This is a genomic window from Mucilaginibacter endophyticus (assembly GCF_003351025.1).
GTDB lineage: Bacteria > Bacteroidota > Bacteroidia > Sphingobacteriales > Sphingobacteriaceae > Mucilaginibacter > Mucilaginibacter endophyticus.
Window position 1 is genome coordinate 1 of the sequence record NZ_QPCG01000005.1, and the last position, 57671, is coordinate 57671.

Below are 57671 nucleotides of genomic sequence, written 5' to 3' on the forward strand. Positions count from 1 at the left end.
CCAGTCCGAACTAAGGGAGGGTTACAGAGATAGTTGAAATTTCCTCTCCTGAAATAGTCGAACCGCTCCCTGGTTGCGGCATCCTCCATCGTGGAGGGTGAGCCACTGAAATTAAAATACTGAAAGCCGTTTGTTTTATTTACAAATCTCGCGACATATAACCAGCGAAGCTCATCACCGTTCTTAAACTGGTTGCGCTCTATTTGCCTGATCTCATCCTTAAGTTCTTTGATCTCGTCATCAATCTCCCTTATCTGATTACTCACATATTCGGATCTTTTCCGTATCAAGTCAAAAAGCTTACCGCTTCCGTCATTCAGAAGTACGAAATCATCAGGAAAGATATTCTTGTAAACGATCATAGCGAGCAGCTTGTCTTGATTCAAAGCCGAATCAAGCAATGAGCCGTAAATATGAAACTCATTGATGATATTGTAAAGCAGCCGCATGTCGTCAATAAACAATGAAACATCGTCTATAAGGTCGTTCGAGATGTTATAGTTGTTATCTATTACCAGCTTGATCAGCTTGTCGTTTGAGTTCGAACCATTAATCACTGGGATGACCGGGATGATGAAGTCGAAAAATTTCGTTCGATCTTTATCGCGGAATATCTCATCCCGTACCGCATAAATAAAAACGACGGCCTGATCTATCTTCTTTGATTTGTTGATTAGCAGATTAAGTTCCCGAAGTTTAGTAAATATTTCCGCCTGACGGAACCTGTCCAAATCCTCGATTAGTACAACTGAATAATCTGTAACTTCAAAGAAGTAAAGTATTTCGTCCAGGTGGTTATTAAGTATTGACTTGCTTATATTTTTATCAATCTCAATCTCTGCTTCCTGGAATTTCAGTTTACTGACCTTCAAACCGTAGAAAAGTCGTATGGAACGGTAAATAACGAAGAAAAGTGCCGTCAGAAATACGCACAGGGAAAGCCAATGCAGCATCATACCGAAAACCCCATCGAATTCGATCATCAAAAGTGTCTGAACTTTTTCTGGGTAGAATAAGTTCAGCCCAAATGTAAGCGCTAGCATAACCCCTATGGTAATAAATCGCAAGCTTTTCTTCTTGAAGCTTCTGATCTTTTTGAACCTAGAATCGGGGATTCGTTCATCTTCCTCATGATAAAAGATCTGTTGCAGGATACTTAGTTCTATCAGCCGAAGGATGTCTTCATTACTCCGGACTTTTTTTAGCCTTGCATTTCCTTCGTTGCCTCCTACTTTATCGTTGTCGAATCCTTCAGTGTCCTCATCCATATCGATTTCTTCCTTGAAAGTAGCCAACGAGATCTCAAGGAAAACGTAATCGGGGTTTGTGTTGGTTGCCTTGAACGTCTGTAAAATACTGCTTTTACCGGAACCATAGGGACCGGTTAGGGCAATGTTGTAGATTGATTCTTTTTTTCGGTTATCCAGCGCCCATCGGATCGCGTTGGTATAATGGGTTGCCTCTGCATTGGTGATCGGTGAAAGAGAGTGATACGGTAATGTTGCGGTTTCAGGTTGTACGTTTTCTTCAGGGTGAAGGTAGCTACCGAGTTTGAGGTATATAGCGTTTAATTTTTTTAGCAGGAATGGATACATGATCTGTGACCGGTTTTAACATTGTAATTTAAGAAAGTTTTCCGTTCCTGGCAGTGATATTTCTACTGTAAAAATTGCAGTAAATAATTACATTTAATCTCTTCATGTTTTAATTTCCCTTTGTTATTCTCATCATCTTCAAATTCTTTGAGCTTTGATTTTGATAATGAAACACGGGATAGCAGACTACCCCGTGTTGGATCATAGATCAACTTGCAGCTAACTTTTGCTTCAGCAGACTCATATCTTCGCTGATCTTATGATCCATTACTTTAGCGTAGATCTGCGTGGTTTTGATACTGGTATGCCCCATCATTTTTGCAACACTTTCTATCGGCACGCCGTTGTTCAGCGTGATGGTAGTAGCAAATGTGTGCCTGGCAATATGGAAAGTAAGTACCTTAGTGATTCCGGACAGATCGGCTATTTCCTTGAGATAGGAATTCATCTTTTGATTGCTTAATACCGGCAATACCCGGTCATCGCATTGACATTGCGGGTTTTCCTGGTATCGTTCCATGATTTCAAGGGCCGCAGGAAGCAAGGGGATCCGGGAGAGCGTATCGGTTTTTTTGCGGTTTGTGTAAATCCAACTTTCGCCGTCAATTCCCCTCAACACTTCAGAACGTTTAAGCTTACTTACATCTACGTAGGCAAGGCCGGTGTAACAGCTAAACAGGAAAATATCCTTAACCAGTTTCAGTCGCTCCATTGGCATCTCCTTTTCTGAGAGGGCATTCAGTTCGTCTTTAGTCAGTGCTATTCGGTTAACCTTTGAAGTCTTCGGTTTATAGTTGAGAAAAGGATCGACGGTCAACCATCCGTTACCAAGACAGATTCGAACGATCTTACCGAAGTTCTTAATGTATTTGATCGCAGAGTTGTTACCACATTTGCGGATGCTTCTTAAATAGTATTCAAAATCATTTAAAAAGGAAAAGCTAATCTTGGTAACAGCCAGATCCGATACATTGAATTGCCATTGCATAAAATCTTTAATATGCATCAGGCAAGTTGAATAACGCTGCAAAGTGCTTTTCTCAAATTCCAGCCCTACCAGGTTTTGCATTTTTTGATTATGATCTGCGAATACCGCTATAATTGTTCTTACCTTATCTGCCTTACCGATAAATTTATTCCTCAAGGTTTCAGCAGTAATTAATTCATCGTGCAGTGTCATGATCCGGTGGCAATCAAAGGCCTTGGATTGCAATCCATCGAGATAATTGTTTAAAGCGCGGACATCTTCTTTCGTTCCTGTAAGTCTTCCGGCTTTATTATTCCAGCGGGACGGCTCACAGGTTCTCCCGGTAGTGGCTTCTGATCGTTTACCGTCAACAGTAAACCGGAGATAAACGGGCATTGGGCCCGATTGATAGTTCTTTGGCTTTTTCAAATAGAAAAGCAGATTGACGTTTGTTCTCATGGAAATGAGGATTAATAATGAAACAAAATTAATTTTCTCATCACTTGAGCGCAAGATGTTCATATCCTGAACCGCTTGCATATCAAACAGTTGCAAAAGAATCGGTGAGTCATTGAGCTGCTTTGATTGACTCACCGCATTACTCACCAGAATTATGATTCCAGATGAATAATTTGGTGAGCTCCGAAAACAAAAAACCCTTCAAATGATATCATTTGAAGGGTTTTGCTCAATTTTAATATTGATGTAGCGGAATGGACGGGACTCGAACCCGCGACCCCATGCGTGACAGGCATGTATTCTAACCAGCTGAACTACCACTCCGTTTGGGGTTGCAAATATACAAACCTTTTTATTTTACACAAATTGAAATCTAAAAAATCTTTAAAAACAAAAAAGCCTTACTTTTTAGTAAGGCTTTTAGCGGAATGGACGGGACTCGAACCCGCGACCCCATGCGTGACAGGCATGTATTCTAACCAGCTGAACTACCACTCCTCCGTTTGGGTGTGCAAATATACAAACCATTTTATTTTACGCAAATTGTTTTTTCAAAAAAGTGCGTTATTTGAAAAATTAGGCACTTTTTTGATTTGTTCGCTTTTTTTAATGTGCTTTAATTCATTGATAACCAGCCGATAAATCAGGGATCGCAAGGTGTGTTTTATTGAAAATTTTAAAAAAACTATTTCACATCAAAGCTAAAATACTGGCTTGCGGCATCGCCTTGTGCTGTAATTCCCTGCACAACGCCTATGTATTTCCCGGTTTGATCGGATGTATAAAATGACAGTTGCTGTTTCCCCTGGGCTGGTGTGTTGATATCAGGCGCCCAATAAAGCTGATTCCTGAAATCGGGCATCCTGTTTTTTGTCGTCTGCTCGGTATCATATACGGGCGAATAAAATTCGCGCTGCAGCTGTAATCCTTCATAATCCAGCACTACGGCCCGCGGGTCTATTTCAACGCCGCCAAGGTCGCCTTTATAGGTTGTAAAGCTTAAGATCCCCTCGTATACTGATGGTCCCCAATAATACCGGAAAGGGACGTCCTCAAGCTTGCGCACTTTTAGCGGATCAATAGCCATTACCTTATCAATATTAAAAACAGGAACATCATCAAGCATTACCAACGGATCACCATCTAAAAAACCAGTGCCATTGAGTACTTTAATATGATATCGTTTCTGCGATCTGTTAACCCATACCTCTCTTACATACTCCCGCAGTACCTCTTCCATGGTAGTAAAGCGGGTGTAGTTATCTAAAAGATAGGTTTTATAAGGTGTTGCATAAAAGCCGGAGCTATCAACGCCGGGCTCATAAAAGCGCTTAAGTTTGTTAGCCAAATAAATGTTTTGAACCTGTGTGGCAAGACTGGCCTCCTCAATGGCCTTTTGCATGCCCCTGGTCAGGTTCAATTTAGGCATGGGGTATTTTGAATATAGTTCAGAGAAAGGGCTTAAAATATCGATGTGATAGCTGGTATCCCGTTCTGAATTGGTTTGGGCTACTATCTCACCCGGACCATAAAGTTGTCTCGTGTTGAAGGTCAGCCGGCCTGCCGAATCGCTTCTTGCGGCATAAAGCTGAACCCTTTTTCCGGGTACACTTAAATAAGCAACTATATCTTTGGCCGCACCACCGGCTTGGGTATTGGTTATTTTTCCGGTTATCAGGTGTCCGTCATATTCCGGCAAAAAGCTAAACGCTGTTTTATTGCCAAACATATTATCCCATTGAAACCTTCGCCAGCCTTGCGAAAGCATAAGATTATCCAGCGCGGCATCAGCTTCCGCGTCTGTATTTTTTAAATAATAACCCGGCGATTCAATATGCCCGCGTAAATCCGACTTTAGCCACAGGTAACTAAAGATCTCACCTGCTGCATCCATGTTTTGTAACGAATCGATCTTATAAACGGATATTGACAGATTAGCGGGCTTTATTTGCCCGGATAAGTCTTTGGCAGCTATAGCTACACTAACTTTTTTGCGATGACTATATAGGGCCTGGTCTGCGTTAGCATCAATGCTGAGGTTTTGTTTAGGACGCTTAAAATAAAGCCGCTCACATACAGGTTGCCGGGCACCATTAAAAATGGTTAGGTGCGATACACCGTCGCCTAATTTAGTTTTATCAAGCGTGAAGCTGGCGGTTCCGTTATTAAACGCCGCTGTAATTGCTGCATCAATCAGTTTTCCTGTGTGTGCAAACAGATACAATTCACGGCTATCCACACCTGTCCCGTTTATTATCACTTCTATTTGCGCATTGCCGGCATCTTTTACCGACATAGCATAACCTTGATTATTAACGGCAGGTAACTCTTTGTTAACGGCGGCGCTATTGGCCGGTTTGATAATGGCCTTATAAACATTCCCCGCCGCCGGTGTAAATGAAAAGCTACCGATACCAAATTTCAATGGTTGAAACCTCGCTACAGTATCGTTTTTCTGATCAACAACAAATCCCCGATATTCGCTTAGTCCTGTACCATCTGGCGCTGTAACTTTAAAAGCTACTTTACTGTTAATCCCTGCAACAAGGTTTCCGCCTTCGGGAAAAAATTGAACGTCATAGGCTGATGATTGTGCCTTAGCCTGGACTTCTGGTGATTTTAAGGGATTAACTATAGCGATCGTCTTTTCAAAATAATAATCGGGGCTGAAATTTTTCATCCAGCTGGTATATGCCCGTAACTTATAATTGCCATTGCTTGCCGAAATGGGAACATAAACAGAGCCGCTTCCGAGGCCGTTTTTCATCTCTATTTTTGTTTGTATAATGGCATTTTGCTTATCATCCAATACATCAACATACACTACTTTACTTAGGCCCAATGGCTTGTGGTAGGTAGCATCTACATTGTAGATCTTAAACCATAAGATTTCGCCGGTTATATATGCGCTCTTGTCGGTATGCACAAATATTTTTTCCTGCACTGTAGTTTGCCAGTACTTATTAAAACTGTCGGTAATTTGATTTGCAGTTTGTGCAAGGCTGTTTAATGATAACAGTAACATGCCAAAAAGCAAGGGAGCAGTTATAACTTTTTTAGTTTCTTTCATAGCCTAAACCTAATTGATCTATTTTCATGGCATTATTATAAAATCTTATTTATCGCTCTTTCCAAAAAGAAGGCGCTTTAACAACTCCCCTGATGGTACAATCCACACAAGGCACTGTCGACGAGGTGTAACCAATGAGATTGCCGTTCACCAAAATAGGATCTACCGGTATTGCGCCTCCAAAAATAATGTTGTTGTCAACTGTATTTGACATCGTGTGCGGATCAACAAAATAATTTGAATCGATAGGTCCGCAATCGTAAGGGTATTTTGCTGTCCAGTCCCATGGCAAGTCAAGATTGTCAATAAATACCCGTTTGGCTTGTATGTTGGTTACGCTCACATAGCCAATAACAGGCTCTTTTGGATCTTTGAGATTATGGATATTGCCTGTTAACTGCGATGGCTGGGCGTCAAATATGCTTCCTAATTGCTCAGTGTTTTTCTTGAGGTTTTCCCAAAACTGATAGGCCTCTTTGGTTAAGGCGTATTGCTTCAATAAAATGGTATACCGTTTTTCAATTTTTTCGGATGTGGCGTCAATTGTGGTTAAAGGTGCCTGGAATATAACATCCTGCGAAAGTTTTATGGACGAGCCTAAAACAATTGAAGTTGACCTGTCACCTGCAAAACAATAATAGTTAAGCTGCGCCGGTGTTCTGAATACGATTTTGTGAATACTGTTATCAACAATATAGGTCGACAGGTATTTGGAATGAAACCGCCATGTTTCATCAAAGCTCCACCGGTAATACCGGGTGCTGTTAGTGGCATCATGCGTGTTTACATAGATATCTACTTTATTGTTCTTTATGTTAAAGCCTATACTGTCAATTGCTGGGTTGGCTTTTGCCGCTACATAATCAGACGCGTATTCTGTATTGTTATCAATATTAATATGCAGCCGGTATTTTTTTGAGGTGTTGAGATTTAACCCTGTTGAAATATAATTGCCATTGCCCGCAGATTGAAGATTATAACTGGCGCCATCCTCGGCTTCAACCGAAACAACGGCATTATCAATAATCATCGAATTTACATTGCCCGATATATTTACCGTTTTGCTGAGCTTTATAATTGTCGAATCATTTCCGGTGTTTATTATCCCTTCAACCACCAGGTAATGGTTAGGGGCGTTTACAATGGGTGGATTATATGATTTTCTGCATCCCCATACAAGCCACGTTAATAGCGCCATATAAAAAATATATCTTTTAAATAGCTTCATTTTTTCTCAATCCAAAAAGAGGGGGCTTGTACCCGCCCTCTGATCCTGCAATCGGTACATTCAACTGTTGAATAGGTGTAACCTATCGTACTCCGTTGCTGAGTTATATCACTAACCGGTATTGCGCCTCCGTTAATTATAAAGTTAACTACATCATTTTGCTTTGTTTTTGGATTAACAAAAAGGGCAGAATCCGGAGGCCCGCAATCATATGGATAGGCCGCTGTCCACTCACGGGGAACATCCGTATTATCAATAAACACCCTTTTTGATTGAATATTAGTTACGCTTATATAACCAATTACGGGCTCCGCCGGGTCTTTAAGATTATGGATATTACCTGTTAACTGCGAAGGCTGTGCATCAAATATACTCCCTAATTGTTCTGTATTTTTCTTAAGGTTTTCCCAAAATTGGTAGGCATCTTTTGTTAAGGCATATTGCTTAAGTAAAATGGTATACCGCATTTCAATTTTTTCGGAAGTGGATGCTATGGTTGTAATGGGCTGCTGAAATATTACATCCTGCAATAATTTTGCTGATGAACCTATAACTATAGAGCTTGACTTATCGCCGGCAAAACAATAATAATTGTCTTCGCTGGGTGGCCGCGGAATAATTCCTTTGATTGTAGGATCAACTATATATGAGGACTGGAATCTGGAGTGAAATCTCCAGGTTTCTTCAAAGCTCCAGCGATAGTATCTCGTGCTATTTGCAACATCATGAGCGTTGGCATAAAGCTGCATAGTATTGTTTTTAATATTAAATCCAATGCTATCAATCGGCGGGGTCTTTTTTACTTCAACATAATCAGAGGCGTATTCTTTACTGTCGTTGGTAAGGATATGTAACCTGTATTTTTTTGATACATTAAGGCTAAGCCCAACTATAGCATACATTCCGCTGCCCTGGGGGATAAGCGAATACGTACCTCCGCCCTCGCCTTCAACCGATACCGTGCAGTTATCAACCCCGCTTGTTTTTGCATTGCCCGAAATATTGACTGTTTTGCTTAATCTCACTATGGTGGAATCGCTGCCGTTATTGATCACTCCCTCCACAACCAAATAACTGTTGGGGGCATTTACAACTTGAGGGTTATAAGGCTTCTTGCAGGCGATAAAAACGATGCCCGGTAACAAAAACAACAATAAAAATCTTCTCCCTGTCATCATCACTATAGTTAAAACCTGATATTGTAGTTAATAAACGGAATTGGTTTGGCAAATATGGATAGTTTATATCCGTTAATAGCTCCGCCCTGTTCTGTAAAGAATGTTGAGTATGCGTTTTGCCGGCCCGTTAAGTTGTACACACCTATGGTAAACGAGTTGTGCGTTAACTGGTGTACCTTATGGTTGCCTTCAATGTTCATTGAAAGGTCCGACCGGAAATAATCAGGGATGCGGTACTGGTTCCTGTCCGAATAAAACACACGCTCGGATCCACCGTATTCGTATTTGGCAATAGGCAGTGTGATAGGCCGCCCTGTGCTATAGGTAACATTTACCGAAACGCTAAACCTGTGCGAAAACCTGTAGTTGCCAATAAAATTAAAATCATGAGGTTTATCAAAGTTTGCAGGGTAATAGGCTCCGCCATTGATCAGATCGCCTGCATTAGGATCATTTTGCCTCAGGAATGTACGCGAGTAGGTATAACTAATCCAGCCGTTGGCTTTACCGGTAGCCTTTTTTATTAAAAACTCAATGCCATACGCCTTGCCTTGCGTACCTATTACATCTGTTTCGATGTGGTGATTTAATACCAGGTTTGCCCCGCTCTTGTAATCAAGATAATCCCTTAATCGTTTGTAATACACCTCAACTGAGGTTTCGATGGTATTTGATTTCAGGTTGCGATAAAGCCCGAGAGATACCTGGTCGCCATATTGAGGTTTAATGTTAGGATCGCTTAATTGCCAAACATCGGTAGGGGATATAGCTGTTGTATTTGATAACAGGTGAATATACTGCCTGAGCGTATTGTAGCCGCCTTTTATAGACAGGTTGTCGCCCAGTTGATACCTGGCCGAAAGTCTGATCTCCGGACCTGAATAAGTTTTGATAAACTTACCACTCGAGTAATTGGTACTATCCAGGATGTTGGTGCTTGTTTTAGGTAGATTAGGCGCGTAGTTGTAAACCGTTTGCGGCCCCAGGTAATTATATATGGAGTATCTGATACCTCCGCTGATTGATAAGTCCTCGGTTACGTCAAACTTATCGCCAAGATATAAAGCACTTTCCAATGCCTGTTGCGCGGCAACAACGTCGGGCGCCACCAATGATTGGGTGCCAAGCGGCTGGAAGTTACCCGGATGGAGTTTGTAGTAAATGGAACTTAAACCAAAGTCGACAGTGTTTTTGCGGTTGAGATAATAAGTAAAGTCGGTTTTAAAGTTGGTTTGGTTAATATCGAAGTTTAGCTTGTAAGCATTCACCGGGTTGTCGGCACTTGAAATATCATATTGGTACCGGTCTATCCCGGCCGTGATAACGCTAAACAGTTTATTATTAAAATTATGCTTCCATTTAAGGTTGATGTTCCTGTTGCTGTAGCTATAGGCTGTATCGCTGTTAAGCCTGAATTTATCCTTACTCAAATAGCTGGTTAAATACAGGTTATTTTTATCATCAATCTGATGGCTTATATCCAGGTTGAGGTCATAAAAGGAGGCCGAGCTATGTTTATAAGCATCGGGGAGTAGTTTAAGTAGCCAATCTGAATAGGTGGTGCGGCCGCCAAAGGAGAACGAGGTTTTGTCCTTAATAATAGGCCCTTCAACATTAAGCCTGCTGGTGATTAAGCCAATACCTGCCGATCCGGTAAATTTCTTTTTATTTCCTTCGCGGTTAGTTACATCTAACACAGAAGAAAGGCGGCCGCCAAACCTTTCGGGGATACTGCTTTTGTACAGCTCGATGTCTTTAACGATATCCGGGTTAAATGACGAAAAGAAGCCGAAGAAGTGTGATGGATTATAAATGGTGGCATCATTCATCAGGATCAGGTTTTGATCGGCAGAGCCGCCGCGTACGTTAAACCCTGTTGTAGCTTCACCTACCGACTGAACGCCAGGGAGGGTAAGTACCACTCTTAATATATCTGCCTCGCCAAATACGGTTGGCACCTGTTTAATGCTTTTAATGTCAAGCCGGTTTACGCCCAATTGTACGTTGCGAACGTTGGCTACTTTTTCGGCAGATATTTTTACCTCTTTCAGGCTGGTAACCTGCTCCTGCATTTCAATAACAATTTTACCATCCGAATACAGGATGATTTGCCTGCGGGTATCACGCATACCAATTCCCCTTACGCTTAGCACCTGCCGGCCTTTGGGTAATTTGATGGTGAAATAACCAAACTGGTCTGTAGCGACACCGGTTTTAGTATTGGTAACATAGATACTGGCCCCGGTTACCGATTCGCCCGATTTAGCTTCCTTTATATAGCCCGATAGCGTAGCAGTGCCCTGTTCAATGGTATTGGTTTTGATCCCTATTTCATACAGCTTATTTTCGGTGGTTGCTTCGGGAATTTTTTTATCCTTATCTATATCGGCATTGGCAGGGGACACGCTTATGTTGGCTGTAGTAGCATTGGCAGCTGTAATGCCAAAATAGCCCACTGCAAGGCCGGTTTGTATTTCGCGCCCTTTGGTTAAAAACACCTGTTGCTGTTTAATGGCAAAGTTGAATCCGGTGTTTTTAAAAGCCTGGTTTAATATAGTTTCAATAGGCTTGTCAGTTACCTGTAAGGTTACTTTCAGGCTGTCAAACTGCATTGGGTCGTAAAAAAAATGATAGCCTGACTTTGCTTCCAGTTCTGTTACAAACTGCTCAATAGTAGCTTGCTGAAAGTTTACACTCATTGATTTTACCTGGCCTTGCTGGGCATAGCTCAGTTTAATTAAAATCAAAAAACAGAAACTTAGAAGGTAAATTTTTTTCATCCGGTTATTTTATTTTCTGCCGTATATTTTAAATGTAATGTTGCCCCTGCCTTTGCGGTGAGGGCAGTACACTAATTAGTTAAATGATCATAATAGGAGGCCACATTGGTTATTGCCTGTTCGAAGTTTTCGCGAAAGTCGATATTGTTTGTTTTGATATATTGACGCAGTTCCTTCTTTTTATCTCTGAAGATGTCTAATAATGCCCCTTTACTACTAAAGCTTAAGTAGCTGGGCCCCTTTTTTACGTAATAGTTTTTTGTTTCACGGAAAAAGGTTTCGACGGTATTACTACCTGTAGCGGTTTGAATACTTTTTTCCCTTCTTACAAGAACCTGTGTATTTTGACCTGCATACAACTGATCATAGAAACCGGTAGTGAGAGCGGCTCTCCCGGTAGAGTCGGAATTGATACGTACAAAATGATGGTTAAGCAGCCAAAATTCCGGGATTCGGGTACTTAATAAAGAGATTTTTGTAAAATGATTATATAGCAGTATCACAATAACATCCTTGTTGATATCATACATCATGGGGATGTTGTTATACAATGTGCCGTTATAATTTACATTGCCGGTAGAAAAGGTTTTAACATCAAAAACGTAGGCGTTGCCTTTGATTAAAGGATCATAAAATTCGTACTCGGGACCGTTATACAGATGTGACTGTTGATCAATGGCTGTATTGTAATTAGCTATTACATGGTTTAAGCCGGTGCTGTCAATTTCTGATTGCGCACAAACACGGCCGTTTGCAAATATGCTCAATGTGATAATTAAGACCGGGAGTATAGTTTTAATCATTTAGGCTTTTTATAAAAATGAAATTTACATGACTTTCAATTAATTACCAAATACCCAATTGCTAATACGTTAAGGCAACGTGTATTAATCGTGTTACACGAAAAGGTTTATAAATATAAACTACGGCTGCAGTGAAACAGATGTGACACGCATTCTTAAATAATTCTTTATTAAGAACTTAAATAAGATATTCAGAGAAATTGCAGCCAGGTGAGTGGAAGTGATTTTTGCAGCCTTTAATTAACAGAAATTAAGGTTGGGGAATTGAAAAATGTAAATGATCTTATACATTTATGTACATAAATTGTCAATTATGCTTAAGACCGCAATCCCTGTTCTGGCTTCACTCAACGAGGAAGAAACAGTTAAGTTTTACACCGAAAAACTTGGTTTTACATTTAATGCAAGCTGGGACGGCTATCTCATCATGAACCGTGATAATCTGTTTATCCATTTATGGCCATGCAGCAACCCCGAGATAGCCCAAAATACAGGCTGCTACATTTTTGTAACAGAGGTGGATAAGCTTTATGCTGAATATAAGCCGTTGGATATAGTACATCCGAATGCCGATTTGCAGATCCGCCCCTGGAAAACAAAAGAATTCAGCATTTTAGATAATAATGGGAACATTATCCATTTTGGTGAGGACATTTCAGATAAAGTGTAGCTGCTAATTTTAATTGATCAGCAGCTTATATCCCCTGCCATGAACGTTAATAATCTCAACGTTTGAATCATCCTTCAGATATTTACGGATCTTGCTCAGGAATACGTCCATGCTCCGGCCGTTAAAATAATTATCATCGTGCCAGATGTTCAGCAGGGCTTCTTCGCGGGTAAGTACCTCGTTTTTATGTACACATAGCAGGCGCAGCAATTCGGCCTCTTTGGTTGAGAGTTTTTGCTGGGCTTCGCCAATCGTGATCATCTGGGTGGTATAATCAAACGTATACTTCCCAATTTTGAATGAGGTTTGTTTTTCCTCTTCTTTTTTGCCGGTATTATCGGTACGCTTTAAAAGAGCGTTTATACGCAGCAGTAACTCTTCAATACGGAATGGCTTGGTGATATAATCATCGCCACCCAAATTAAAAGCCTGGGTTTTATCCTCTATCATCCCTTTGGCCGTGGCAAAAATGATAGGCACTTGGGCATTGATTTTACGAATATCCTTGCCAAGCGTGAAACCATCTTTTTTAGGCATCATCACATCCAGTATCAATAGGTCATATGTTTGTTTGGTGAAGGCCCGTAAACCCTCTTCGCCATCCTTGCATAAAACCACGTCAAACTTACCTTTCAATTGCAGGTAATCCTGTAGTAACAAGCCCAAATTGGCATCATCCTCAACCAGTAGTATTTTCTTCATATATTTTCAAGTCCGAAAGTCGGGATGCCCGAAAGTCCGGAAGATTGTTCGTTTTAGTCCGGAAATCCGATGTCGGAAAGTCCGTAAGTTCGTTGTGTATGTTGAGCAAGAGTCTGAGTTTATCTTACGGACTTTCGGACAAGCCGACTTTCCGACTGCGCTTACGCTATCGCAAACTTCAGCTCAAACTCCGAGCCTTTTTCTTTCTCTGATTTTACGCTTATTGTACCGTTTAGGCGCTTAACTATAGTATTTACGTAGCTTAAGCCCAAACCAAAGCCCTTAACGTTGTGCACATTACCGGTAGGGATGCGATAAAACTGTTCAAATATTTTTGATTGCTGATCGCGGCTCATACCTATACCCTTGTCGGCTACCTTGATAACAACCTGTCCGCTTTTAACAAATGTGCTTATGGTTATATCGGGCTCTTCATTGCTGTACTTAATGGCGTTATCAACAAGGTTATATAGTACATTTGAAAAATGCAGCTCGTCGGCAATGATGTATGCATTTTCGGCATCGAGGTGCAGGGTGGTTTTAGCATTGCATTTCTGCAGCTTAAGTGCCATGCTATCAAGTACAACGCTGACCATTTCGTTAACATCAACCGGTTTTTTCTCCAGTTTGAAGTCGTTACGTTCAATGCGGGCTATATTTAATACCCTTTCAATATGGCTGCCTAAGCGGGCGTTCTCTTCAAAAATGATATTGGCTAAGCGGGCTACCCGGTTTTTATCTTCGGCAATTTCATTGTCCCTTAAAGCCTCGCTGGCTATCATAATGGTTGATACCGGAGTTTTAAATTCGTGGGTCATGTTATTAATAAAATCGATCTTCATTTCTGAGATCTTTTTCTGCCTTAGTATCGAAAATATGGTATAACCGAAGCAAAGGATGAGCACCATGGTAAGGCCGCCGGTTGTGGCCATTGTAGCGGTCATGTTGCGCAATATCAATGAGTTTTTTTGCGGGAACGAAAGCCTGATCTTTCCCGGATCATTGATCACCTCTTTGGTGAAAATAGGGGTTTGATAGGTATTGGCCGCAACAAATACCGGCAGTTTTTCGCCCTGGTTATCGCTGGCGTTCGAGAATATCAATGAATCGCTGTTGGCAGTTGTAACCTCATAGCTAAAAGGTAGATAAATGCCTTTGTTGTGCAGCTCAAAGCGCAACAAGGAATCTATCCAGAAAGGATTGATCCGTTTATTCAGCGGCTCGCCCGATTTGCGGTATTCCTCGGCCAGGTTTTCGATAACTGTGGGTTTAGCCCCTGCATCGTTGGCTTTTTCAACCGAATCACTTTCAACCAGTTTTTTGATCTGCTGAAACTGCCGTTCCTTTTGTTTACGGGTTTGCTCCTGTACCCATAAAGGGTTTATACGCGGCACTGAAATCATTTGCTTGCCAAACTGAGGATCTACATAAACATACCTCAGCGTATCGTATTTATGAAGCTTTTTGGCCTGGGTTATGCGGCGGGTTATACGGGTATGTACAATTTCGGGGGTTAACTGCTCATGCACTACGCCAAATTCGTCGGTATATTCTTCAACATGCACTTTAAAATCAACTGTGCCTTCTGTTTGGAGTAGGCCGTTAAGCTCATCATCCATTTTTTTACGCTGGATCATGCGCTGTAAACTATCGCGCAGCAATGCAATCCGTTTTTCGCGGGCGGTTGAGTGCTTTCTTGTTGCCTTATCGCCTATAACTTTTATGGTATTAACACCAGGTTCCTCGTTTTCGGTACTGATGGTAGTTTGCTGTGTTTTAGTTTTCAGAAAGTTGTTGGCATCCTGGCGGGTCACTTTATCAACCACGTTATTCATGGCTTCGCGCACCTGGCGGTCAAACGAGTCGGATTGCATTTGATATGCCTGCCTCAGAAAATAAAATTGCATAGCCATCACGCCCAAAAGCGCGAACCCCATCAACCCAATAATTAATCCTATGCTCCTCTTTTTCATTTATTAACAAGCAAAATTATCTGAAATAGGTACACAAAAATTGCATTTAACAAAATTTAACAAATGCGATTTAAGTTTAAAACTCTGTTGCTTAATATTTTATTATTTCAATAGCTTTAGGTATGCTTTAAAACGAGATTTATTAACAAAATGTTCATAAACAACAAAAGGCCCTTGATAAGGGCCTTTTGAAATATCTGTATTGCTTTATTAGAATGGCAGATCGTCATCATCTGCTGATGAGCTGATATCTGCTGAAGGAGCAGCGTATTGCGGAGCAGCAGACGCGTTGTTAGCTGCTGCAAGCGGAGTAACCCTCCATAATTGCAATGAATTAAAATAGCTTTTTTTACCCATTTTATCTGTCCACGGGCGACCTTTAAGGTTAAAAGAAACCTCTACGTCATCTCCAATCTTAACGTTATCAAGTAAATTGCAACGATCCTGGATAGCCTCAAACTTTAAATATTCAGGGTATTGAGGATTCTCAATATATTCAAGTATAAGTTCGCGTTTTTTAAGTGAATCGGTTACTTGCTGAGTGGCCGACACTTCATGTACCTTACCTTTAACTTCCATAATTAGTCTTCAAATAATTTAAAAATGTAAAGTTAATAGTTAAGAAATTAAAATAGGGGCTTTTTAATTCTTAATTTTGCCGAATTAATATGCAAGTTTTCCACACCGAAAGTAAAATCATAATTACATGTAACAAAAGGCTTTCGCCTTACCTGCAAAGGGAGGTTGAAGCTTTAGGCTATGAGCCGGTCCGCGTTTTCCCCACCGGGGTCGAACTAAAAGGAACCGTTACAGATACTATTCCGCTTAATCTGAACCTGCGCTGCGCAAGTCAGGTGCTGTATTCGTTAAAAACCTTTGCCGCCCGCGACCCGAAAGAGCTGTATGAGGAGCTGGTAACCATTGAATGGGAAAAGCTCATTGATTTTACCGGCTATTTTTCGGTATCATCAAACGTAAATAACGAGCACATCCTTACCCCATTGTTTGCTAACGTTAAGGTAAAGGATGCCATTGTTGACAGGATTAAGTCTGTAAAAGGTATCAGGCCAGATTCGGGACCGGAGGTTAATAAAGCCGTGGTACACCTGTACTGGCAGGATGATCGTGCCGAAATTTTCCTGGATACATCCGGCGAAACACTGGCCAAGCACAGCTACCGTAAAATACCGGGTAAGGCACCTATGCTGGAGGCTTTGGCTGCATCAACCATCATGGCGACAAAATGGGATATGAAAAGCACTTTCATTAACCCAATGTGTGGTTCGGGTACGCTGGCCATTGAGGCCGCATTGCTGGCTACAGATAAATCACCAGGTTTGTTCAGGATGAACTATGCCTTTATGCACATTTTAGGTTATGACGAAACCGTGTTTTTTGCGGAACGCCGTACTTTAAAAGATAAAGCAAAAAAGGAAACCGGCTTTAAGATCATTGCCTCCGATATTTCGGAAGACGCGGTTGATATAGCCCGCAAAAACGCCCGGACCGCAGGTGTAGAACATTTAATTGATTTTGCCGTTTGTGACTTTGAAGATACCGAGGTGCCTGAGCAACCAGGCGTAGTGATGTTTAACCCTGAATACGGCGAGCGTTTGGGTGTGCACACAAAACTGGAGATCACCTATAAGCGTATGGGCGATTTCATGAAAAAGAAATGCCTTGGGTATGATGGTTATGTTTTTACGGGCAATCCTGATCTGGCTAAAAAGATAGGCTTAAAGGCGGCCCGCAAAATTGAATTTTATAATGGTAAGCTTGATTGCCGCCTGTTTGAGTACGAGTTGTACCTGGGCAGCAAACGCGAACCAAAAGAAGAAAATTAAATGAAAAAGATCCTGTTATTTATAACACTTGTTTTATCATCAGTATTAGTTAAGGCACAAACACAATTAGCATTCCCATTTCAGGGCGGTAGCCCTATCATGTCGCGCTTTTTTAAAGATAGTCTTGTGGTATCACCCGAGATCATTAAAAAGAAAGCTACCGGCACGGCTGTGTTTAAATTTACTGCTGATGATAAAGGCACTATCAAAAAGATCATCGTTTACTATGCCGATGATGCTATACTGGTAGTGCCCATCATTGAGGCGTTGAAGAAATCAAACCACAAATGGATCATTCCTGATCATGAAAAACTTCATGATTTTATTTTGCCGTTTTCTATCAGCTTTAACGCTCCTGCTAATGCCAGCAACGCAACCATTAAAGCGGCATTTGATTACTACAGCAAACGCAGGCCTATCATATCTTATAACCAGGTTCCGCTGGAAGCAGCTACCTTATTACCTTCAGTAACGGTTAGCTACGATTTAAGCGAGTAGTTTGGAGGCTGAAAATATTTTGAAGCGACGTGCCCATGGGGTCGTCGCTTTTTTTTATAAAAAAAAACATTTATAAAAAAATATAGTTTTAATTAAAACCAAAGTGCGTTTTATTTCGTTTCTATAGTTGAATGTCATAAAGATGTTTAATTTTTAATTAAGACCTAAAAAAATCTCTTACCAGTCGGCGGGGGAATTGACATTTTTTTACAAAATCTAAAATCCGGACTTCAATTATTCTCGTTAGTTATAGTTGAACTAAAAAATATTTGGATGAAAGATATGCTAAATTTTAAGATCAAGGCCATAGCCGCTAACATCAGGCATACCAGGGAAGGACTAAATTATACCCAGGAATACCTTGCGGCCAAGTTAGGTATATCGCAAAATGCCTACAGTAAAATAGAATTAGGTTATACAAAAATAACCGTTGAAAGGCTGTTCCAAATAGCTTCAATTTTAGAAGTTGAGGTTGCAGGACTTATAAATACAGAAAAAACAGCTGCAGCCTAAGGTTTTATAAACAATCCTGCTGTTCCATCTTTTGCTTAGTATCTTTGCAAAAGATGGAACACGATAAACTGATTGCCGCAACTGTTGATTTTGTACGCGATACCCTCAAAAATGCCGAAGGCGGCCACGACTGGTGGCACATTCATCGCGTTTGGACAAACGCAAAACTCATCAACCAGACAGAAAAAACTGATCAGCTTGTAATTGAACTTGCTGCATTATTGCATGATATTGCCGATAGCAAGTTTCATAACGGCGATGAAGAGATTGGTCCGCGTACTGCCGGTAATTACCTGCAAAGCATGAATGTTGATGCTGGTGTTATTGAGCATGTGCAGCAGATCATCAGGCATATGTCGTTTAAAGCAAGCTTTGATAAAAAATCCTTCCATTCGCCCGAGCTGGAGGTTGTGCAGGATGCCGACAGGCTTGACGCCATTGGCGCTATTGGTATTGCCCGCGCCTTTACCTACGGTGGCTTTAAAGGACGGGAATTGTATAACCCGGAAATTGAACCCAACCTTAACATGACCAAAGAAGAATACAAAAATACCACTGCGCCTACCATAAATCATTTTTACGAAAAGCTACTTTTGCTTAAGGATAAGATGAATACCCCCACCGGGAAAGCGATTGCCGCGCAAAGGCACGCCTTTATGGAAGATTATTTGAAACAGTTTTTTGCAGAATGTGGTTCATAGTTAACGCGAAAGCTTACTTTTGCGCCAAATTTTGATACCCATGAAGAAACTTATACTTACTATAATTCCGGTTTTAATGGTGGGCCTTGCTTTTGGCCAGGATACCGTTAAACGTCAGCGCTTTAATTTTCACTTCCAGCAAACTGTAATTACTCAGTACAAGCCATCGTTTCATGCCGATTATACCGGCGATAACAGCTTGCTTACAGGCGAAGAAACTCAAAGCTCCATTACCACCACACTTTTTGGTGGTGCAAGGCTTTGGAAAGGTGCTGAGGCTTATTTTAACCCTGAACTGTCGGGTGGTTCGGGCCTGAGCAAAACCTTGGGGGCTGCCGGTTTTCCTAATGGCGAAACTTTTCGGGTAGGTGGTGCTGAGCCCAAGATCTATATAGCCCGTTTATATTTTACCCAAAATTTTGAATGGGGAAAGGAAAAAGATACCATCAGCGATGATGCAAACCAGTTGGCAGGTTTAAAAAGCAAACGCTATTTTTCGGTTACCGTAGGTAAATTTGGCATGGCCGATTTTTATGACGGCAATGAATTTAGCCATGATCCGCGTACGCAGTTTATGAACTGGAGTTTGATGGATAACGGCGCGTGGGATTATCCGGCCAATACCCGTGGTTATGTTTTAGGTGTACATACCGAATTAGGGCAACCAAACTGGACCTTGCGCTTCGCTTTCACCATGTCTACCACCACAGCTAATGGTGCCATTTGGGATCAGAAAATAGGTAAAGCCAACACCCAGACATTAGAATACGAAAAACGCTATACGCTTAACGGACAAAAAGGCACTTTTAGAATCCTCGGTTTCCGGAATAACGGAAAAATGGGTGATTATCGTCAGGCCATCGCCCTTAGTCCAAGTGCTCCTAATGTTGATACTACGCAAGCCTGGGGCAGGCACAAATATGGTTTCGGTATCAGTGCCGACCAATATTTAACAAAAGATTTTGGCGTATTTGCCAAAGTAAGCTACAATAACGGCAAAACCGAAACCTGGTATTTCACCGAAATTGACCGCTCGCTAAGTTTTGGCGGCGTACTTAAAGGTACCTCCTGGAGCCGTGGTGATGATGAATTGGGCCTGGCCTTTGTGGCTAATGGTATCTCAAATGCTCATCGTGACTATCTTGCCGCCGGAGGCTATGGTTTCATTATTGGCGATGGTAAGCTAAACTACGGCACCGAGTTTATTGCAGAGCTCGATTATAAGATAAACGCTTATCAAAAGAAATTCTGGATTACTCCAGGTTACCAGTTTTTGCTGAACCCGGCATATAATAGAGACAGAGGCCCTGTAAATGTGCTGTCGTTAAGGGCGCACGTTGAGTTTTAATAGTGCGGTTGTTAAAGGCATATCCAGCTATTATATTTGGATATGCCTAATACCTATACTCAGTTATATATTCATTTTGTTTTTGCGGTAAAATACCGCCAGGCTGTTATAAATCAGGAATGGGAAGCCAATCTTCATCGTTATATAACAGGGATTGTTCAAAACAATGGCCACAAGCTCATCGCTGTAAATTCCGTATCAGATCACCTTCATCTTTTTGTAGGATTAAATCCTAATCAATCCGTTTCTGAATTGATACGCCTTGTAAAAGGAGATAGTTCTGAATTTATAAACAAGGAAAGATATACCCCACGCAAATTTCAATGGCAGGAAGGATATGGTGCTTTCAGCAACAGTAATTCGCAAATTGATGCTGTGGTAAAGTATATCTTAAATCAAAAACAGCATCATCTGAAAAGATCGTTCAAAGAGGAGTATCTGGATATTTTAAAAGATTATTCAGTAGAATATGATGAGCGATATGTTTTTAAAGACCTGTTAGATTAGATTTGCTTTTCCCCGGTTTTGGGTAGCCTCTACGAGGCAAAAGGATTTTGTTTCATGTCTTTCTACAAATAGGTAGCCCCTAATGGGGCATTTTTAACGCAATACAATTTATGCTGATTGTTTCGCCCGACCTGTTTCGTCATTAAGAATTTACTGAAATCAAGTAATAAGAGATAGATTGATTCCTTCTCTTTCGTTGTGTAGCCTCTACAAGGCAAAGGATTTATTTTGGTGTTTTTCTACAAACAAGTAGCCCCAAATAGGGCATTTTTAATTTGATATAATTTATGATGATTGTTCGCCTAACCTGTTTCGTTATTAAGAATTTACTGGAATCAAGTAATAAGAGATAGAAAGAGGCGTGTTTAAAGCAACAAACCGCCTCGTAGAGTGAGGGGGATTTATTAAAGCGACAGATTGCCTCGTAGAGGCTACCTGTTTGTAGAAAAAGAATGCCCCCAATCTTTTTTGCTCCAAAGGAGCTACCCACTCACCAGGTGATGGGGTTTTCCACCACTATCGTCAACGAAAAAGCCGCATCATAATATAAATGACGCGGCTTTTTATTAAAACGCTTTCAATTATTATCCAATTGCCTGCCTGATCCGCTCGGCGGTGGCATTAAATTGCTCCGGTGTAAATTTTTGTTTAGGGAGCGAAAAATTGATACTGCTCATATCATTCATCGGTATAAGATGGATATGCGCATGTGGTACATCCAAACCCATAACCGCTATACCAACCCGCGGACAAGGAACGGCCTCTTTTAAGCCGATAGCTACCTTCTTTGCAAATAGCTGTAAGCCGGTATAAGTTTCATCGTCCAGATCAAAAAGGTAATCGACCTCTTTTTTAGGGATCACCAGCAGGTGACCTTCCGTAAGCGGAAAAATATCCAGAAAAGCCAAAAACTCATCGTTCTCGGCTACTTTGTAAGCGGGAATCTCGCCCGCAACTATTTTTGAAAAGATGGTCATGGATGGTGAATGGTTGATTATGTTGATTGGGTGAGTAGTTTCGTTGGATGTTGTAAAGTAAGTGGCTGATTATGAAAATGGAATAAAACTATTCTCCTAATCAACCACTCACCTAAATTACTACCTGCTTATCTCCAGAATTTCGAATTCGATTTTACCTGCAGGTACGGTAATTTCGGTTCTTTCACCAACCTTTTTGCCAAGCAGGCCTTTTGCTATTGGTGATGCTACTGAAATTTTACCGGTTTTCAGATCGGCTTCGCTCTCTGATACCAGTTGATAGCTCATGGTTGCACCGTTTTTCAGGTTTTTAATCTTCACAACGGATAAAGCCAGTACTTTTGAAGTATCTATTTTTGATTCATCAAGCAGGCGGGCATTTGCTAATGTTTCCTGCATTTGCGCAATTTTAGCCTCGTGCAAGCCCTGTGCTTCTTTTGCCGCGTCGTACTCGGCATTTTCCGAAAGGTCACCTTTGTCGCGTGCCTCAGCAATAGCTTTTGATATATCGGCACGGCCGGTTGTTTTTAATCTTTGTAGTTCTTCTTTTAATTTCTCTATACCGTCTTTAGTATAGTATGATACCTCTGCCATAACGCAAAAATTAATTAATATTCATTCTGTTGGTCATCCAAAAAAAACCGCCCTTCCCTATTTTAAGAAAGGACGCAACGCTTATAAAAGCAAACAAGACTATATAAGTCCGCAGCTTACATAGTCTTGCTTTTTTGGTATTTAACGAAGATAAGTGATTTAAGTTTTATTATCCAAATTTTTTTAGGGAGGAATTTTCAATCAAACTAATGGCCTGTAACATGTTAACAGGTAATGTACAACAACTCAAAACTCTAATTGCTACCTCCTTACCCGTTTGGCTTTTTGTTAAGCAGTGCAAGTGTGAATATCAGTTGATGGTATCTTTCGTTTGAATATGAAAGCTTTAATATATTTGTTCCGGTTCGCTAAGCCTTATTATCCATGCCTGATTTAAAAATCAAGTTTAGACGTATTTTTTTACCCCATTTACTGATCTTCACTGGCTTTATAATTGGATATACTCTTTTACATTGGCTGGTAATAGCCCGGTTTGAAGCTTTTGAACCTACCGAAAGAATATCAGCGATAGCTATTCCGGCTATTTTATGCTGGCTGCCTGTGCTACTTATATGGCGCTTGCCCGGGATACATTTACTTAAGCCCGAAGCGCAAGAGGGATATCCATTAATTCCTTACTATATGGTTATTTTGGCTTGCTTGCTCATACCAACAATATTTGCTCAATATTATATTGGTGCAGCCGCCGGAAAACTTAAAGTTTCAAATCATATAAACAGGGTTACTGATAAGCCGCTTGCCAAATACTATAAATTATCAAATGTTTATATAGACAGGCAGCATAGTTCTTTTCAATGTAACACCTTTATAACAACCAACGAGCGGACTAAACAAAGAGCTTCAAATCTTAATATTAACGTATATTTTGTTTGCCCCATTTACGACGGCTCAACTAAAGCAGAGTACGATACTGTTTTAAATAGCTTAAATAGGCCGGTTTGTTGGTTTGGACAAGAATACGAAGAAGTTGTAAGTGCAGGAAAAGAAGACGGTTACAATAACCGGCAAATACAAGATTTTATTAACGATGCTACCCGCCGTTTCAAAGGAAAAGAGCAACCTGTGTTTAATTATATGGAACGGATGTATAACAACGGATCATATCAAGCATATCTTGCCGCTGTCAACAAGCAACTTGCAGCTCCGCTTAACGATGCAATCATTTTTGAAGGTCGGGAGGTCCCTTATCAGCAACGATTTAATCTTAGCTTGTTGATGGCAATTGTAAGTTATGTCATTACCAATATTATCTGGCTTGTGTTGATATCAAATACGTCATTAAAAGAAAATGAAAATGCTGACTCAAAGCAGTATTAAATACAGATAATATTATCCATGGTGCTTCTGCCTATCCTTATTACAATCAAACCTGATCTCATTTCTTATTCTTTCGCTCAGCAAATTATTCTAATGTCATTAATGATTTAGGTATTGCTTGATCTGCTCAATGTTCCTGTTCATTGTAGCCTTGTCATTTGCAGATGTGGCCAGCTTCATGGCCGTTTGGTAATGTTGTAATGCTTTTTGATTATCCACATCAGTATACAAATTACCCAATAGCGAGTAATAAAAATGGTTATTGTTGAGGTTTAACTTTTCTGCCTCGGCTATCGCGGCGGGCTTGCCGTTGGTTTTGGCAAGGGCGAAGGTGCGGTTTAAGGCGGCTATAGGCGAATATTCCATAATAAGCAGGTTGTTATATAGCTGCAAAATATTTTCCCATTTTTCGGGCGTATCTTCCTTAATGGTATGCCAATAGGCGATGCCCGCTTCAAGATGATATTTGGTGATAACTGTTCCGGTTGATGCCTGGTTTAGATGGTAGATACCTTTATTAATCAAATTCCTGTCCCAAAGCGATTCGTCCTGATCCTCATACAGGATCATGGTGCCATTGTCATTAGTGCGGGCCTCAAAGCGTGAGGCATGGAAACACATCAAGGCAAACAGGGCGTTCACTGCCGGGGTATTGGTAGCCGGGTTTTCGATAAGCTGATAATTGAGCCGCATAGCTTCGGCACAAAGGTCATGACGGAGCGTGATATTTTGAGAGATAGAATAATATCCTTCCGAAAATAACAGGTAGATGGTTGTCAAAACGGTTTCCAGCCGGTTGCCTATCTCGTTCAAGGTTGGCTGTTTGATTTGGATACCGGCTTCCTTCAGTTTATCTTTAGCGCGGTTTATCCGTTTGTAAATAACCTCTTTGTTTGCTAAAAAGGCATCGGTAATTTCCTGGATCCCAAAACCGCAAAGCAAATTAAGGGCAAGTGCCACCTGTGATTCGGCGGAGATCGCTGGGTTACAAACCGTAAACATCATGGCCAGCTGGCTATCGGCAATGTTTTTGGTGGATAGGTCTATCTCTATTTCGCCGGTACTATCGGTAGTATATTTTATTTCGGGCGAAAGCTTTTGCTTAAAAATGGTGTCCCGTTTCAGATAGTTTTTGGTTTTATTTTTTGCAACCGTGTAAAGCCAGGCCGTAGGGTTATCAGGTAAACCTTTCAGGCTCCAGTTTTCGGTGGCCGACAGAAAAGTATCACTTACAATATCCTCGGCAATTTCAATATGTTCGATACCGAAAAGCCGGCAAAGTACTGCCACTATTTTACGATACTCGGTACGGAACAGGTGAGGTAAAAGCTCTTTAGGTTGCATAGGTAAATAAAAATGCCTTTGCAAAAGTACAAAGGCATTCTTGGTTTATACAGTAGGCACAGCCATTCGTACCTCAACGGTAGCTCCCCATTGTAATACCGGGCAACCTTTGGCAATCTCAACAGCATCGTCATAATTTTCGGCCCTGATCATTAACAGGCCGCCTATAGATTCCTTAATTTCGGCATAAGGACCATTGATCACTGTATTTTGTTTGATCACCCTGCCATCGCCATCCCAGCGTTTGGGTGGAGCAACCAGTTTATTTTGGGCCGCGATGCCGCCTATCCAATCCTGGAAGGGTTTAATTGCCGCCTGCATTTGCTCTGGAGAAGGGCTGGCATCCTTACTTTTCAAATCCCTGTGGATCACTAACAAAAACTCATTCATAAGGCTATGTTTTAATTTGTTAATATAGGTTGTTTATGCATACTGACCAACCTGGTAAGTACCCGGAGTATTTGGGAACGACAGGTTGATGCGGTTCCAGGTGTTAATGGTTGTAACGGCCATGGTAAGGTCAACCAACTCTTCATCGCTAAACTGTGCTTTAGCGGTAGCGTATACGGTATCACTTACATGGCAGGCGGTAACGGCCTCCGCCCAGGCAAAAGCCGCCCTTTCACGGTCTGTATAGTATGGCGACTCTTCCCAGGCGCTTAATCCATATAAGCGTTGTTCGGTTTCGCCCTTTGCACGTGCATCTTTATAATGCATATCAAGGCAGTAAGCGCATTTATTAATTTGTGATACCCTGAAATTTACCAATTCAAGAAGCGCTGCTTCAAGTGATGATTTTTTGATATAAGCTCCCATGGCAAATAATGGTTTAAGGGCGTTCTGTCCTTTTTCCCACATGCTCAATCTTTTTTCCATTTTGTTTTAAAATTTATGTTGTTAAAACCGAATGACAACCATGGTTTGCAGATTGGACAAAATGGGGAAAAAATATTTTATTTTTTTCATCGGCATAAAATTCGGGTCTTTTATCCGGCAGATTTTTGTTTATTTAGCAAATCAGGTTCCTGCATCTAACCTGGATAATATCAACATGGAAAAACTAAATCCCGGAATCCTTAAAACCAAGCAACATTTTGAAATTCTTGACGGCCTGCGGGGCGTAGCCGCAATAGCAGTAGTTACCTTCCATTTTATGGAGATTGCTTATAGCGACTATAGCAAGGATTTTATAGGTCATGGTTTCCTGGCGGTTGATTTTTTCTTTTGCCTTTCGGGCTTTGTAATTGGCTACGCTTATGATGACAGGATTGGGAAGATGGGTGTTATGGAGTTTTTTAAGTCGAGGCTGATCAGGTTGCACCCGCTTGTTGTTATAGGATCAGTATTGGGTTTGTTAAGCTTTTTGTTTGATCCCTTCAGTACGCAGGCTATAACCCGGAGTGCAGGGAGTATATTACTGTTATTTCTTAGTTCGGTATTAATGATTCCTAACGCCACAATGGACGAGCGGTATTTTAATCTCTTTGGTTTTAACGCGCCGTCATGGTCATTGTTTTGGGAGTATATAGCTAACATTGTTTATGCGCTTGTGCTTTGTCGTCTTCACAGGCGTTATCTCATCATCCTTGCTGCAGTTTCAGCGGTTGGTATTTGCTATGTGGCTGCGCATTCGGGTAATTTAATGGGCGGCTGGAGCGGTGGTACGTTTTGGGATGGTAGTGTACGTATAGCCTATTCCTTTACCGCGGGCTTGCTGGTTTACCGCTATAATCTCATCATTAAAAATAAGCTTGGTTTTATCGGGCTTTCTATTTTATTGATGCTGGCTTTTCTGTCGCCGTTCTCATCATGGAACTGGCTTTCCGAGCCTTTCATAGTTATCATTTACTTCCCGTTAATGGTTTCGCTGGGAGCAGGTGCTGTTCTTAACAACGGCTTACGTAAAATATGTGTTTTTTCGGGAAATATCTCCTATCCCTTATACATGACCCACTATGCTGTGATGTGGGCGTTTGGCAATTATTTCGCGGCGCACAAACCCGATGCCCTTCACCTGGCATACATCATTATTCCCGGATTAATTGTATTGGTAGCATTTGCTTATCTTGTTATGAAGGTATACGACATCCCTTTGCGCCGCTATCTTACTGAAAAACGAAAACAGGCTATTAAGTAAAAAGCAAGGTTTTTTGGTCATTAAATTAAAGGTTAAATAACGCGCCCTTTAGTGCAGGTTGATTTAAAACCTGTATGTTTAAAATGCTGAAGAAGTGTTTTTTATACACCAAAAAGCGTTATTTTTACAAGTGGTTTTTTGCAGTTTTTCATTCATTTTGAGTGATATGCAGAAGGCTTTGGCACAATGAGGAAAACGTTAGTTATTGGTTGGCTTGTTTTATTACTTGCTATTGTTGGCGCATTATTTTGGTATAATGAGTTGCAATATCAGTTGCCTACGCCGGTACCCGAAAACTATAAACCGGTAAAATCAGGTACAGTTGTTTCCATCAACCCAAGGCATTTTAAAGACCACAGCAAGCCTTTGTTTCTGCACTTTTTTAACCCCGGTTGCCCGTGCTCAAGGTTTAATGTTAAACAATTTAAAGCTATTGTTGAGCAGTATCGCGGGCGGGTAAACTTCGCTATCGTGATCATGAGCAGCAAGCATTTTACCGAAAGCGAGATCCAGGACAAGTTTGGCATGAAACTACCTGTAATATTTGATCCTTCCATTGCCGAAGCCTGCGGGGTTTACTCCACACCACAGGTTGCGCTGATTGATACTGAGAATAAATTATACTATCGTGGCAATTATAATATAAGCCGTTACTGTACCGATGAGAAGACGAGCTTTGCCAAAATAGCAATTAACGGTTTACTTAGTAACAATACCCGACTCACATTTAATAAATTGGCGCTAATATCATATGGCTGTCGATTGCCCGATTGTCATAATTAACATACCCCTAAGTTCAAATAATAGTGACTGCAGCTATAGCTCATAACATTAACTTCCAAACCGAGATCAAGGATCGCTCAGACCGGTTGATGGATTACTTCCTGCCTGTGCATTTTGCGGTTGGGTTGGCGCTGGCCTTCTTTTATGATACCTGGCTTATAGCCTGTGGCGTTGGTGGCCTTTGCCTGCTGGCTTATTATACCGCTAAAATTGCCCTGCCTCAATCATCGCTATATCAATATGTATTGGCCTCGGTGCTCGGCATTTTTATGGCCCAGTATATATACCAAATGCACGGTATGTTTGAAATGCACTTTTTTGCCTTTATTTCAAGCGCGTTGCTCATCACTTATCAAAACTGGAAACTACAAATTCCTCTGTTGATAGTGGTTATTATCCATCATGCTACTTTTAGCTATTTGCAGGATATAGGGTATGGTAATATATTTTTCACCCAACTCAATTACTTCGATCTCCAAACATTCATTATCCACGTATTGCTTACCGGGGTAATCATGTTTATATGCGGGCTGTGGGCATACCAGTTGCGTAAATACAACGAATTAAGGATAATACAAACGCTGCAAATGGCCGATCTGCAGCGTGAAGCACAGCTATCGCTGGAGCGGAAGCATAATGAGGAGGTTTTGGCAGCGGCAAATAAAGAGTTGAACCATTCAAATCTCGAACTTCAAAAAGCACGCCTCGCGGCCGATCAGGCCAACCAGGAGAAAAGTATTTTCCTGGCTACCATGAGCCACGAGATCCGTACGCCTATGAACGGGGTTATCGGTATGTCGGCCTTGCTGAATGAAACCGAGCTTAATGATGAGCAGCGGATGTTTACCGAAACCATCATCAATTGTGGCGAAACATTGATCCATGTGATTAATAATATCCTTGATTTTTCCAAGATAGAAGCGGGCAGCCTTGATCTTGAACAGGACGATTTTAACCTGAGGCAGAGCATTGAGGATGTAATGGATATGTTTGCCGTTAAAGCCGGACAAATGGGGCTCGATCTGGTTTATGAAATTGATGAAGATGTTTCTCCAAATATCATTGGCGATCCGCTGCGCCTTAAACAGGTACTTATCAATCTTGTAAATAACGCCATTAAGTTTACCGAAAAAGGAGAGGTTGGTATCAGGGTAAGTTGTGTTGAAAGGCAACCTGACGGTTTGCTGAAACTGGGCTTTGATGTTTGGGATACGGGCATTGGTATCCCGAAAGATAAACTGCACCGACTGTTTCGCGCGTTTTCACAGGTTGATTCATCCACTACACGTAAATACGGTGGTACCGGTTTGGGCTTGGCAATTTGTCAAAAGCTGGTGACGCTCATGGGCGGTACTATCGGGGTTAAAAGCATACCCGGTGTAGGAGCGAAGTTTTCCTTTACCATTAATGCCTACCCGGGTGAGGCATCGCAACAGCATACATCTGGCTTTGACCTCAGTGAATTAGAAGGGAAGAAAATATTGGTGGTTGATGATAACCAAACCAACCTTTCTATCCTGGAACGCCAGTTTGATAACTGGAACCTTAAAGCCATAACCGCCGAATCAGCTGCTGAGGCATTAGTGATACTCCAAAAAAGTAAGGATATTGAACTGGTTATTACCGATATGCACATGCCGGTGATGGATGGCGCTATGCTGGCTAAGGTGATTAAGGAGGGCTATAGCCATTTACCGATCATATTATTAAGCTCAGTAGGTGAAGACTTTATAAAGGATCAGCGCTCACTCTTCACTTCTATCATGAACAAGCCTATCAAACAACAGGTGCTTGGTAAACAGGTTTTCATGGCGCTTAGAAATAACTCGACTCCAACAGAAGACAAGCAGGCTAAAACCAAACTTTCGGTAGATTTTAGCGATAAGTATCCGTTCAGGATTCTCATTGCCGAAGATAATGAGGTTAACCAGCACGTTATTAAGCACATCTTAAGTAAAATGGGCTATAAGCCGGGTATAGCTAAAAATGGCATTGACGCCATTGAAGCCCTGTACCAGGACGATTATGGATTGATATTAATGGATATGCAGATGCCTGTTATGGACGGGCTGGAAGCTACCCGGGTTATCCGGAAAGATGGCGTTAAACAACCGGTTATTATAGCACTCACCGCTAATGCCATGACCGGCGACGAGCAGGAATGTTTACAGGCCGGCATGAATGATTACCTGAGCAAACCGGTAAAATTGGATGAGCTGATGAACAAGCTATCCAAATGGTATACAGTGGTCAATAATAAAGCGATATCCCGTTCGGAAGTCTAACATTTTTTATAATTCCAGTTCCAACTGGTCGCCGGGCCCAAGCTCACGGTCATCGCGCTGCTTAACCTGCAGCTCGCCAAAGTTTGAAAGTGAAATACCCAGCAGGCGTACTTTTACATCGTCAACGCCGGTAGCAGCCATGAGTTGTTTGGCCGTATTGCTGATGGTTTCAAGATCGTTTACAGGCGTTTGGAACGATTGATTTCTGGTGATCTGTTTAAAATTGTGATATTTTACTTTGAGGGTGATGGTACGGCCCTTCAACTCATATTTAAGCAGGCGATTGTGTACCGTTACTGCTATCTTATCAAGTTCAGCCTCCATCTCCTCCAGGGTAGTTAAATCATAAGCAAAGGTATCTTCAGCACCCAGTGATTTGGTTTCACGATGTGGCTGTACTTCGCGGTTATCGATGCCTCGTACTATCTGATAGTAAAATTTGCCTACCTTCCCAAAGTGACGGGTAAGTTCACTTTCTTCCAGTCGTTTAAGATCGGCGCCGGTATGCAGACCCATTTGTTTCATTTTTTGAGCAGTTACTTTTCCCACGCCAAAAAACTTTTCGACAGGCAGTTGCTCCATAAAGTTTTCGATGCTTGAAGGGCCGATGAATTTAAGTCCGTCCGGCTTATTGATATCTGATGCTATTTTAGCCACAAACTTATTGATGGATACGCCTGCCGAGGCGGTAAGCTGCAGCTCATCCTTAATAGCCTGTTTAATGAGTTTGGCTATCTCAATGGCCGAACCAATATCCTGCTTGTCGTTTGTTACATCCAGATAAGCTTCATCCAAGGAAAGTGGTTCGATCAGATCGGTATAGCGACTAAATATTTCACGGATATGTTGTGATGCTTCCCGGTAAACATTAAACCGGGGGCGTACAAACAAAGCATGCGGACAAAGCTGTAAAGCTTTTTTTGATGACATTGCCGACCGTATTCCAAACTTCCTGGCCTCATAACTTGCTGTTGCAACCACGCCGCCACGCCCTTCGGGCAAACCGCCAACAACCAGCGGCTTCCCCCGGTATTCCGGAAAATCCCGCTGCTCAACCGACGCGTAAAATGCATCCATATCAATATGGATAATTTTACGATGTGTATTGGACGATTGCTCCGTCATGGTGATGAAAGCAAATATAGGCGGGTTGCAGGCTTATAGCAAAGTATAGATGTCGGTGAACCCAAACAGAGGTAAGCATCCACGCTTGCATTACGAATCTTTCTTAACTCACATTCTTTGCAGGCCATAAATGCTGAAGATGAAAGTAGCCTGAAAAACAAATAAAAACCATGTCATTGCGAGCGAAGCGTGGCAATCTCGTAGCCAATGTATGTCCGACCTGCATAGCTACGAGATTGCTTCGTCGTCCCTCCTCGCAATGACATAGTTTTTTGCACAAACGTTCCCAACAATCCATTCTCTTTCCAGCACATTTGGTTGCGAGCAAGTGCAAAGTTTTTGTCCATGGTTCAATCGAAAGACGCTTGAGCATGCAAAGGAGAAACTAACTCTCCGTATCCCCAGGCAAAAACCTAAGCTTTTGCTGAAAATACATATCCCAGCTATGCTGTTGCTTACGATCGGTCATATGAACCGTATCCTCGTCGTAATCTGCATTGAGCTGTTTGTATTTGGCATCGATGCGGTTAAAGATAGACATAGCCTCGTAGTTGTAGTTATTGCTGAAGCGGGTGCGGCTTACTATGCGTAACAATTCCTGCTGCTCTAAAAAAGCGATAGTATAATGCCCTTGCTCATGTTTTAAGATCTCGGTCATTTGCTGAGGGGTACTAACCCGGCTCCTGTCCAGCCACGATTTGTTGTTATTAAGGATAAGCCTGATATTAAAATTAAGCCGGTAGCCCCCGCCCTCACGCCGGGCCTGGTAGCGGTAATCGATGGTGCAGTTTGTATAAGCAACAACGCCGCCGGCATTAGCCCGCGGCGTTCCCCAAAAATCATTGGCAGTAAGCTGATGAAATGATTGCGCCGAAGCCGACGTGATCACTGCAAAAAAACACATGGCCGTTAGGCCTATCCCTTTCACTATATTTCTTTTCATTTAAAAAAATGGCGGTTTTAAACTTTTACTTTTTGACGTTGTCGGTATGTAAAAGGTTTAAGGCCATCATTTCTTTTAACGTATGTTGCATCTGATCGGTTGAGCCATCAAGGAAAATAACATTCCCTTTTGAGTTTTCCGAGAAGTGTTTGATGGATTCTGTCCACATGGTGAACAAAATCACCGAGGTATCCATATTAGCTTCGGCCATTTCTTTGGCGGCTACGGTCATACCACGCGCAACCTCCTCACGGAACAGCGCTATACCCTGACCTCGTAATTGTGCTGCCTCACGCTCGGCCTGTGCCGATATTTTGATGGCGTTACCCTCCGCCTCTGCGGCCTTGGTTTTGGTGATGAGCAAGGCCTGTCCTTCGTTTTCGGCAGCGGCTTTCAGGTTGTTTGATGCCACAACCTGGCTCATGGATTTCATGATCACATCGTCAAAAGTAATATCATTTAATTGCAGGTCTTGCAGGTGGTAGCCCCAACCTTCCAGTATCACGTCCAGTTGTTCCTTTACGTGCTCAACAATATCGCGGCGCAGTATCAATACTTCGCTTTGGCGTTTGGTAGCTACAAAGGCGCGGATGGATCCTTCAACGGTGCGGATGAGGGCCTGCATCAGGTTACGTTCGTCGACAAATTTAAAAGCTACGTTTTTAATGGTTTCTTCCTGTTGATCCAGAACTGAGTAAAGCAGCATCGCCTTAAAGTAAACATTAGCCTGATCATAAGTTACGGCCTGGAACTCCAGCTCGACAGAGCGGTTTTGGATAGAGATCTTGGAGTAGATGTTTTCGATGAAAGGGATCTTGAAATTTAACCCCGGAGTAAGGATGCGGCGGTACTTGCCAAATACGGTGATAACTACTATTGTGCCCTGTTTTACAGACACAAACGAAGTAAAAATGGTAATAAGGATAACAACAAAAATGATTATTGTTACCAATGATCCAACTGATTCGGGCATGGTTCGGTTTATTATGTTTAGAATAAAAGTAGCATTAATTATTGGTGTGCTATTTGTTTTTTAAAAAATGCTCATAAAAAACAGCGCACCTATCATGAACTTAAAACGAACATTCGGAACGATATTGAGCGTGCTTGGTATCATTGGTCTGATATACACAGGCATAGCTATTATAAACCACAGCGCTCAGGTAACCACTATGGTGGTAATAGGAATCATTTCGCTCATATTTTTCTCAACAGGTATTGGCCTGGTAAAAAATACTAAAGATGAAGCGGCTTAAATAGCCGGATTCAGGCTGTACAATTGACTCGCCCGGTCTGCGCTTCGCTGTACCACCCTCTCTCCGGCTTCGCCGCAAAGAGGAAATAGAAATAAAAAGACAGAGCCCCTCTTTACGCTTGCGTAGAGAGGGGTGACAAGCGTAGCGATGTCGGGGTGAGTTAATACGGCACCCACTTCTTGCCCCTTTCCTGTTTATAAATTCTCGCTCTGAATAACCGGATTCAGGCTAATCTCCCCGGTGTCGGATATTATCAAGCCTGCATCGGGGAAGTCGGTTTCAGTAAGTTGTTTGATCCGGACGGCGGCCCGGTTGAGCGAATCAAGCCCCAGGCCTTTGTCATGTGCTTGCCTCAGGGATATAATGCGGCCATTCAGAAACTCCCCTTTTTTATTTAGTTTCACTTTTAGTAAAGGAGCCAACCCACAAACACCTGCCACGCTCACACTTTTATAAGTACAGAAATTACCGAGACTATAAGCGATGAGCCGGTTTTTATAAACCTCCATTGCGCGGCTCACATGCGGGCCATTACCTAATATGATATCGGCACCCGCGTCAATGGCGTTATGCGCAAAGGCATGCACATCTCCACGTTTTTCGCTGATGAATGATTCCATGGCAAAAGGTACGTGCTCATAGTCCACACCTTCACCGCCACCATGAAAAGATACGATGACAATATCACATCGCTGTTTCAGTTCGCTGATGATACGGGTAGCGTTTGTTAGGTTGAGGATAGGCAGGGTATTAGCATTGGGAGCAAAGGCACAAAAACCATACTTAACACCATTACGTTCAAATACGGTTGATGGATGGCTAAGCAAGCCGCCATAATTAATGCCTATGCTATCGAGTACGCGAGTGGTACTCATGCGGCCGGTGTCACCAAAATCGCCGATGTGGTTATTAGCCAGGCTAAGTAGGTTAAACCCTGCATCTTTAAAAACGCCGGCATAGGCTGTCGGCATCCTGAATAAGTAAGCTTTACTGCGTTGATGCAATTTATAGTGGGCAGGGTTACCCCCGTCAAGCAAACTTCCTTCAAGGTTACCAAATGTTACATCGGCATTTCTCAGTTCGTCGGCTATAACAGTAAAGCTGTTTTTGGCGCTATCCGGTGGGAGGGTATAATCATTAGGGTATGATGTTCCAAGCATCATGTCGCCAACGGCAGCTATAGATATAGCATCATGATTAACAACAACTGCAGGTTTGGCAATTGCGGCGGTGGTATCGGGTTTAGGTTTAGGAGCAGGCGCCAGTATTTGTTTTTTATTGGGCGGGTGATTACACGCCTGTAAAAACAGCGCCAGGCAGGCTGCTGTAAGCAATAAATGAAATTTCATTATAAAAAAAATCCCCTCATTGAGGATGAGGGGACTAAATTAGTTTATTTATTTCAAAATCGTTTAGTTCTTGCTTTCGTCTACGTCGTCGCCCATATCGTTGTTACCCGTGGATGCCGAACCTTTAAACTCATCTTTAAACGAAGCTAACAACCTGCCGCCTTTATAAAAGAAACGGCTGTAATAAGCATCATCCAAGCTGCTGATTGCAACACCTCTTGATGAGGCATGAGCAAATTTATTATTGCCCAGGTAAATACCAACGTGCGAAATGCTGCGGCTGTGAATCTTAAAGAAAACCAGATCGCCTTCTTTTAACTCGTCTTTAGCAACAGGATTAACCATGCTGAAAATATCGCGTGAGTTACGTTTGATGTCAAGGTTAAAAACTTCGCTGTATAGTTCTTTTGTAAATGCCGAACAGTCGATACCTCTTCTTGAGCTTCCGCCAAAGTGGTAAGGGGTACCAATCCAATCATATACAAAGTGAAAGAGTTTCATGTTTGAGGTGGCAGATAAAGCAACTCCCATAATTTGGGAAAAGTATGCTTTACCTAAACTTTCCTGATCGTCTTTGTTGTCATCACTGGTGCTTGGGGCACTTTTTGTTTGAGCTTGTGAAGCTACGACGCTGAAAAGTAAGGCAATAGCCAGGGCAAATTTCTTCATTTAATCAGTTTGTTTGTTGAGTTAGGGCAACAAATTTTGTTTATTAAATCAGACACTATGTCTATTGTGCTCTACAAAACTATTTATATTTTTTAAATTTGCAAATAAAAGTGCCTTATTTTTCGAAAAATATAAAAAAGTGCTTTTTATTACACATCAATTTAATAAGCAGGCTCTTGTACGTTTAACAATGTAATTTGGTTGTAATTATTTTTTAGCATTCAGATAACAACAACCCTCTATAAACTTCATAAAACGATAATTTATTGCCTGGGGCGTGAGTTTTTTTAAGTTTAATTTTACCGAATGTTGCTATGCAAGGCCTATAATTGTGCGATTTACACGTTTTAAACACCGCCCTGGGCCACCAAATAAAATTTTGCAACAATTTGCTTGAGGTTTCGATATTTTGCAGGATATAATTAGATTTGCGCTTTACTCCAAAAAGGTTGTTTAATACATGAGTTCAATCGAAATAAACAAGGACACCTACCTGATGTGGTACGAACAGATGCTGTTAATGCGTAGGTTCGAAGAAAAAACAGGACAATTATACGGACAACAAAAAATCAGGGGCTTTTGCCACTTGTACATTGGGCAGGAGGCTGTTTTGGCCGGAGCTATGTCTGTAATTAAACCTGAAGACAGTTTGATCACCGCATACCGCGATCACGCTCACGCGCTTGCTAAAGGTGTAACTCCAAACGCCATTATGGCCGAGATGTATGGTAAAGTTACCGGTTGCTCAAAGGGCAAAGGTGGCTCTATGCACATGTTTGATAAGGAAAAGAATTTTTATGGTGGCCACGGTATCGTAGGCGGTCAGGTACCACTGGGTGCCGGTATTGCTTTTGCCGAAAAATATAAAGGTACCGAGTTTGTGAACATCGCCTACATGGGTGATGGTGCTGTACGCCAGGGTGCACTTACCGAAACTTTTAACATGGCTGCGCTTTGGAAACTACCTGTAATTTTTGTTTGCGAAAACAATGGTTACGCCATGGGTACTTCTGTTGAGCGTACTACAGCTCAAACTGATATTTATAAATTAGGTTTGCCATACGGTATCCCTTCATCAGCTGTTGATGGTATGGATCCGGCTGCTGTACACGTAGCAATGGATGAAGCCGTTCAGCGTGCACGTGCAGGCGAAGGCCCAACTTTCCTTGAAATGCGTACTTATCGCTTCAAAGGTCACTCTATGTCCGATCCGCAAAAGTATCGTACTAAAGAGGAGTTGGAAAGCTACAAAGCAAAAGACCCTATCGAAAGCGTTAAACAAACTATCCTTACAGAAAAATATGCTGATGAAGCATGGTTTGACGAAATGGACGCTAAGATCAAAGCTATAGTTGACGAGGCTGTTAAATTTGCAGAAGAGTCGCCATGGCCGGATGCTTCTGAATTATATACCGATGTATATGTTCAGGAAGATTACCCTTACATCAGGGACTAAGTTTTAAGTCGAAAGTACTAAGTCGAGGGTCTATAGTATTGGTAGTCGGATAAAGACTTCAGACTAAAAACTTCAGACTTTAGACTTCTCGCTAAGAAGAGACTATATTTATACTGAATTTATAATACTATTAATATATGGCCGAAGTAGTAAAAATGCCTAAGATGAGCGATACCATGACCGAAGGGGTATTGGCTAAATGGCATAAAAAAGTTGGCGATAAGGTTAAATCTGGCGATGTACTGGCCGAGATTGAAACCGATAAAGCTACCATGGATTTTGAATCGTACCAGGATGGCACATTGCTGTATATAGGTATACAGGAAGGTGCTGCTGCTCCGGTTGATGCTGTAATTGCCATTTTAGGTAAAGAAGGCGAAGATTACAAATCTTTACTTGATCAGGCTGGCAGCGGCGCTGCTGCTAAACCGGCCGAAGAAGCTGCTCCTGTAGCTGATAAAGCACCTGCCGCTACTCCGGCACCAGCCGCTCCAAAGGTTGATTTGTCAAGCATCCCGGCTACGGTTATCCGTATGCCGTTATTGAGTGACACCATGACCGAGGGTACCATTGAGAAATGGAACTTTAAAGTTGGCGATAAAGTAAAAGCTGATGATTCACTGGCTGATGTGGCTACCGATAAGGCTACCATGGAAGTTGTGGGCTATGAGGCTGGTACCTTATTATATATAGGTGTTAAAGAAGGCGAAGCCGCTAAAGTGAATGATATCATTGCTATAGTAGGTAAAGAAGGTACCGACATTACTCCGTTATTACAGGATGGTGGTTCGGCTCCTGCTGCCGAGGCTGCACCTGCTGCTGAAGCTAAAGCCGGGGAGACTGCACCTGCTGCTGCCACTGAAGCTTCTGCTACTGATGACGATAGCCGCGTAAAAGCATCGCCGCTTGCACGTAAAATAGCTAAAGATAAAGGCATCAATCTTAATGATGTAAAAGGTAGCGCTGAAGGCGGCCGTATCATCAAAAAGGATGTTGAGGAATATACACCATCTGCTAAACCGGCTGCAGCTCCTGCAACCGAAGCTGCTCCGGCTGCTGCATCTGCACCTGCTGCAAAAGCGCCTATCGTATTGCCAACCTTTACAGGCGAAGAGAAATTTAGCGAAAGACCGGTTACTCAAATGCGTAAAGCCATCAGCCGCCGCTTAAGCGAAAGCTTGTTTACTGCTCCGCATTTCTATGTAACCATGACCATTGATATGGATCAGGCAATTGCTGCCCGTACCCGTATGAATGAGATTGCCCCGGTTAAAATTTCATTTAATGATTTTGTTGTTAAAGCTTGTGCTGTAGCCTTAAGGCAACACCCTGCTATCAACTCATCATTCCTGGGTGATAAGATCCGCACTAACGAACACGTTCACATCGGCGTTGCTGTTGCTGTTGACGAAGGTTTATTGGTTCCGGTTATCAAATTTGCCGATGGTAAATCATTAAGTCACATTTCGGTTGAAGTGAAAGACTTTGCCGGCAAAGCAAAATCTAAAAAACTGCAGCCAAACGAAATGGAAGGTTCAACTTTCACCATTTCAAACCTTGGTATGTTTGGTGTTGACGAGTTTACTGCTATCATTAACACACCTAACGCTTGTATCCTTGCTGTAAGCGGTATCCAGGCTGTTCCGGTTGTTAAAAATGGTGCGGTAGTACCTGGCAACCTTATGAAGGTTACCCTGAGTGCCGATCACCGTGTGGTTGATGGTGCTACAGCTGCGGCCTTCCTGCAAACATTAAAACAATTATTAGAAGAGCCAGTAAGGCTGCTGATATAATTATTTCGGATATCGGATTTTCGATTTCGGATTTGGAAAAGCGATGGGTTTAGGCTCATCGCTTTTTTTATGGCTTCATATCATTACTAACACCATGTCATTGCGAGCTCAGTTCCTTGCCGACTCCTCGCAATGACATGGTTTTATTAACGGCATTCAATGTCTGCAAAAAATGACATAATGACCTAATGGCTTCAATGACCTTTATATTGTATATTCACAGCAAATTTTGATGTATGACACTTTATAGCTTTTTTAAGGAATTCCATTCCGGTTTCAGGTACATTGTTATTGTATTGGTATTGCTGGCCCTTGTACGCGCATTTATGGGCTGGCTGGGTAAAAAACCTTATGGCGAGGGTAACCGCAAGCTTAACCTGTTTGCGATGATTTCGGTGCATACGCAGTTTTTGCTGGGCATCATCCTGTTTTTTATTAGCCCGATGGTGCAGTTTAGCAAGGATACCATGAAAAATCCTATCACCCGTTACTTTACGGTTGAACACTGGGTTATTATGCTTATCGCTATCGCGCTGATCACCATTGGTCATAGCAAATCAAAGAAAGCGGCATTGCCAGAAGCTAAGCATAAAGCGATCGCTATCTTTTATTTGATCGGAATTATACTGATTTCGGTAGGTATAATGCTTATTCCACAGTAATTCTACGTAGCTAATAGGATTTAGCAAATAAATAATTTCACAAAAAATTTGACAATTCAAATTTCTTTATAAATTTGTGACCGCGATGATTAAAAACACACATAAAAACAGCTGGTGGCACCAATTAAATTGGCAGCCGGCTCGCGCGTTTTGATCAGAGACAACCTAATCAATTGTGAACCTAAATAGGAAACCCGGCGACCCCAATTCGCCGGGTTTTTTTTGTTTTAAGACATTTAAAAAATAAACATGAGCACATTTAAAATTACTACCACTTATAAAAAGCTACTGGCCGATACCACTACGCCGGTTAGCATTTACCTTCGCTTGCGCGACGTATTTCCCAACTCGCTGTTGCTGGAAAGTTCTGACTACCACAGCCGCGAAAACAGCACCAGCTACATTTGCTGCGAACCATTAAGCGGCATAGTGCTGAATAATGGCGTGCTAAAAAAGCAATACCCCGATGGCAGCCATGAAACCCATGAGCCCGGCACGTTTGAGCTGATAGAACAGATCAACAGTTTCATCGGCAGCTTTGAAACTGACTCGTTGCCGCTAAAAATGATCACCAATGGTTTGTTCGGCTATTTTACCCATGAGGCGGTTGAACATTATGAAACCATCAAACTAAAGCAAAGCGATAATACCGATCGTAAAATACCGGTAATGCAGTACCATATCTACAGGTACATCATCGCTATCGACCACTTTAAGAACGAACTCTACATCTTCCACAACCAGCCTGAAGGCGCTCCAACCAATGGCGGTATCGAAAAACTGGAATACCTCATCAAAAACAAAAACTTTCCCGAATACAGCTTCAAAAGTAACGGCGATGAAAAATCAAACCTCACCGGCGATGAGTTTATTGCTATAGTAGAGAAAATGAAGCAGCATATTTACCGTGGCGATGTTTTCCAGATAGTGCCTTCAAGAGCTTTTTCGCGCACTTTCCTGGGCGATGAATTTAATGTTTACCGTGCCCTGCGTTCCATCAATCCATCGCCATACCTGTTTTATTTTGACTTTGGCGATTTCCGGATCTTCGGTTCATCGCCGGAGGCACAGATCACCATAAAAAATAATGTAGCCAATATTTTTCCGATAGCAGGAACATTTAAACGCAGCGGCGACGACGAGAAAGACGCCGAACTGGCCCGTAACCTGGAGAATGACCCAAAAGAATCGGCAGAACATGTTATGCTGGTTGACCTGGCCCGTAACGACCTGAGCCGTCATTGTGAAAATGTAACGGTTAAAGCCTTTAAAGAGGTACAGTACTATTCACATCTTATCCACCTGGTATCGCACGTAAGCGGTAAGCTTAAACCCGGCGCATCGGCATTTAAAGTAGTAGCTGATACATATCCTGCAGGTACGCTGAGCGGCGCTCCCAAATACCGCGCTATGGAAATTATCGACGAAAATGAAAATATTAAACGCAGCTTCTACAGCGGCGCGATAGGTTTCCTTGGGTTTAATGGTGACTTTAACCATGCCATTATGATCCGCTCATTCCTGAGCAAGAATAACACTTTACATTACCAGGCAGGTGCAGGCATTGTAGCCGGCTCTATACCCGAAAGCGAACTGAGGGAGGTTGATACCAAGATCTCGGCCTTGCGCAGGGCTTTTGAGTTGGCGGAGGAGTTGTAGGTTACGCCCCCTAACCCCCTAAAGGGGGAACAATGGTGGACAAAGAAGTTATATAGATATACAGATAGTTTTAAGATAAAAATACAATGAACGAAAATACAAATACTAATCAAGGCACCCCCTTTAGGGGGCGGGGGGGGCGAATCCTAATAATAGACAATTACGATTCCTTTACCTATAACCTGGTGCATTTGGTTAATGAGCTTGGTCTGGAGTGCGAGGTTTGGAGGAATGATCAGTTTGCCATTGAAGATGTGGATACTTTTGATAAAATCATCCTTTCGCCGGGACCTGGTATTCCCTCTGAAGCAGGCTTATTGCTGGATGTGATAGAAAAATATGCCCCTACTAAAAGCATATTTGGCGTATGCCTTGGGCAGCAGGCCATTGCCGAAGCATTTGGCGGCAGTTTGTACAATCTTAACCAGCCGATGCACGGTATAGCAACGCCTATAAAAGTCACCGATGGAGAAGAAGAGCTTTTTGCCGGTTTGCCCGAAAGTTTTAAAGTTGGCCGTTACCACTCGTGGGTGGTAAGTGGTAATGATCTGCCCGATTCATTACAGGTTACTGCCATTGATGAGGCCGATAATTCGATCATGGCGCTTAGGCATAAGCAATATGACGTAAGGGGCGTACAGTTTCACCCCGAATCAATCCTGACCGATTTTGGGAAAGAAATGATGCAAAACTGGCTAAAGGCTTAGTTTTAAGGAATTATGATAACTTTGTTTTCTTTGATTATTAAAGAAATAAATCTATAATATGTCATTGCGAGCGATAGCGTGGCAATCTCGTAGCATGAAAAGCAAACATGCGAGTAGTTCTACAGGGACAGCTACGAGATTGCTTCGTACCTCGCAATGACATAAATATTAGTACTTCGATCACATGACCATACTTGATAAAATAGTTGCCAATAAAAAAAGAGAAGTTGCTTCGGCAAAAAAACGCACATCGTATACTGTACTTGAAGAATCGGAATATTTTCACCGCGATACTCACTCATTTAAGGAGTTTTTGCTTGATCCGGCACGTACCGGTATCATAGCCGAGTTTAAGCGTAAATCGCCGTCAAAAGGTATCATTAACGACAAAGTGAGGGTTAGCGCCGTTACTACCGATTACGCCGCTGCAGGCGCTTCTGCTCTTTCAGTTTTAACCGATCGCAATTTTTTCATGGGAAAAAAAGCTGACCTGGTAAAAGCCCGTTCGGTGAATAATATTCCTGTATTGCGCAAGGATTTTATGATAGATGAGTACCAGGTTATAGAGGCCAAGTCATTAGGCGCGGATATCATCCTGCTTATAGCTGCCATACTTACCCCGGCCGAAATTGACAACCTTGCCAAACTGGCTAAAAGTTTAGGTTTAAATGTATTACTTGAGGTACACAACCTTGAGGAACTTGAGCGCAGTATCAACCCTAACCTGGATGCTATCGGCGTAAACAACCGCAACCTTGCCGATTTTACCGTATCGGTGGAAACTTCATATAAACTGGCCAAGCACATCCCTGCCGAGTTTATGAAGATTTCGGAAAGCGCCATTAGCGATCCGGAAACTATTCGCCATCTTAAGCTGGAAGGTTTTAATGGCTTCCTTATTGGCGAAACCTTTATGAAGCAGCCTGACCCAGGACAAGCCATGCGCGATTTTGTTGCGTTGTTATAATTTTATAACCCGGTTAAAACGATATCGTGTTTACAGAACAACAGTTAAAAGCAGCGCATGGCAAGGTGAAAACCGGAGCCGATTTCCCCCAATATATCAATGAAATAAAACAGCTTGGCTTGCTGAGATATGAATTTTGGGTTGATAATGGCCGCATCATCTATTATGGTGAAAATGATCATGTAATAAACAGCGAGCCTAAATATCCCTTGCTGGATATAGCCAAAGATTCATCGCCCGAGCAATTGAAACATACCATAACCATTCATCAGCAAGGGCAAACAGATTTTATCACCTTTTGTAATCAGGCTGCCGAAGCCGGTGTTGAAAAATGGGTGATTGATACACAAAAGATGCTATGCAGCTACTACGATTTGGCTGGCCATAAACTGGTTGCTGAGCCTATTCCGCAAATAGCATAAAATACATCAGGATTGTTTTTAATGCCCGGTTAGGATATAGCCGGGCATTTTTTTTAACCAGAAATAGAAATAATTTCACAGGGGTTTCATTGTTCATTTTGTTCATGTTTTATCGAACATATTTCGGTATTTTACGTAAAAGGGCACACATCAATACCTGGCTGGCGTACAATGTCGTTATCTGCCAGCCCGAAAATCTGTGCTCAATAAGAGGCTTCTTTTAAAAAAGAAGGCTTGCTTGCGGTCACATTTATTGAGTATGAAGAGACTTATGAAGAAGATTAATAAGCCGTTACTTATACTACTACTTTTGCTGATCCTTACTTCATTTGCCGGGTACAGCCAAAACTGCACGTTAAATGTTTCAATAACCTCAACAGCTACAACCATTTGTTCGGGAAAAAGTGTAACCCTGACTGCCAATACAAGCGGAGGCACAGGTCCGTTTACCTATGTCTGGAATACTGGCGAAAGCACCCAATCTATTGACGTAAACCAGGGTGGAAATTATACCGTTACCGTGAGCGATAAAACCCCGGGTTGCCAGCCAAAGGTAGCCAACTTTGGTGTCACTGCTGTAGCATCGCCAACCCCGCCTGTAGTTGATGCACAGGCTGTTTGCCCCAATACAGCCGCAACGTTGACAGCCAAAGCGCCGGGAGGTACTTACCAATGGTATGATGCTGATGGCAATTTTTTGTATACGGGTAATCCATATGTAACACCTCCGGTTAATAAGGCAACTCTTTTTTATGTAGAAACAACATTAAACAATTGTACCAGTACAAGAAGCTCGGTCTATGTTTATGTAACCGGAGGACCGGGTATTCAGGCAGATCCGGTGTGTTATGGTACTTCGGCAACGTTAAAAGCATCAGGTGCCGATAGTTATGCATGGTATGACAATGCATCGGGTACGGGTACACCATTAAGCAACGACGCCACGTTTTTGACACCTCCTTTATTTACAAACACTACTTATTATCTTTTTACAGTAATTAGGGGTTGTACCGGCGCGGGGATACCTGTGGTGGCACGGATCAACGCGCCACCTGCTATGCCGGTGGTAAACGCAACATATAGCGTTTGTTCGGGATCGTTAACAACTTTGCATGCCGATGCCTCCGGGGTGGTTGAATGGTATGATGTACCATCAGGAGGAACTCCGTTAATTTCAAGCCCTGATTTTACAACCCCGGTACTTACATCTCCTGTTACCTATTACGCGCAAACGCGTGTAGGCGATTGTACAAGTAACCGTATACCAATACCTGTATCTGTAACACCAATACCTGCCGCGCCGCCATCTCAAACAGCCAGCACCTGTTATGGCACAAGCGCCGCGTTAACTGCCGACCCATCGCCTACAGGTACCTATACCTGGTATAAATCGGCAACGGGTGGTAGTCCGGTAGGCACAGGTAATAATTTTACTACCCCAGTATTGACAAATAATACAACTTATTATGTTGAGCATACTACCGGTGGTTGCACAAGCAACCGTACACCGGTAACTGTTACAGTAACCCCGGCACCCGAACCTCCGATTATGCCCGACGGGCCGGTGATCTGTAACGGAACGTCAACACCTTTAACTGCGACATCTTCTGTACAAGGCGGAACTTTCCAATGGTTTACTACGGCTACCGGCGGTACCGCTCTTTTTACCGGCGATACATTTAACACCCCGGCGTTAACAGCCACTACAACCTATTATGTTCAAACTATTGTTGGTGGATGTGTAAGCGACAGGTCGCCAATTACGGTGACTGTACTTGATGCCATTCCGGTTCCTGTTCCATCGGCTGATGTGCCAATATGCGCCGGATCTTCGGCCACGCTTACAGTAACAGGCTCGCCCGATGATTATGAGTGGTATGATCAGCTAACCGGTGGCAATCTGCTGATAACCGGTAATACTTATGTTACCCCAGAGTTAACCGCAAATGCAACCTATTATGTACAAAGTATAGCCAATGGCTGCAATAGTGCACGTATTGCGGTAACGGTGCATGTTAACAATCCTCCAGCGGCCCCGGCGGTTAATGGTACAGCAACGGTGTGCCCTGGCCAGCCCGCTACCCTGAGTGTTCCCGCGTCGGGGACAACGATTGAGTGGTATACCGATGCTATCGGCGGAACGCTTTTGTTTACGGGTAACACCTATACTACAAATCCGGTGTTTAGTCAAACCACGTTTTACGCGCAGGCAAATAATGGTTCATGCGTAAGTCCGCGAACTGCCTTTACCGTATCTACAATTCCTATTATTGATCCACAGTTCCGGTATCCATCCGGTACGGTTTGTACTTCCGGAAGTAACGTTTCACCAACAATTTATAACCCGGCCGGCGGCACTTTTACTTCAACACCGGCGGGACTTGTTTTTGTAAGTAATACTACCGGCGAGATCAATGTAGCAGCAAGCGCATTGGGAAAATATACCGTCATTTTTACCTATGGTGGTACATGCGCGGGGGCAGCCAGTCAAAGTATATCGATAGTTACAACACCTGATGCCCGTTTTACCTACAATACCCCATTTTGTAAGGATGCTAAGAACCCCTTGCCAATTTTTGCAACAGGCGCCAGTGCCGGAGTTTTCAGTGAGCCTACAGGTCGACTTAAGTTTAAAAACCCCAGTACAGGTGAGATAGATCTTGCGAACAGTACGGCAGGAACATATACCGTAACTAATACAATTGCAGCAAGCAGCGGATGCCCGGCAAGCGTTGCCACGGGGACCGTAACCCTTTACAATGCAGTTATAATAGATGCCGGGCCAAATCAGCCTGTACCACCGGGCGTGCCGGTACAACTGGCTGGTAGTGGAAACACTGCAACAAAATGGAGCGGTGGGGCAGGTTCATTCTCCGACCCTACAGATAAGAGGGCTATTTACACTCCTGCTCCGGGGGAGACAGTAGTCACACTTACGCTAACCTCCGATGATCCTGCCGGTCCCTGTAGTTTTAAATCGAGTACCGTTACTATATATATAAACCCGGTGCCCACCGCCCCTACGGCATCTGCTAAACCTGTTTGCGTGGGTAGCACAACTACCCTCATAGCCACAGCACCAGGCGGAACATACCGTTGGTATAGCGATGCTTCCGGCGGTACACTCCTTAAAACCGGGCCTATATTTACTACTCCGCCAATACTTAATGATATTACTTACTACGTTTCAACAACTATAGGTGGCATTACAAGCAACAGGACTCCTGTTTTAGTTCATCCAACACCACAACCAGCAGCGCCGGAGGTTACATGGGCACCGGTTTGTGAAGGGACTTCCGCCATACTTACGGCAAGTGGTTCAACCGGTACCTATACCTGGTATAATTTACCTCTTGGAGGCACCCCGATACATAATGGCAGTACTTTTTCTACAGCTCAGTTAACTATCAACAGAACTTATTATGTAGAAACTTCGGTTAATGGTTGTATTAGCGAGCGTAAAAGGGTTGATGTTGTAGTTACGCCTGCTCCGCAGATAACCAGCAGCCCTACCAGCGATCCGGTATGCAGCGGTACCGCGTTAAATTATGCCATTACTGCCGACCAGCCCGGTACAACTTTTTCATGGGACCGCCAGGCTGTGGCCGGCATCAGCAACCCTGCTGTAACAGGCCAAACAACAAGCTCCATTACCGAAACACTTATTAACACCAAAGGGGCAGCTGTTGATGTAACTTATTCCATTACGCCATATTTGAATGGTTGCCCTGGGGAGGTGTTTCAATATGTAGTTACCGTAAATGCTACGCCTGTTGTTGTGAGTGATCCTCCGCCTCCGGTTTGTAATGCTGCAAGCCCTAATTATGAGGTTAAATTTAATCCGCAGGTAACAAGCTTTACCTGGAGCCGGGACGCGGTTCAGGGTATCAGTAACGCCGCCGTAACGGGACAGGCTTCCAAAACCATCAAAGAGGTGCTTTACAACACCACTAATGATCCCATTGTGGTTACTTACATGTTTAATTTTAAAACTAATGACTGCCCGGGCGCGCAATATCCGCTTAACGTAACAGTTAATCCGGGAGCGTCGGTTACCACCCCTCAACCAGATCCTATATGTAACAACACGCCGCTGGGGCTCACTTTAACATCCAATGTAGGGTCGGCTACGTTTTTGTGGAGCAGGCAGGCTGTGCCCGGTATCAGTAATGCGGCGGTTACTAATGCAACAGCAAACCCTATCAACGAAACCCTGGTGAATACTACAACTAACCCTATTCAGGTATCTTATTTGGTAACACCTATGGCGTTTGGCTGTAGCAGCACGCCGGTTAAGTATAACGTGACAGTAATGCCCGAAACATCAATGCATGAAATTTTTGTTAGCACACCCGTTTGCGAAGGGAATGAGATTACACTGCAAACCGTACCTGTAGCCAATGCCAGATATTTGTGGACAGGCCCCAATAATTTCAGATCAGAAGGGACAAGCCCGATAGTAACCATTCCTAATGCTACGGCCGTCAACACCGGGGACTACAGTTTATCTATAATCCTGAATACCTGCCCAAGCGAGCCAAGTACTAAGACGGTTCAGGTAAACAGTATCCAAAGGATTGATGCCGGTCCTTCACATCCAGAATGTGTTAGCGTACCGTTTATACAACTTGAAGGCTTTGTTAGCAGAAGCGGGATCTGGAGTGGTGGCCAGGGGGGAACATTCGCCCTTTTAAGTGATCCTAAGACTCAATATTTCCCATCCGCCGCAGACAGGGCTTTCGGGTCGGTTACTTTAACACTTACATCAACCGGCGTTGATTGCGCGCCGGTACACAGCGATGTCACCATTACTTTTGCGCCAAGCCCTGGCGCAGATGCCGGGCCGCCAAGTATTGATAATGTTTGTAATCAGAATCCTATGGTGGCTTTAAGTGGCCAGCCGCTTTCCGGTAATACCGTAAAGTGGACTTCGGCTTCGGGATTGGGTAAATTCATTCCCTCAGATGTAGATAGAAATGTAACCTTTCAACCAGATCCGATTGATATTGCCAAAGGCTCGGTTAAATTAACGCTTACAGCAACCCAGGCAGATGATTGTCATACACCTACTGATGACATCACTATTAATTTTGTTCCGCCGCCAACGGTACAAGCCGATGCCGCAGGCGATACAAGGTATGTTTTGAAAGACCATACCATCACTTTAAACCCTGTGGTGAGCAGTGATAACGTAACATATGAATGGACCCCGGCCACCGGCCTGAGCAGCACTAACGTTAAAAATCCGGTTGTAACCGGCGATCAGGATATTGTTTATCAGCTTAAAATTACCGAGAAATCAAACGGATGTGTAAACCAGAGCCAAGTTGCTGTTAAGGTTTCGCCGGTAATAAACATCAGCAATACATTTACACCTAATGGTGATGGCATAAATGACTACTGGGAGATTAAAGGCCTTGTAGCTTATGAAAACAGTACTGTTGATGTTTATAACCGTTACGGGCAACCGTTGTTCCACTCGGTAGGATATCCTAAACCATGGGATGGTACTTACCAGGGAAAACAGATGCCGTCAGGTACTTACTACTATGTAGTAAATACAAAGATGAATAACCAGGTTCTTTCGGGGTATGTAGTGATTTTACGTTGATGAAACTTAAAGTAGTTTTAGTACTATTAAAAGCGCCACGAACGAGAATACAGCCAGGTTCAAGAACTGTTTTGACCGCAGGTTTGCCTGGACAATTTCAGAGGCACGGCCATTATCAATGAAACGATAATATCTGCGGCTGTAACCGTATGATATGATAAAAAGGATTAAAGGAATGTAAAGCAGTAAATATTTCATTAACATAAAATTAAGCAAACGCCTATTTTTAGCCAATGGTTAAAAAAAACTGAACGGAATGAATAAAACAATTATTATGTGGTTTTGTAACGTTTTGTTTAGTTGATAACTAATAGATTTTCAGTTTTTTATTGCTTTGCTATTGCTATCCTGCATCATTTAAAAATTTCGCCTTACAACCTTATCAATAGCTATACCCCAAAACTTGCCTAAAGCTTCGGCTCCTTTTTTATTGGGATGCAGGTAGAATATGCCTTGCTTGCCATTTTCAGGAATCAGATCAGTAAGGTGATTTTTTTCAAAATAAGCGTAAGCCTTGGTATCGCCTACAAAAACATGTTTGGGATTTGCGGTAGCATATGTTTTTACAAGGCCATCTATCATTGGTACATAGCTTTGTAACCTGCTTAAGCCTTCCTGTAAATATTTTCCACCATTATAGGTGTTTGGACTATACCATACCGGGTGCTGAAAAATGATGATCGACTTTGGAAAATCGGCCAATAGTTTATCAACTATGGTCTTTAAATTTTTTTGATAGTTATCGGGTGATACCGGCGCTCCATGTGGCCCCTGAATGGCGCTGTCATTCGTGCCCAGCTTTATTGAAAATATCAATAACGCGTCTTTATCGGTAAAGTTGCTTGCCGCTTGCTCTACTTTAGTAAAAGTATCTGTGCCTGGCAAAAAATCAAGGGTGGTATAGCCGCTATGCCCCTGGTTGCTGAAATTTACCGCATCCAGGTTCTTCTGCTTTTGCAGATAAGCTACCGCGGTTGCGGGCGGGGCTTCGGTAGCTGCATCGGCGAGTTGAACACCCTGGGTTATACTGTTACCGATAAATACAATATTGAGCGCGTTCTTCTTATGCTGAGCCAACGCTATAGTTGAGGCCACGAACAACAAGGCGGCCACTAACAGATACTTTTTCATTTTACGTATTCAAAAATTTAATACTACTGCCAATTAACACTCATGTTCCAGAACATAAATGCCCATTTATCAACCTGCCCGTTGATGAGCTGGGCTGTACTTTGCCCGGCGCCGTGGCCTGCGTTGGTTTCAATGCGGATAAGTGTTGGTGCTGTGCCCTGCTGATACTCCTGCAGGCGGGCCGCAAATTTGAAGGAATGGGCCGATACTACACGGTCGTCATGATCGGCTGTGGTGATCATGGTTGCTGGGTAAATCCCGGGTTTAAGGGCGTGGTATGGCGAATAGTTATATAGATATTTAAACATCTGCTCCGAATCTTCGGCAGTGCCGTAATCATAGCTCCAGCCCGCGCCGGCAGTAAATTTGTTATACCTGAGCATATCCAATACGCCTACTGCCGGGAACGCTACCTTAAACAGATCGGGGCGTTGGGTTAGCACAGCGCCGATGAGTAGCCCGCCGTTTGATCCTCCTGAAACAGCAAGGTAATCTTTAGAGGTATATTTATTTTTGATGAGATATTCGGCCGCGGCTATAAAATCATCAAATACATTCTGCTTTTTTTGTTTGATGCCTTTGCGGTGCCAAAGCTCCCCGTATTCGCCACCACCCCGCAAATTAGGAACAGCATAAATGCCGCCATGTTCAAGCAATATAATGTTTGAAGTACTGAACGCAGGAGTTAAACTAACGCCAAAGCCACCATAAGCATACAGTAAAGTAGGGTTTTGACCGTTAAGTTCAGTCCCTTTTTTATAGGTGATGATCATCGGAATTTTGGTTTTATCCTTTGATGTATAAAACACCTGCTTTGATTCATATTGTTCTGGATCAAACTTCGCCCCCGATTTTTTATAGATCACCGAAGCACCGGTTGCAATATCCAGCTTAAAAATTGTTGGCGGATAGATGTAATTGGTAAAGGTATAATAAGTTACCTTTTCTTCTTTTTTTGTTCCAAAGCCCGAGGCCGAACCAATTGAGGGCAACTGAATGGTACGCTCAAGCTTGCCATCCATACTATATTGCTGTATCAGCGAGGTGGCGTCCTGCAGGTATGTGGCGAAAATTTTACCCCCGCCGGTAGTGGCGCTGAGTACATTTTTTGATTCGGGGATCAGGTTTTTCCAGTGGGTTATGCCAGGTTCGGCAGCATCAACAGTAACAATTTTAAAATTGGGTGAGTAGATATTTGTGAGGATATAAAGCTTGCTGCCCACATTATCTAACACGCTGTGCTGATTATCAAAATTGTTCACCACGTTTACGATCTGGCTGCCGGGCTTGCTTAAGTCCTGGATATAAAGCTCGTTGCCGGTTGTTGATGTAGCTGCCGTGATCACCAAAAAACGTTCATCTTCGGTAAGGTAAGCGCCTATGTAGCGGCGGGGAGTTTTATCGCCTCCAAATATCAATTTATCGGTACTTTGAGGCGTGCGCAGCTTATGGTAGTAAAGCTTATGAAACTGTGTCATGCCCGAAAGCTGGCTGCCTTCGGTTGGCTTGTCATAGCTGCTGTAGTAAAATCCATCGGTACCATGCCATGCAAGTCCGCTAAATTTTACATCTTTCAGCGTATCGCCAACTACACTTTTATCTTCGGTGTTAATAATTATAACCTTGCGCCAGTCCGATCCGCCTTCTGAGATCTGGTAGGCTGCTAACTCACCATTTTTGCTAAACTCGATGCCTTGTAGTGAGGTTGTACCATCTGCGGAAAATTTATTAGGATCAAGAAAAACTTCAGGTGTACCGGTATCGCCTAACTGGCGGTATAATACGTTCTGGCTTTGCAGGCCATCGTTTTTATAAAAGTAAATGTATTTGCCTTCCTTAAAAGGAGCGCTATACTTTTCATAGTTCCATAAAAACTCCAGGCGTTTATGAATTTCGGCCCGGTAAGGGATCTGGTCAAGATAGTTGAAGGTTACTTTATTTTCGTCCTGTACCCAGGCTTTGGTATCATCGGCATGGTCATGCTCCAACCAGCGGTATGGGTCGGGGACTTGGGTTCCGAAATAGGTATCAACAACGTCAACTTTTTTTGCTTTAGGATATGGGAGGGTTTTTATAGTCATTTGTGCGTGTGTATAGCTGCAAAATAAAACAGCTAACGATAATAAACAGAACGTTTTTGTCATGATAGTTTAAATTACAGGCTACTAAAGATAGCTATTTAGGGCATATCGCCGTAAGGTAATAACGCTTCAAAGGTTAAAAGTTGTTAATTTTGCCGCCGGTTGCTGTTTAATTGGCCGTGTCGGGCTATATTAGCGGCGTAAAAAAATAGCTTTAAATCAAGGGCAAGCAGTTAAAAGTTAACGCCTTAGTTTTTGCACCTGATAACTATTGTGATTTTTAGCCCGAAACGGTAGCCGGTAATCACATAAGTATCAATAATAATGCGTTTTTTTGCACGTTTGCTTTGCAGCTAAGTTTGCAAGGGCAAAACTTACAGTAATACAGTTACATAATAACAAACATGAAACAAACCCTTACTTTTTTTGCAGCAGGCCTTTTAATGCTGCTGGCCTTTACTTCAAAAGCTCAGGATACCAACGATAAAGATGATGAAACCAAGGTAAAACAAAAACCTTATGTGGGTTTAGGCATGGGTATTTCTTATCCATTCAGCAACTTCAAAAAAACAGATTACAGTAACAATAAATCGGGCTTTGCAAACAGGGGCGTTACCTTTCAACTTGACGGAGCGGTTTACCTGAAACGCAATTTTGGTATCGGTTATACCTTTTCATACCAGGATCAGAGCAATTTTTCGTACGATGATGATTTGATCTTATCACAAGGTTACACCACCGATTTTAAAGCCGACCAGGGAACAGTATCTGCAGATAAACGCTACCGTAGCTTTAACTTGTTGGTAGGTCCGCAATATACTTTTGTATGGCGCAGCTTATCATTTGATGTAAGAGCATCCGCAGGTGCTATAAAAAGCCAAACCTCACCAGAGTTAACTATAAGCGTTACCGGCGTGAGTGCTCAAACCGGGAGCATTATCCAGGAAAGCTCAAAAGGCTATGCTTTCGCGTATGGCGGCAGCGCGGCCATCAGGTTTGATATGGGTGCAGGCTGGGGTTTATCGCTTAAAGGTAACTACGTAAACTCACCGGGTTATGATGTAAAAACAACCGGTCGTACGCTTAACGTTGGTCGTTTGGTAACCAAGCAGCCAATTACTGAAGGTCAGATCATATTCGGATTATACAAGGCATTTTAATCGCTATAAAAGCTAAAAGCAGAATGCCTAAAGCTTAAGGCAGATAAATAAACAAAAAAGAGCAGATCATTGATCTGCTCTTTTTTGTTTTATAGTCATTTGAATAATCAGTTAACCGTAATCTGTTCTGGCTTATCGGCCACAATTTCGGGCTGACCTTTGAAAAACTCAAATGTGCCGGTAGCACATATGTGCTTTCCTTTTATGCTGGATAAATCGAGCTTGATCTGGCTGCCTTTTACAGCTATGGTATATTTTTGCCTTGGATAAGCCGCTCCCATATTTAGCAGGGTAAGCGTATCGCTCACCGCTTTGTACGAGTAAACGGTATCACATAGTGTGCCTACTTTGCCTACGTTGTTCTTGAAATCGGCCATGGTAAAACCTTTAGATTGTTGTGCCGATGCTTTGCCGGCAAAAGCGACCAGGAGTAATGCCGGCAGTAATAGTTTTTTCATTTTTTAATATATCAGTGTTTTAATGATTGCTGGTCTTCATCTTTTTTATCCTCCTTCGGAGCGTATCCATCTTCAAAATTTAAGGTGAATGACGATTCGGCCGCGCGACTGGCCGCGTTTAATCCGGCTACATCCGGCTCGCTGTTGTCAATTATTTCGTTGCCGGTATCCTGGCCTTCGTTCTGCTCATACTCATTGCCTGGGTCTTTATCTTCCTGGGCATCATCAAGATTTGGATTTTCGGGGATTGCCATAATTTTAATGTTTAATGTATTGTGAATAACCACTAAGATACGGTGTTGTTTGATGCTTATTGTGTAACAATCTTTATCTTTTCTGTTTGATGGTTAAAACGTATTTTTGCCGCTATGCCGGTTCGCGACAAACTCTATTTTGCTTCTGATTTCCATTTAGGTACAGGTACATATGCCTCAAGCCGTCAACGCGAAGATAAGATAGTGCGCTGGCTCGATAGTATTAAGCACGATGCCGCAGAACTGTTCCTGGTGGGCGATGTTTTTGACTTTTGGTTTGAATACAAAACTGTAGTACCTAAAGGCTATATCCGTTTCCTGGGTAAGCTTGCCGAACTTACAGATGCCGGCGTTAAGCTTTCCCTGTTTAAGGGCAATCACGACATGTGGATGTTTGATTATTTTGTAGATGAGCTCGGCGCTACCATCATCAGCAATGAATTGAAAATTGAGCGCGGTGGCAAGAAGTTCTATATACATCATGGCGATGGGCTTGGTCCGGGTGATAGCTTTTATAAGTTTTTGAAAGGCTTTTTTAGGAGTGGATTTTGCCAGTGGCTGTTTGCCCGTATCCACCCAAATCTTGGCGTAGGTATAGCCAATAAATGGAGCCGTCACAGCCGCGATACCAACCAAAAGAAAGATAACCCCAAACCCGGAGAGCAAGAATGGCTGGTAACCTTTTGCCGCGAAGAGCTTAAAACCAACTTTTACGATTACCTTGTTTTTGGGCATCGCCATATTCCGCTCGATATTCAATTAACACCACAAAGCCGCTACATTAACCTTGGCGAATGGGTTACACAGTTTACCTATGCTGTTTTTGATGGCAAGGAACTGAAATTGGAATACTTTGAAAAAGCTGCTGAATAGTTTTAGGAGCGTTGAACGGTTCTATTCATTGCCGTTGACTTTAGTCAACGGTTGAGAGAGCAAATAACCGGGCTTTAGCCCAACTCAGCGCGTGGCATTTTGGCTAAAGCCGTTTGCTTTTCATCATTATTCCGTTGACTAAAGTCAACGGCAATGAATTCTGTGCGGTGATTAACTAATAGCATTTCGATAGTCACCAGTGTTTACCGATTGTAATAAGCTGATTGCAGTGCGGTCATGGAACGATACATTGCATTTTCTTACAGAAAAAATGCGTACTTTTGTGCACTTTTTTGCAGTAAGTCTGTAAACCGCCCCGAAACATCAAAACTTTCATAAGCCGGTTCAATATCAAACAGTTTGGCTGCATCATTATTTATAACATATGTTAGATAAATTAGAACTGATACACGAGCGCTGGAAAAACGTTGAAGGTGAGCTGAGCAGTCCTGACGCCATGCAGGACATGAAGCGTTTTGCCCAGTTAAACAAAGAATATAAAGACCTTGCTAAAATTGTTGATGAGTATTTTATATACCGCAACATTATGAGCAATATCGATACCAATAAGGAAATTCTGGCTACCGAAAAAGACGAGGAGTTTCGTGAGATGGCCAAGATGGAACTTGATGAATTACTTGCTCAACAGGAAGTAAAAGAAGAAGAGATCCGTCTGATGCTGATCCCTAAAGATCCGGAGGATTCTAAAAACGCTATCGTCGAGATTCGTGGTGGTACTGGTGGTGATGAGGCAGCCCTTTTTGCCGGCGACCTTTACCGTATGTACATGCGCTATTGCGAGAAACGCGGCTGGCGTACCGAACTGGTTGACTATACCGAAGGTACCAGCGGCGGTTACAAAGAGATTGTATTTAACGTAAACGCCGAAGACGCTTACGGAACACTAAAATATGAATCGGGCGTACACCGCGTACAACGTGTACCAGATACCGAAACACAGGGCAGGGTACATACTTCGGCAGCATCTGTAGTGGTGCTACCAGAAGTTGATGAGTTTGATATCGATCTGCAGGTAAGTGATATCCGTAAAGATTTGTTCTGTGCTTCAGGGCCGGGCGGTCAGTCGGTAAATACTACTTATTCGGCTGTGAGGTTAACCCACTTACCTACAGGTATTGTTGCCCAGTGCCAGGATCAGAAATCGCAATTAAAAAACTACGATAAGGCTTTACAGGTATTACGTTCGAGGGTTTACGAAATGGAGCTTCAAAAGCACCTGGAAGAAACATCTAAAAAACGTAAAACCATGGTATCAACCGGCGATAGATCGGCCAAGGTACGTACCTATAACTACCCACAAGGACGTTTAACCGAGCACCGTATTGGTTTAACCATTTACAACCTGCCAGGTGTATTAAACGGCGATTTGCAGGAAATCCTTGAGTCACTTCAGTTTGCCGAAAACGCGGAGAAATTAAAAGAGGGCACGGTAGCATAATTGACTATTAAATAATATGAAAAAGGTCCCCAACCTCACCGGTTGGGGACCTTTTTCATATTATGAGGAATAAGTAACCTCTCTACCGCAGCATTGCGGACGCTTAAATCCAGTGCCTCTGAAATCGAAATAACATTAAGCAAAGAAGGGGCTGTCACCCTGAGCCTGTCGAAGGGTCGTGCGCAAAGGCCCTACCCACCATGCTTCGACAAGCTCAGCATGACACCCATTTTTAATTATTGTTATTGGCCTGAACGTATTTTACAACTTAAATTTACCCTTCAAAGCAGCCAGTTTCAAAGCCATATCGGTTTCCGGCTCTTTTTCAACTCTTTTATTAAAGTTTGGCTTGTTGTTATTACCCTGTGGCCGACGGTCGTCGTTACGACGCTGGTTGTTTGGCTCGCTCTTATCGTTCTCTTTCATAGATAAAGCAATACGCTTGCGGTTCACGTCAACCTCGGTAACAGTCACCTCAACCTTTTGGTGTACTTTAAGCACCTCGTTAGGGTCTTTAATGTAACGGTTGGTGATCTGGCTCAGGTGAACAAGGCCGTCCTGGTGAACGCCGATATCAACAAATGCACCAAAAGCGGTAATGTTGGTAACAATGCCTGGCAGCTTCATGCCCACTTTCAGGTCGCCAATGGCATTGATTCCATCGGTAAAGCTGAATGCCTCAAACTGCTCACGCGGGTCGCGGCCCGGTTTGGCAAGCTCGGCCATGATATCATTCAGGGTTGGTAGACCAACGGTTTCGGAAACATATTTTTGCAGTGGGATACTTTTACGCAGTGTTGGGTTGCCCATCAGGTCTTTTACCGTACATTTCATATCGGTTGCCATCTGCTCCAGCAAACCATAACGCTCCGGGTGAACGGCACTGGTATCAAGCGGATTTTCGGCATTATGGATGCGAAGGAAACCTGCTGCCTGCTCAAATGCTTTATCGCCCAAACGCGGAACTTTTTTCAATTGCTCACGGCGTTTAAAGGCTCCATTTTGGTTACGGTACTCAACAATGTTTTGTGCCAGTTGCGGTCCAAGACCCGATACATAAGCCAGGATCTGTTTTGAGGCTGTGTTAAGTTCAACACCTACCGCGTTCACCGCGCTGATCACAGTGTCATCTAACGAGGTTTGCAGCTTGTTCTGGTCAACATCATGCTGATACTGACCAACGCCAATTGATTTTGGATCGATTTTTACCAGCTCGGCTAACGGGTCCATCAAACGGCGACCGATTGATACGGCTCCCCTAACGGTAACGTCATAATCAGGGAACTCTTCCCTTGCTACTTCCGATGCCGAGTAGATGGAAGCGCCACTTTCATTTACCATT

Annotated in this window: 49 protein-coding genes and 2 tRNA genes (1 of these 51 running past the window's edge); 23 read left to right on the forward strand and 28 right to left on the reverse strand. The window is 42.6% G+C overall.

What is annotated here, in order from left to right; translation table 11 throughout:
• The 9 genes from DUL71_RS20065 to DUL71_RS20105 form a co-directional block, all read right to left on the reverse strand.
• On the reverse strand, positions 1-1595 hold a 1595-nt coding region (locus DUL71_RS20065), incomplete at its 3' end, for a YobI family P-loop NTPase (RefSeq protein WP_208645614.1).
• 208 nt (positions 1596-1803) lie between these two features.
• Positions 1804-3021, reverse strand: a complete 1218-nt coding sequence (locus tag DUL71_RS20070; protein WP_114940201.1) for a site-specific integrase — start codon at positions 3019-3021, stop codon at positions 1804-1806.
• A 250-nt stretch (positions 3022-3271) separates the two neighbouring features.
• Positions 3272-3345 (reverse strand) — tRNA-Asp (locus tag DUL71_RS20075).
• 100 nt (positions 3346-3445) lie between these two features.
• Positions 3446-3519 (reverse strand) — tRNA-Asp (locus DUL71_RS20080).
• 187 nt (positions 3520-3706) lie between these two features.
• A complete protein-coding gene (locus tag DUL71_RS20085) occupies positions 3707-6091 on the reverse strand; it encodes a hypothetical protein (protein WP_114939784.1) in 2385 nt (794 codons plus the stop codon).
• 49 nt (positions 6092-6140) lie between these two features.
• Positions 6141-7289, reverse strand: coding sequence for a DUF4249 domain-containing protein (locus DUL71_RS20090; protein ID WP_161964476.1), 1149 nt, complete (start codon positions 7287-7289; stop codon positions 6141-6143).
• A 26-nt stretch (positions 7290-7315) separates the two neighbouring features.
• Entirely contained in the window at positions 7316-8494 is a 1179-nt protein-coding gene (locus tag DUL71_RS20095) for a DUF4249 domain-containing protein (protein ID WP_161964477.1), read from the reverse strand.
• Between the two features lie 11 nt (positions 8495-8505).
• Entirely contained in the window at positions 8506-11277 is a 2772-nt protein-coding gene (locus DUL71_RS20100; protein WP_114939787.1) for a TonB-dependent receptor, read from the reverse strand.
• Positions 11278-11348: 71 nt separating this feature from the next.
• The gene (locus tag DUL71_RS20105; RefSeq protein ID WP_114939788.1) at positions 11349-12080 is read right to left on the reverse strand and encodes a hypothetical protein; all 732 of its coding nucleotides are present in this window, start codon (positions 12078-12080) and stop codon (positions 11349-11351) included.
• 313 nt (positions 12081-12393) lie between these two features.
• Here DUL71_RS20105 and DUL71_RS20110 point away from each other — a divergent pair, with 313 nt between their 5' ends.
• The gene (locus DUL71_RS20110; RefSeq protein ID WP_114939789.1) at positions 12394-12750 is read left to right on the forward strand and encodes a bleomycin resistance protein; all 357 of its coding nucleotides are present in this window, start codon (positions 12394-12396) and stop codon (positions 12748-12750) included.
• 9 nt (positions 12751-12759) lie between these two features.
• Here DUL71_RS20110 and DUL71_RS20115 read toward each other — a convergent pair whose 3' ends face one another.
• From DUL71_RS20115 to DUL71_RS20125, 3 genes are all read right to left on the reverse strand, one after another.
• On the reverse strand, positions 12760-13452 hold the full coding sequence (locus DUL71_RS20115; RefSeq protein ID WP_114939790.1) for a response regulator transcription factor: 693 nt from the start codon (positions 13450-13452) through the stop codon (positions 12760-12762).
• A 161-nt stretch (positions 13453-13613) separates the two neighbouring features.
• Positions 13614-15425: a sensor histidine kinase gene (locus tag DUL71_RS20120; protein ID WP_114939791.1), complete on the reverse strand. Its 1812-nt coding sequence runs from the start codon at positions 15423-15425 to the stop codon at positions 13614-13616.
• Between the two features lie 210 nt (positions 15426-15635).
• Complete coding sequence (locus DUL71_RS20125) at positions 15636-16004, reverse strand: DUF3127 domain-containing protein (protein WP_112570937.1); 369 nt, start codon at positions 16002-16004, stop codon at positions 15636-15638.
• An 89-nt stretch (positions 16005-16093) separates the two neighbouring features.
• Between DUL71_RS20125 and DUL71_RS20130 the strand changes: the two genes are divergently transcribed.
• From DUL71_RS20130 to tnpA, 6 genes are all read left to right on the forward strand, one after another.
• Positions 16094-17269 (forward strand): THUMP domain-containing class I SAM-dependent RNA methyltransferase, encoded by a 1176-nt coding sequence (locus tag DUL71_RS20130; RefSeq protein ID WP_114939792.1) that lies wholly within the window; start codon positions 16094-16096, stop codon positions 17267-17269.
• Positions 17270-17767 carry a hypothetical protein gene (locus DUL71_RS20135; protein WP_114939793.1) on the forward strand — a complete coding sequence of 166 codons (498 nt, stop codon included), beginning with the start codon at positions 17270-17272 and terminating at the stop codon, positions 17765-17767.
• A gap of 273 nt (positions 17768-18040) precedes the next feature.
• Positions 18041-18280 (forward strand): helix-turn-helix domain-containing protein, encoded by a 240-nt coding sequence (locus tag DUL71_RS20140; RefSeq protein WP_112571546.1) that lies wholly within the window; start codon positions 18041-18043, stop codon positions 18278-18280.
• Positions 18281-18333: 53 nt separating this feature from the next.
• A complete protein-coding gene (locus DUL71_RS20145) occupies positions 18334-18981 on the forward strand; it encodes an HD domain-containing protein (protein WP_114939794.1) in 648 nt (215 codons plus the stop codon).
• A 40-nt stretch (positions 18982-19021) separates the two neighbouring features.
• A complete protein-coding gene (locus DUL71_RS20150; RefSeq protein ID WP_114939795.1) occupies positions 19022-20329 on the forward strand; it encodes a carbohydrate porin in 1308 nt (435 codons plus the stop codon).
• 42 nt (positions 20330-20371) lie between these two features.
• Positions 20372-20836: an IS200/IS605 family transposase gene (tnpA, locus tag DUL71_RS20155; protein ID WP_114939796.1), complete on the forward strand. Its 465-nt coding sequence runs from the start codon at positions 20372-20374 to the stop codon at positions 20834-20836.
• 584 nt (positions 20837-21420) lie between these two features.
• Here tnpA and DUL71_RS20160 read toward each other — a convergent pair.
• Both DUL71_RS20160 and greA read right to left on the reverse strand, forming a co-directional pair.
• Positions 21421-21813, reverse strand: a complete 393-nt coding sequence (locus DUL71_RS20160) for an HIT family protein (RefSeq protein ID WP_114939797.1) — start codon at positions 21811-21813, stop codon at positions 21421-21423.
• A 120-nt stretch (positions 21814-21933) separates the two neighbouring features.
• A complete protein-coding gene (gene greA, locus DUL71_RS20165; RefSeq protein WP_114939798.1) occupies positions 21934-22407 on the reverse strand; it encodes a transcription elongation factor GreA in 474 nt (157 codons plus the stop codon).
• A gap of 384 nt (positions 22408-22791) precedes the next feature.
• On the opposite strand from greA, the gene DUL71_RS20170 reads away from it, so the two are divergent.
• Positions 22792-23745 (forward strand): hypothetical protein, encoded by a 954-nt coding sequence (locus DUL71_RS20170; protein WP_114939799.1) that lies wholly within the window; start codon positions 22792-22794, stop codon positions 23743-23745.
• A 99-nt stretch (positions 23746-23844) separates the two neighbouring features.
• On the opposite strand, the gene DUL71_RS20175 is transcribed toward DUL71_RS20170, so the two are convergent.
• The 3 genes from DUL71_RS20175 to DUL71_RS20185 are packed head-to-tail and all read right to left on the reverse strand — an operon-like array spanning position 23845 to position 25965.
• Positions 23845-25089, reverse strand: a complete 1245-nt coding sequence (locus DUL71_RS20175; protein WP_114939800.1) for an RNA polymerase sigma factor — start codon at positions 25087-25089, stop codon at positions 23845-23847.
• Positions 25090-25134: 45 nt separating this feature from the next.
• The gene (locus DUL71_RS20180) at positions 25135-25479 is read right to left on the reverse strand and encodes a YciI family protein (RefSeq protein WP_114939801.1); all 345 of its coding nucleotides are present in this window, start codon (positions 25477-25479) and stop codon (positions 25135-25137) included.
• Between the two features lie 33 nt (positions 25480-25512).
• On the reverse strand, positions 25513-25965 hold the full coding sequence (locus DUL71_RS20185) for a carboxymuconolactone decarboxylase family protein (RefSeq protein ID WP_114939802.1): 453 nt from the start codon (positions 25963-25965) through the stop codon (positions 25513-25515).
• 175 nt (positions 25966-26140) lie between these two features.
• On the opposite strand from DUL71_RS20185, the gene DUL71_RS20190 reads away from it, so the two are divergent.
• The 3 genes from DUL71_RS20190 to DUL71_RS20200 all read left to right on the forward strand — a co-directional run bounded on the left by DUL71_RS20190 (position 26141) and on the right by DUL71_RS20200 (position 30294).
• Positions 26141-27226 (forward strand): acyltransferase family protein, encoded by a 1086-nt coding sequence (locus tag DUL71_RS20190; protein ID WP_114940202.1) that lies wholly within the window; start codon positions 26141-26143, stop codon positions 27224-27226.
• A gap of 186 nt (positions 27227-27412) precedes the next feature.
• Positions 27413-28009 (forward strand): TlpA family protein disulfide reductase, encoded by a 597-nt coding sequence (locus tag DUL71_RS20195; protein ID WP_114939803.1) that lies wholly within the window; start codon positions 27413-27415, stop codon positions 28007-28009.
• 23 nt (positions 28010-28032) lie between these two features.
• The gene (locus DUL71_RS20200) at positions 28033-30294 is read left to right on the forward strand and encodes a response regulator (RefSeq protein ID WP_114939804.1); all 2262 of its coding nucleotides are present in this window, start codon (positions 28033-28035) and stop codon (positions 30292-30294) included.
• A 6-nt stretch (positions 30295-30300) separates the two neighbouring features.
• On the opposite strand, the gene dinB is transcribed toward DUL71_RS20200, so the two are convergent.
• The 3 genes from dinB to DUL71_RS20215 form a co-directional block, all read right to left on the reverse strand.
• Complete coding sequence (gene dinB, locus DUL71_RS20205; RefSeq protein WP_114939805.1) at positions 30301-31419, reverse strand: DNA polymerase IV; 1119 nt, start codon at positions 31417-31419, stop codon at positions 30301-30303.
• Positions 31420-31804: 385 nt separating this feature from the next.
• Complete coding sequence (locus tag DUL71_RS20210; protein WP_114939806.1) at positions 31805-32362, reverse strand: DUF922 domain-containing protein; 558 nt, start codon at positions 32360-32362, stop codon at positions 31805-31807.
• A gap of 25 nt (positions 32363-32387) precedes the next feature.
• Positions 32388-33335, reverse strand: a complete 948-nt coding sequence (locus tag DUL71_RS20215; protein WP_112570907.1) for an SPFH domain-containing protein — start codon at positions 33333-33335, stop codon at positions 32388-32390.
• 94 nt (positions 33336-33429) lie between these two features.
• Between DUL71_RS20215 and DUL71_RS20220 the strand changes: the two genes are divergently transcribed.
• Complete coding sequence (locus DUL71_RS20220; protein WP_112571542.1) at positions 33430-33618, forward strand: hypothetical protein; 189 nt, start codon at positions 33430-33432, stop codon at positions 33616-33618.
• Positions 33619-33812: 194 nt separating this feature from the next.
• On the opposite strand, the gene DUL71_RS20225 is transcribed toward DUL71_RS20220, so the two are convergent.
• Together DUL71_RS20225 and DUL71_RS20230 are read right to left on the reverse strand one after the other, a co-directional pair.
• Positions 33813-34967, reverse strand: coding sequence for a CapA family protein (locus tag DUL71_RS20225; RefSeq protein ID WP_114939807.1), 1155 nt, complete (start codon positions 34965-34967; stop codon positions 33813-33815).
• Between the two features lie 63 nt (positions 34968-35030).
• Complete coding sequence (locus DUL71_RS20230) at positions 35031-35636, reverse strand: C40 family peptidase (protein WP_091209810.1); 606 nt, start codon at positions 35634-35636, stop codon at positions 35031-35033.
• A 460-nt stretch (positions 35637-36096) separates the two neighbouring features.
• Between DUL71_RS20230 and pdhA the strand changes: the two genes are divergently transcribed.
• The 8 genes from pdhA to DUL71_RS20270 all read left to right on the forward strand — a co-directional run bounded on the left by pdhA (position 36097) and on the right by DUL71_RS20270 (position 48913).
• On the forward strand, positions 36097-37092 hold the full coding sequence (gene pdhA, locus DUL71_RS20235) for a pyruvate dehydrogenase (acetyl-transferring) E1 component subunit alpha (protein WP_114939808.1): 996 nt from the start codon (positions 36097-36099) through the stop codon (positions 37090-37092).
• A 137-nt stretch (positions 37093-37229) separates the two neighbouring features.
• Positions 37230-38885 carry a dihydrolipoamide acetyltransferase family protein gene (locus tag DUL71_RS20240; protein ID WP_114939809.1) on the forward strand — a complete coding sequence of 552 codons (1656 nt, stop codon included), beginning with the start codon at positions 37230-37232 and terminating at the stop codon, positions 38883-38885.
• Positions 38886-39121: 236 nt separating this feature from the next.
• Complete coding sequence (locus DUL71_RS20245) at positions 39122-39547, forward strand: cytochrome B (RefSeq protein ID WP_114939810.1); 426 nt, start codon at positions 39122-39124, stop codon at positions 39545-39547.
• Between the two features lie 249 nt (positions 39548-39796).
• Positions 39797-41206 carry an anthranilate synthase component I family protein gene (locus DUL71_RS20250; protein WP_114939811.1) on the forward strand — a complete coding sequence of 470 codons (1410 nt, stop codon included), beginning with the start codon at positions 39797-39799 and terminating at the stop codon, positions 41204-41206.
• Positions 41207-41292: 86 nt separating this feature from the next.
• The gene (locus tag DUL71_RS20255) at positions 41293-41913 is read left to right on the forward strand and encodes an anthranilate synthase component II (protein ID WP_114939812.1); all 621 of its coding nucleotides are present in this window, start codon (positions 41293-41295) and stop codon (positions 41911-41913) included.
• 184 nt (positions 41914-42097) lie between these two features.
• A complete protein-coding gene (gene trpC, locus DUL71_RS20260; RefSeq protein ID WP_114939813.1) occupies positions 42098-42880 on the forward strand; it encodes an indole-3-glycerol phosphate synthase TrpC in 783 nt (260 codons plus the stop codon).
• 26 nt (positions 42881-42906) lie between these two features.
• Positions 42907-43302 (forward strand): DUF1398 domain-containing protein, encoded by a 396-nt coding sequence (locus DUL71_RS20265; protein WP_114939814.1) that lies wholly within the window; start codon positions 42907-42909, stop codon positions 43300-43302.
• 271 nt (positions 43303-43573) lie between these two features.
• Positions 43574-48913, forward strand: coding sequence for an Ig-like domain-containing protein (locus DUL71_RS20270; RefSeq protein ID WP_161964478.1), 5340 nt, complete (start codon positions 43574-43576; stop codon positions 48911-48913).
• 6 nt (positions 48914-48919) lie between these two features.
• Here DUL71_RS20270 and DUL71_RS20275 read toward each other — a convergent pair whose 3' ends face one another.
• The 3 genes from DUL71_RS20275 to DUL71_RS20285 all read right to left on the reverse strand — a co-directional run bounded on the left by DUL71_RS20275 (position 48920) and on the right by DUL71_RS20285 (position 52188).
• Positions 48920-49111, reverse strand: coding sequence for a hypothetical protein (locus tag DUL71_RS20275; RefSeq protein WP_114939816.1), 192 nt, complete (start codon positions 49109-49111; stop codon positions 48920-48922).
• 159 nt (positions 49112-49270) lie between these two features.
• The gene (locus DUL71_RS20280; RefSeq protein WP_114939817.1) at positions 49271-50044 is read right to left on the reverse strand and encodes a GDSL-type esterase/lipase family protein; all 774 of its coding nucleotides are present in this window, start codon (positions 50042-50044) and stop codon (positions 49271-49273) included.
• A gap of 23 nt (positions 50045-50067) precedes the next feature.
• Entirely contained in the window at positions 50068-52188 is a 2121-nt protein-coding gene (locus DUL71_RS20285) for a prolyl oligopeptidase family serine peptidase (protein WP_114939818.1), read from the reverse strand.
• A 341-nt stretch (positions 52189-52529) separates the two neighbouring features.
• On the opposite strand from DUL71_RS20285, the gene DUL71_RS20290 reads away from it, so the two are divergent.
• On the forward strand, positions 52530-53285 hold the full coding sequence (locus tag DUL71_RS20290) for a hypothetical protein (protein ID WP_114939819.1): 756 nt from the start codon (positions 52530-52532) through the stop codon (positions 53283-53285).
• 107 nt (positions 53286-53392) lie between these two features.
• On the opposite strand, the gene DUL71_RS20295 is transcribed toward DUL71_RS20290, so the two are convergent.
• Positions 53393-53743 carry a hypothetical protein gene (locus tag DUL71_RS20295; protein ID WP_114939820.1) on the reverse strand — a complete coding sequence of 117 codons (351 nt, stop codon included), beginning with the start codon at positions 53741-53743 and terminating at the stop codon, positions 53393-53395.
• Positions 53744-53754: 11 nt separating this feature from the next.
• Positions 53755-53997: a hypothetical protein gene (locus tag DUL71_RS20300; protein WP_114939821.1), complete on the reverse strand. Its 243-nt coding sequence runs from the start codon at positions 53995-53997 to the stop codon at positions 53755-53757.
• A 114-nt stretch (positions 53998-54111) separates the two neighbouring features.
• On the opposite strand from DUL71_RS20300, the gene DUL71_RS20305 reads away from it, so the two are divergent.
• Together DUL71_RS20305 and prfA are read left to right on the forward strand one after the other, a co-directional pair.
• Positions 54112-54870: a UDP-2,3-diacylglucosamine diphosphatase gene (locus DUL71_RS20305; RefSeq protein WP_114939822.1), complete on the forward strand. Its 759-nt coding sequence runs from the start codon at positions 54112-54114 to the stop codon at positions 54868-54870.
• Between the two features lie 385 nt (positions 54871-55255).
• Positions 55256-56329 (forward strand): peptide chain release factor 1, encoded by a 1074-nt coding sequence (gene prfA / locus DUL71_RS20310; protein ID WP_112570877.1) that lies wholly within the window; start codon positions 55256-55258, stop codon positions 56327-56329.
• Between the two features lie 261 nt (positions 56330-56590).
• Here prfA and DUL71_RS20315 read toward each other — a convergent pair whose 3' ends face one another.
• Positions 56591-57671, reverse strand: partial view of a Tex family protein gene (locus DUL71_RS20315; RefSeq protein WP_114939823.1) — the final stretch only. It continues 1196 nt past the right edge of the window; the window shows 1081 of its 2277 coding nt (coding positions 1197-2277); the start codon falls outside the window, past its right edge; its stop codon occupies positions 56591-56593.

What these genes read in the sequence shown, in the direction of transcription:
- DUL71_RS20070 (WP_114940201.1), bottom strand. Translation starts at nt 3,021, where the DNA reads ATGAGAACAAACGTCAATCTGCTTTTCTATTTGAAAAAGCCAAAGAAC.
- DUL71_RS20085 (WP_114939784.1), bottom strand. Translation starts at nt 6,091, where the DNA reads ATGAAAGAAACTAAAAAAGTTATAACTGCTCCCTTGCTTTTTGGCATG.
- DUL71_RS20090 (WP_161964476.1), bottom strand. Translation starts at nt 7,289, where the DNA reads ATGGCGCTATTAACGTGGCTTGTATGGGGATGCAGAAAATCATATAAT.
- DUL71_RS20095 (WP_161964477.1), bottom strand. Translation starts at nt 8,494, where the DNA reads ATGACAGGGAGAAGATTTTTATTGTTGTTTTTGTTACCGGGCATCGTT.
- DUL71_RS20100 (WP_114939787.1), bottom strand. Translation starts at nt 11,277, where the DNA reads ATGAAAAAAATTTACCTTCTAAGTTTCTGTTTTTTGATTTTAATTAAA.
- DUL71_RS20105 (WP_114939788.1), bottom strand. Translation starts at nt 12,080, where the DNA reads ATGATTAAAACTATACTCCCGGTCTTAATTATCACATTGAGCATATTT.
- DUL71_RS20110 (WP_114939789.1), top strand. Translation starts at nt 12,394, where the DNA reads ATGCTTAAGACCGCAATCCCTGTTCTGGCTTCACTCAACGAGGAAGAA.
- DUL71_RS20115 (WP_114939790.1), bottom strand. Translation starts at nt 13,452, where the DNA reads ATGAAGAAAATACTACTGGTTGAGGATGATGCCAATTTGGGCTTGTTA.
- DUL71_RS20120 (WP_114939791.1), bottom strand. Translation starts at nt 15,425, where the DNA reads ATGAAAAAGAGGAGCATAGGATTAATTATTGGGTTGATGGGGTTCGCG.
- DUL71_RS20125 (WP_112570937.1), bottom strand. Translation starts at nt 16,004, where the DNA reads ATGGAAGTTAAAGGTAAGGTACATGAAGTGTCGGCCACTCAGCAAGTA.
- DUL71_RS20130 (WP_114939792.1), top strand. Translation starts at nt 16,094, where the DNA reads ATGCAAGTTTTCCACACCGAAAGTAAAATCATAATTACATGTAACAAA.
- DUL71_RS20135 (WP_114939793.1), top strand. Translation starts at nt 17,270, where the DNA reads ATGAAAAAGATCCTGTTATTTATAACACTTGTTTTATCATCAGTATTA.
- DUL71_RS20140 (WP_112571546.1), top strand. Translation starts at nt 18,041, where the DNA reads ATGAAAGATATGCTAAATTTTAAGATCAAGGCCATAGCCGCTAACATC.
- DUL71_RS20145 (WP_114939794.1), top strand. Translation starts at nt 18,334, where the DNA reads ATGGAACACGATAAACTGATTGCCGCAACTGTTGATTTTGTACGCGAT.
- DUL71_RS20150 (WP_114939795.1), top strand. Translation starts at nt 19,022, where the DNA reads ATGAAGAAACTTATACTTACTATAATTCCGGTTTTAATGGTGGGCCTT.
- tnpA (WP_114939796.1), top strand. Translation starts at nt 20,372, where the DNA reads ATGCCTAATACCTATACTCAGTTATATATTCATTTTGTTTTTGCGGTA.
- DUL71_RS20160 (WP_114939797.1), bottom strand. Translation starts at nt 21,813, where the DNA reads ATGACCATCTTTTCAAAAATAGTTGCGGGCGAGATTCCCGCTTACAAA.
- greA (WP_114939798.1), bottom strand. Translation starts at nt 22,407, where the DNA reads ATGGCAGAGGTATCATACTATACTAAAGACGGTATAGAGAAATTAAAA.
- DUL71_RS20170 (WP_114939799.1), top strand. Translation starts at nt 22,792, where the DNA reads ATGCCTGATTTAAAAATCAAGTTTAGACGTATTTTTTTACCCCATTTA.
- DUL71_RS20175 (WP_114939800.1), bottom strand. Translation starts at nt 25,089, where the DNA reads ATGCAACCTAAAGAGCTTTTACCTCACCTGTTCCGTACCGAGTATCGT.
- DUL71_RS20180 (WP_114939801.1), bottom strand. Translation starts at nt 25,479, where the DNA reads ATGAATGAGTTTTTGTTAGTGATCCACAGGGATTTGAAAAGTAAGGAT.
- DUL71_RS20185 (WP_114939802.1), bottom strand. Translation starts at nt 25,965, where the DNA reads ATGGAAAAAAGATTGAGCATGTGGGAAAAAGGACAGAACGCCCTTAAA.
- DUL71_RS20190 (WP_114940202.1), top strand. Translation starts at nt 26,141, where the DNA reads ATGGAAAAACTAAATCCCGGAATCCTTAAAACCAAGCAACATTTTGAA.
- DUL71_RS20195 (WP_114939803.1), top strand. Translation starts at nt 27,413, where the DNA reads ATGAGGAAAACGTTAGTTATTGGTTGGCTTGTTTTATTACTTGCTATT.
- dinB (WP_114939805.1), bottom strand. Translation starts at nt 31,419, where the DNA reads ATGACGGAGCAATCGTCCAATACACATCGTAAAATTATCCATATTGAT.
- DUL71_RS20210 (WP_114939806.1), bottom strand. Translation starts at nt 32,362, where the DNA reads ATGAAAAGAAATATAGTGAAAGGGATAGGCCTAACGGCCATGTGTTTT.
- DUL71_RS20215 (WP_112570907.1), bottom strand. Translation starts at nt 33,335, where the DNA reads ATGCCCGAATCAGTTGGATCATTGGTAACAATAATCATTTTTGTTGTT.
- DUL71_RS20220 (WP_112571542.1), top strand. Translation starts at nt 33,430, where the DNA reads ATGAACTTAAAACGAACATTCGGAACGATATTGAGCGTGCTTGGTATC.
- DUL71_RS20225 (WP_114939807.1), bottom strand. Translation starts at nt 34,967, where the DNA reads ATGAAATTTCATTTATTGCTTACAGCAGCCTGCCTGGCGCTGTTTTTA.
- DUL71_RS20230 (WP_091209810.1), bottom strand. Translation starts at nt 35,636, where the DNA reads ATGAAGAAATTTGCCCTGGCTATTGCCTTACTTTTCAGCGTCGTAGCT.
- pdhA (WP_114939808.1), top strand. Translation starts at nt 36,097, where the DNA reads ATGAGTTCAATCGAAATAAACAAGGACACCTACCTGATGTGGTACGAA.
- DUL71_RS20240 (WP_114939809.1), top strand. Translation starts at nt 37,230, where the DNA reads ATGGCCGAAGTAGTAAAAATGCCTAAGATGAGCGATACCATGACCGAA.
- DUL71_RS20245 (WP_114939810.1), top strand. Translation starts at nt 39,122, where the DNA reads ATGACACTTTATAGCTTTTTTAAGGAATTCCATTCCGGTTTCAGGTAC.
- DUL71_RS20250 (WP_114939811.1), top strand. Translation starts at nt 39,797, where the DNA reads ATGAGCACATTTAAAATTACTACCACTTATAAAAAGCTACTGGCCGAT.
- DUL71_RS20255 (WP_114939812.1), top strand. Translation starts at nt 41,293, where the DNA reads ATGAACGAAAATACAAATACTAATCAAGGCACCCCCTTTAGGGGGCGG.
- trpC (WP_114939813.1), top strand. Translation starts at nt 42,098, where the DNA reads ATGACCATACTTGATAAAATAGTTGCCAATAAAAAAAGAGAAGTTGCT.
- DUL71_RS20270 (WP_161964478.1), top strand. Translation starts at nt 43,574, where the DNA reads ATGAAGAAGATTAATAAGCCGTTACTTATACTACTACTTTTGCTGATC.
- DUL71_RS20275 (WP_114939816.1), bottom strand. Translation starts at nt 49,111, where the DNA reads ATGAAATATTTACTGCTTTACATTCCTTTAATCCTTTTTATCATATCA.
- DUL71_RS20280 (WP_114939817.1), bottom strand. Translation starts at nt 50,044, where the DNA reads ATGAAAAAGTATCTGTTAGTGGCCGCCTTGTTGTTCGTGGCCTCAACT.
- DUL71_RS20285 (WP_114939818.1), bottom strand. Translation starts at nt 52,188, where the DNA reads ATGACAAAAACGTTCTGTTTATTATCGTTAGCTGTTTTATTTTGCAGC.
- DUL71_RS20290 (WP_114939819.1), top strand. Translation starts at nt 52,530, where the DNA reads ATGAAACAAACCCTTACTTTTTTTGCAGCAGGCCTTTTAATGCTGCTG.
- DUL71_RS20295 (WP_114939820.1), bottom strand. Translation starts at nt 53,743, where the DNA reads ATGAAAAAACTATTACTGCCGGCATTACTCCTGGTCGCTTTTGCCGGC.
- DUL71_RS20300 (WP_114939821.1), bottom strand. Translation starts at nt 53,997, where the DNA reads ATGGCAATCCCCGAAAATCCAAATCTTGATGATGCCCAGGAAGATAAA.
- DUL71_RS20305 (WP_114939822.1), top strand. Translation starts at nt 54,112, where the DNA reads ATGCCGGTTCGCGACAAACTCTATTTTGCTTCTGATTTCCATTTAGGT.
- prfA (WP_112570877.1), top strand. Translation starts at nt 55,256, where the DNA reads ATGTTAGATAAATTAGAACTGATACACGAGCGCTGGAAAAACGTTGAA.